The sequence below is a fragment of the Herbaspirillum chlorophenolicum genome, assembly GCF_001189955.1.
Lineage (GTDB): Bacteria > Pseudomonadota > Gammaproteobacteria > Burkholderiales > Burkholderiaceae_D > Herbaspirillum > Herbaspirillum chlorophenolicum.
On the sequence record NZ_LFLT01000014.1, the window covers coordinates 55784 to 111933 of the forward strand.

Sequence of the window (56150 nt, forward strand, 5' to 3'; positions counted from 1 at the left end):
GCGCTCAAGTTCGACCCAATGAAACAACAAGGCTACGTACGGGCTGGCTTCGGCTTCCTTTCCCTTGCGGCTGTCGTAGTTGGTAAACCAGGTAAAGCCATGTTGATCAAATTGTTTGATCAATACGATGCGCGAAGACGGTCTTCCATCGGGCCCGACGGTGGCAACGCTCATTGCGTTGGGTTCGGGGATCTGTGCTTTGGTCGCTTCATCGAACCAGATTGCAAATTGATCAACTGGATCGGCGGCGACTTCGAGTTCGGACAAACTGGCGCGGCTGTAATCTTTACGGAGGTCTGCTATCGACATGCTACTTGATCCTTTTGGAACAGCGCTAGATTAGCGCGTTTTAAAAAGTTCTGCAGAGCTGCAAAACGGCGAATGCGAGTCCATTGTGCGGCATCCTGACCATTGGCTCAATGATCCACTGCAAGAATTCTCGATGTCTATGGGCATAAAAAAAGCCGACGCACAGGGCATCGGCTTTCGTATTGCTGCGAGGCTGATCAGTTGCTCTTGATCGCTTCGACCTGGATGGCCAGCTTGGTTTCCATGGAGAAGCCGTATTTCGCGCCGTAGTCGATGCCAAAGTCGGCACGGTTGAAGCTGGCCGAGGCGTCGCCGCCGCAGACTTCGCGCTTGAGCATCGGGTGCTGGATGCAGTTGAATTTGTTGATGGCCAGAGTCAACGGCTTGGTCACGCCATGCAGCGTCAGCGTTCCCTCGACGGATACCGGCTTGTCGCCGTCGAACTTGATGGCGGTGCCTTTGTAGATGGCAGTCGGGTACTTGGTCACGTCGAACATGTCGGCGCCCTTGGCGTGCTCGTTCAATTTGGCATGGCCGAAGTCGATCGAAGACGTGTCGACGGTGATTTCCATGGTGCCGGTCTTGGCGGCACGGTCAAGATTCACGGTGCCGCTGGTCTTGGTGAATTTGCCGCGAAAGATCGACACGCCCATGTGGTCGGCTTCGAAGCTTGGATAGGTGTGGCTCGGGTCGATGGTATAGGTGTCGGCGGCGAAGGCGGAGCCGACGGTGCCGGCGGCGATCAGGGCGAGGAGGGCGTGATTCAGTTTCATGTATCGGTTCCTTGTAGATAAAGTTGGCGCTTCAAACGCAGTGCTCGGGCTGTTGCGTGGGTGGCGCGGTTTTGCTGATGTGTCCCGTTGGCGGCGTACGGTAGTGTGCCGCCAGCGAGGTGGTTTATGGCGTGGTGACGATATGGAACTTGATGCTCACTTCGTCGGCCACCATGCCGGTGTCTTTCCATTCGCCTTCGCCGATGTTGTAGGTCAGGCGTTTGATCGGCAGCGTGCCGTCGAAGACTTGGGTGTTGCCTTCCTTCTTTACCGCCAGCGGGAAGCTGACATCGGTGCTTTTGCCCTTGATGGTCAGCTTGCCGGCGACATCGAATTTGGTGCCGGCCGGTGCGCCGGCGCTGGGCTTGATCGAGCTTGCGACGAAGGTGGCCTTGGGGAATTGGGCTGCATTGAACCATTCCTTCTTCTGCACTTCCTGGTTGTATTCGGCTTCACCCAGATCGAAGCTGGCGACGTCGATGTCGACGCTGGCTTTGCCATTGGCAGGCTTGGCTGGGTCGAAATCGATGGCGGCGGTGAATTTCTTGAACTTGGCGTCCACCGGCACATTCAGCTGCTTGAAGGTGGCGCCGACCGTGCTTTTGGCGGTATCGATCTTGAGCGGTGCGGCCTGGGCGGAAGTGGCCAGTGCAATCGCTCCGATAGCGATCAGGGTGGTGGGGAGGAAGCTTCGCAGTGTCATATGAGGTTCCGGTAAAAATAAATAATAAGCCGGGGATAAGCCGGCGGATGAACATGTGCCGCGGCGGCTGGCGTGCGGCGGATTCCAATACTTGCGAGTCGCTTACGGCAGCATGCGCCTGAAGAGATTGTCGCGGTCGATGAACTGGTGCTTCAGCGCTGCCAGCACATGCAGGCAGAAGGCAGCCAGCATGGCCATGTTCAGCACATAGTGGACATCCTTGAGCAGCGGCTTGAGTTCCGGGCTGGGCGCCATCAGCACCGGCAACGGCACGATGCCCAGATAGACTACCGGCACGCCGGCCGACAGGCTGTAGAAATAACCGGAGAGCGGGACGGCAAACATGAGTACGTACAGGCTCGCATGCATCCAATGCGCCAAGGTCTGCTGCCATTGCGACATATGTGCAGGGTAAGCAGGCGCCTTATTGGTGAGGCGCCACAGCAACCGCAGGCAGGCCAGGGCCAGCACGGTCACGCCTATCCATTTGTGCCAGGAAAAGTACTTGAGCTTGGTCGGGGTCAGCCCAGGGATATTGACCATGGTCAATCCCAGGCCAAAGGCGGAAACGATCAACAGGGCGATCAGCCAGTGCAGCAGCACGGCGGGTTTGGTGTAGCGGTCCATAGCGTGTGAATTTTGTTGTTGCAGTTGGAACGGTGTGGCCTGAAATGGTTTCGTCACAGCAGGGATCCAGGCTGGGAATTGCGCGATGGAGGCGACGCGGCAAACTCCTGGGTGCATTGCATCATGCCACTCTTTTGCCGATCGTGAGTATAAAGAGGTTCGCGACTTCACATTACTGGCAGAAATGGAATTTCACCCGTCCGATTTTGCGAGTAATTCTTTGGTGAGAGCGCCGGAAAGAAGGTGAGGGAAACAAAAATGGCATGCAGGACGCACGCCATCAGGAGAGGTGGATTGCCTGCCTGGCGGCAGGCAATCCGGGTGAGGCTCAGATCTGCTTGGCCAATGCCACGGCGGTGCCGATGTAGTTGGCCGGGGTCATGGCCAGCAAGTGGTCGCGTGCTTCCTGCGGGATCGCCAGGCCATTGATGAAGTCGCGCAGCGCTTCCTTGGAAATACCCTTGCCGCGGGTCAGCTCCTTGAGCTGTTCGTACGGATTCTCGATGCCGTAGCGGCGCATGACGGTCTGCACCGGCTCGGCCAGCACTTCCCAGGTGGCGTCCAGGTCTTCGGCCAGGCGCGTCGGGTTGATTTCCAGCTTGTTCAGGCCGCGCAGGCAGCTGTCATAGGCCAGGAGTGAGTAACCGAAGCCGACGCCAATATTGCGCAGCACGGTGGAGTCGGTCAGGTCGCGTTGCCAGCGGGAGACCGGCAGTTTTTCGGACAGGTGCTTCAGCACGGCATTGGCCATGCCCAGGTTGCCTTCGGAGTTCTCGAAATCGATCGGGTTGACCTTGTGCGGCATGGTCGAAGAGCCGATTTCGCCGGCCTTGGTGCGCTGCTTGAAGTAGCCCAGGGAGATGTAGCCCCAGATGTCGCGGTTCAGGTCCAGCAGGATGGTGTTAGTGCGCGCAAAGGCATCGAACAGCTCGGCCATATAGTCGTGCGGTTCGATCTGGATGGTGTACGGGTTGAAGGTCAGGCCCAGGCGCTGCTCGATCACGCTCTTCGAGAATGCGGCCCAGTCGGTTTCCGGATAGGCGGACAGGTGGGCGTTGTAGTTGCCCACGGCGCCATTCATCTTGCCCAGGATGTCGACGGCGGCGATGCGCTTGACGGCGCGTTGCAGGCGCGCCACCACGTTGGCGATTTCCTTGCCCAGGGTGGTCGGGCTGGCCGGCTGGCCGTGGGTGCGCGAGAGCATCGGCACGGCGGCATGTTCATGCGCCAGCTCGGTCAGTTTGGCGATCACATTGTGCAGGACCGGCAGCATCACGCCGTCGCGCGCAGCCTTGAGCATCATGCCGTGCGAGGTGTTGTTGATGTCTTCCGAGGTGCAGGCGAAATGGATGAATTCCGACGCCGCAACCAGCTCCGGCACGTCCTTCACTTTTTCCTTGAGCCAGTATTCCACGGCCTTGACGTCGTGGTTGGTGACGGCTTCGATTTCCTTGATGCGGGCCGCATCGGCTTCGGTGAAGTCGGCTGCCAGCTTGTCCAGCAAGCTGCTGGCCGCGGCCGGGAACGGCTTGATTTCGGCAAAGCCGGCTTCCGACAAGGCTTGCAGCCAGGCAATCTCGACCTTCACGCGATGGTGCATGAAGCCAGCCTCGGACAGGATGGGACGCAGTTTGTCGGTTTTGGAAGCATAGCGGCCGTCCAATGGGGACAGGGCCGAGAGAGCGGAGAGAGACATGATGGAAAGCGGGTGAGGTGCGTTGACTGAAGATTGGCGGAGATTTGACGTTAATTGACATCAACCCCGGAATCGCCTGAAGGCGGGATTTTACCATTTGCCGGCTATCCAGCCCCAGTTTTGCCGGTCTGTTGCTTTCCGGCAGGCGGGGCCTGGTCCCTGAATTTGTGCCGAAGGCCGAATGCTATAATCGCTGCGGATAATTACTCTAAAGACTATGCTGAAACTCATTGGCTCTTACGGCAGTCCGTTCGTGCGCAAGGTGCGCGTCGTGATGGCTGAGAAAAAAGTCGACTACGAATTCATTTTGGAAGATGTCTGGAGTGCATCGACCACCATCCAGCAAAGCAACCCGCTGGGCAAGGTGCCTTGCCTGCTGATGGATGACGGCGGCGCCATGTTCGATTCGCGCGTGATCGTCGAATACCTCGATACCCTGACCCCGGTCGGCAAGCTGTTGCCGCCCAACGGCCGCGAGCGCGCCGAGATTAAGTGCTGGGAAGCGCTGGCCGATGGCCTGCTGGATGCCGCAGTGCTGGTGCGCCTGGAAAAGACCCAGCGCCCTACCAAGCAGCAGAGCCCGGAATGGATCAAGCGCCAGTGGAGCAAGGTGGAGGCATCCCTGAAAGCGATGGCCGATGGCCTGGGGGAAAAGCCGTTTTGCGTCGGCAACCACTATAGCCTGGCGGACGTCGCTGTCGGTTGCGCTCTGGGGTGGCTGGCTTTCCGTTTCCCCGATCTGGGATGGCGCGAAGAGTACCCGGAGCTGGTTCGCCTGTTCGACAAGGTGTCGGAACGGCAGTCATTCAGGGATACGGTGCCACAGGCCTGAGTTTGGGTCGGTGCATGGGTGCCGATGGATGTAAAAAACGCGCTTCTCTGAAGCGCGTTTTTTTGCAGCCGGACCATCCGTAAGGCTTACTCGCTGGCCGGGGACATCTGGCTTTGCAGGTAGTTCTGGATGCCGACTTTCTCGATCAGGTCCAGCTGGGTTTCCAGCCAGTCGATGTGCTCTTCGGTATCGTCCAGAATCATCTGGAACAGTTCGCGGGAGACATAGTCGCCGTGCTGTTCACAGGTGGCGATGCCTTCCTTGACGGTCTTGTGCGCAGCCTTTTCCAGCTTCAGGTCGCACTCGATCATTTCCTTGGTGTTTTCACCGATCATCAGCTTGTGCAGCGCCTGCAGGTTGGGCAGGCCGTCCAGCATCAGGATGCGGTCGATCAGCTTGTCCGCATGCTTCATTTCGCCGATCGATTCGGCGTATTCCTTCGCGCCGATCTTATCCAGGCCCCAGTGCTTGTACATGCGGGCATGCAGGAAATATTGGTTGATCGCGGTGAGCTCGTTTGTCAGTTGCGCATTGAGCAACTTGATGACAGCTGGATCGCCTTTCATGGGAACCTCTGAATTCGTTAGTAGATGAAGAAGCCGCGTACAGAATCTGAGCAAATGCACAGCGGATGTGCGGCGGCAAGAACGGACGCATCATAGCGCAGGCCTTTTGTTTCTTCATCATTAATTAGCGCGAATCATTCTTGTCATAATTCTTCGTTGCTTTGCGCCAGGAGGCAGTTGAAGGGACATCCATTGTGAATGCAGATGCCGTTTCCCCGCGAGCCTGCTCGGCCGTTTGGCGCAATTTGCCCGGAGCAGAAAAAGCAAAGCCTCCGTCGCATAGCGAGGGAGGCTTTGTTTGCATCGGGGATGGCCAAGCTGTGGGCCATCCTGAACCGTGCGGCTTACTTCTTTTCCGGCTCTGTCACGAAACCGATCTTGGTCAGGCCGCCGGATTGCGCAGCGGACATGACCTGGGCCACCTTTTCATATTGCGTGGTGCGTTCGGCGCGCAAGTGCAGCTCAGGTTGCGGTTGCTTTTGCGCAGCAGTGGCGATACGCATGCTCAGCTGATTGCTGTCGATCTTTTCTTCGTTCCAGAACACCTCGCCGGTCGCATCGATGGAGAGGTTGATGCTTTCCGGTTTGACTTCATCCGGCTGGCTGCTGGCCTTGGGCAGGTCGATCTTCACCGCATGGTTCATCACCGGGATGGTGATGATGAAGATGATCAGCAGCACCAGCATCACGTCGACCAGCGGCGTGGTGTTGATCTCCGGATTGAAATCGTCGTCCGAATCGGACAGTGAACCCATGGCCATTACGCTCTCCCGACAGCGGACAGTTTGGCCTTAGCGCTGTTTTTTTCCGATTCTTCCGAAGCCGTGCGCGAACCGGTCACGAACAAGGCGTGCAGGTCGAAGCCGAACTTGTTCAGCTTGGCGATGATGGTCTTGTTGCCGCGCACCAGTGCGTTGTAGCCGAAGGTGGCGGGAATCGCCACGGCCAGGCCCAGCGCGGTCATGATCAGCGCTTCGCCGACGGGGCCGGCGACCTTGTCGATGCTGGCCTGGCCGGTGGTACCGATCGACACCAGCGCGTGGTAGATGCCCCAGACGGTGCCGAACAGGCCGACGAACGGCGCAGTCGAACCGACTGACGCCAGCACGGCCATGCCGGCCTGCAGCTTGCCGGAAGCTTCATCGATGGCCTGGCGCAGCGACAGGGTGACCCAGTCGCTGACCGACAATTGGTCGTGCAAGTGGCCCTTGTGGGCAGTGTGGTGGCTCATTGCAGTGACGCCAGCCTTGGCGACATCGGCGAACGGATTGTCGTCGCCCAGCGTGGCCACGCCTTCCGGCAGGCTGGTGGTATCCCAGAACTGATGGCCGGCGGCGTCCGATGCCTTGTTCAGGCGCAGCAGTTGGATCGCCTTGGTAACGATCACATACCAGGATGCAATCGACATGGCCAGCAACAGGACGGCGACGCCCTTGGTAACGAAATCCCCCTGAGCCCAAAGGCTTTCCAATCCGTACGGACTAACTTCCATGATGACTTCCTTTGCTACTGTTTATGAATGTTTATGAATTTAATTTGAAAGCAATGCTGCCTGTGGTGGCAACGACGATGGCTTTGCCATCCTCGATATACGGCTTGTACACAGCGCGCATGACAGCGCGGCGTGCTTCTTCGTCCAGCCGTGGATAGCCGGAAGACTTGATGATTTCAACCTTTTCGGCGCGGCCGCCGGTATTGACGGTCACCTTGAACTGGACTACGCCTTCTTCGCCCATGCGTTTGGAGACGGCGGGGTAGTTCACTCGTGGCGGTTCAATGTATTCGATGCCGGAAGTGATTTGCTTGGGCAAGACCGGGCCAGGCGGCGCAGCCGGCGCCGGGGCGGGCGCGGCTGCTACCGGCGGTGAAGGTTCTGCCGGCTGCGGCGGTTGCGGGGGCGCAGTGATTGCAGTTGGCGCCGGTGCTTGTGTCACCGGGATCGGCGGTGGCGGTGTGATGTTTTTCTTGACGGTCTTGACGAGATCTTGGGAGGCGTCGGTTCAGCCTTGGGCGGTGCCGGCTCCGGCGCTTTTTCCGGAACGATGAAGGTGGCGATCACTTCTTTGGGAATCGAGCTGGCAACTTGATGAACCAGGCCGCTTTGCAGGGCCCAGAAAAAGGCGATGTGCAAAAGGATGATCAGCCCGAGAGGGCCGATTTTTCGTGCCTGGCGCACCAACGCGCTGGGGGAACTGCTACTCATAACAGGAGGCGAAATTGCGTTCATGAATTTGACTTACGCAGCCGCCATCGATGCATGGAACATGATGGGGCGCGCATGTTGATGTGTTTGGGAGGCGTTGTTGAGACATTCGCGCAGGACGTGCTTGGCGCAAGAGTGACATTTGCCGCAGCAAGTGCCAACGCCGAGTTGCGTGCGCAACTCGGCCATGGACGTCAACCCTGCATCGACTGCCTGGTGAATCTTGCCTTCTGAGACATTGTTACAAACACATACGATCATTGTACGCCTTGCCGCCTGCTGTATCAGGCTTTATGCGGATCGCGCTCCTGCGACGATACGCGTGAAGAATTTGAATTTTTCCGGCTGAGGCATCGTACGTTCCACTACATTGCCCCATTGTTCCGAAAGCTGCTGGCAAGTCGCCCGCAGTACCGGCGCCAGGTTGGGCAATTCCGCCAGGGCTTTCAGGTGACGCTCAATGACTGACGCCAGTTTGACGCAGCTTTGGGTTTCCTGATTGTTGTTGGCGGTATAGTGAGACATCAGATGCAAGACGGCTGAAACCAGAAGTTCAGGCTGGGCCGGCGCGCCGTTGGGTTCCACGAAAGCAGAATTCATTTTGTCGGTAACCATCAAACTCTCCTCACTTGGCTAGCTTTGCTGGCTGAACGTCAGAATGGCCTCAACGTTGGCTGGCTTGTTTGTCCACCTTGCGCTTCAATTGCAACGGCATTACGCCGTCAGAATCAGTTTGTTCAATTGCGTCAGGCGCAATTTGTAAATTCGGCCGCCATGGTCGATTTCCAGTTCGCGCATCTGACGGAACAAATCCGTACTCTTGATGCGGGTGATCGGAGTACCGTTGGCAGTCGTGCCGGGCTTGTTGCGACGGTCCATGCTCTGTTCGTGCAGTTGGCTCATAACACCTCCTATTAAATGCGAACAATTCTTATTTAGATTATTTGCCATTTGCAGCCAGAATGCAAGTCCTTTTATCAATGAGATTGATTATTTTTATCGATTAGAGATTTCCTCGCGACAGCATTGACAGATTTTCTTGCCGAAAAGAAAACGCCCCGCAGCGGAAACGCTGGCGGGGCGTGTTTTATTGCTTTTTTGGAAATTTATTTGGCGATGGCGCTGCCGCTCTCGATGATGCCGCCACCCAGGCAGATGTCGCCGTCGTACAGCACCGCGGATTGGCCAGGGGTGACCGCCCATTGCGGCGTATCGAAGCTGAGCGAGAATTGCCCTTCGCCGGCAGCGAAGCCGCAGGGCACGTCAGCCTGGCGGTAGCGCGTCTTGGCCGACAATGCCTCCTTTTCCGGTGCGCCGCCGGCTACCCAACTGATCTGGCCGGCCGACAGCGTAGGCGACAGCAGCCAGGGATGGTTGTGGCCTTGCACGATATACAAGGTGTTGTTTTCCACATCCTTGCGTGCCACGTACCAGGCGTCGCCGTGGCCGTCGGCATTTTGGTGCGCCTTCAGGCCGCCGATGCCGATGCCCTTGCGCTGGCCCAGCGTGTAGAAGGAGAGGCCGACGTGCTCGCCCACGGTATCGCCGTCGGCGGTCTTGATCGGGCCGGGCTTGTACGACAGGTAGCGGTTCAGGAACTCGCGGAAAGGGCGCTCGCCGATGAAGCAGATGCCGGTCGAGTCCTTCTTCTTGGCGTTGGGCAGTTGCAATTGCTCGGCGATCTTGCGCACCTCGGTCTTGTGGATTTCGCCCAATGGAAACACGGTGCGCGAGAGCTGCTCCTGGTTCAGGCGATGCAGGAAGTAGCTCTGGTCCTTGCTGGCGTCGATGGCCTTGAGCAGTTCGAAGCTGCCGGCGTCATTCTGGCGCACGCGCGCGTAGTGGCCGGTGGCGATCAGGTCGGCGCCCAGCTTCATGGCGTGGTCCAGAAAGGCCTTGAACTTGATTTCCGCATTGCACAGTACGTCCGGGTTGGGCGTGCGGCCGGCCTGATATTCGCGCAGGAATTCGGCGAATACGCGATCCTTGTATTCGGAGGCGAAGTTGACCGCTTCGATGTCCACGCCGACCACGTCGGCTACGCTGACGGCATCGATCCAGTCTTCGCGCGTCGAGCAGTATTCCGAATCGTCGTCATCTTCCCAGTTCTTCATGAACAGGCCGATGACTTCATAACCTTGCTGCTTCAGCAGCCATGCCGAAACCGACGAATCCACGCCGCCCGACATGCCGATGACTACTTTTTTCTTACTCATGATGATGTTGCTCGCAAATGGCGGGAATCAATGTCAATGGTCTGCCAGGCTGCCGATCGCGCTCGGATCGGCGTGCACCAGTTCCAGCGGCGCCCGCTGGCCGCGCAGATAGTCGTCCACGCAGCGCAGCACCAGTGGGCTGCGATGGCGTTCGGTGCAGGTTGCCAGTTCGTCGCGCGTCATCCAGACGGTGCGCAGGATGCCTTCATCGAGCACGCGATCCAGTGGCTCGCCCACGCTGCCGGCGAAGGCGAAGCGCAGGTAGGTCACGCTCATGCCGCCGCGCGACGACACTACATTGCGCGACAGATAGGTGCCTACCAGCGCCGTCGGCGCAAACACCCGCGCAGACTCTTCCAGCGCCTCGCGCACGACCGCGTCCAGCAACGATTCTCCCGGCTCCAGGTGCCCGGCCGGCTGGTTGATGCGAATGGCGCCGCCGCTTTGCTCCTCGACCATCAGGAAGCGGCCCTGTTGCTCGATGATGGCGGCGACGGTGACCGAAGGTTTCCAGACTTCAGACATTGATTACCTCGTGAATTCGCCATTTTACCGCGTCGCGCCAGACTCTTCAGCGCAAAGCCCCGCCACAGGCGGATTCCCTGCTTACCGTAATGCCCTAGTAAAGTTATTGGGTTTCAAATTTTGTCGTGTAAGATTCGGGTAAGAATCAACAAAACAGGAGCTTTGAATGAGGATAGGTATTCCCGCCGAAAGTCGGGATGGAGAAACGCGTGTCGCGGCGACCCCCGAAACCGTCAAGAAACTGGTGGCCGCCAAACACGAAGTCATGGTCGAGTCGGGCGCGGGCGTCAAGTCCAGCATTCCCGATGATGCCTACGTCGCTGTCGGCGCCAGTATCGGTAGTGCCGACGCCGTCTATACCGCAGAAGTCATTCTCAAAGTGCGCGCCCCGAGTCAACAGGAGCGTGCGCAGATCAAAGCTGGAACTGTTGTCGTCGGCATGTTGAATCCCTTCGATGCCGATAACATCGCGGCCATGGCCGGCGCTGGGCTGACCGCCTTCGCTCTGGAAGCCGCACCGCGCACCACCCGTGCGCAATCGATGGACGTTCTGTCCTCGCAAGCCAATATCGCCGGTTACAAAGCGGTGATCATGGCAGCCAACACGTACCAGCGTTTCATGCCCATGCTGATGACGGCCGCAGGCACCGTCAAGGCAGCGCGCATGCTGATCATGGGAGCCGGTGTGGCCGGCCTGCAGGCGATCGCTACTGCCAAGCGGCTGGGTGCGGTGATCGAGGCATCCGACGTGCGTCCGGCGGTCAAGGAGCAGATCGAGTCGCTGGGCGCCAAGTTCCTCGACGTGCCGTTCCTGACCGACGAGGAAAAGGAAATCGCCAAGGGCGTGGGTGGCTATGCGCGCCCGATGCCGCCCGACTGGATGAAGCGCCAGGCCGAACTGGTCCACGAGCGCGCCAAGCAGGCCGACATCATCATCACCACCGCACTGATCCCGGGCCGCAAGGCGCCGGTGCTGATCAGCGAGGAAACGGTGAAGGCGATGAAGCCGGGCTCGGTGATCCTGGACATGGCGGTCGACCAGGGCGGCAACTGCCCGCTGTCGGAACCGGGCAAGACGGTCATCAAGCATGGCGTGCACATCATCGGCGAAGGCAACCTGGCGGCCCTGGTGGCAGCCGATGCTTCGGCCTTGTATGCGCGCAACGTGCTGGATTTCCTGAAGCTGATCATCGACGGCGAAGGCAAGCTGGTGATCAACCGCGAAGACGACATCGTCGCCGCCACGCTGCTGTGCAGCGGCGGCGAAGTCCTGCGCAAATAAGACAGCCTGCGTGCGCGTTGCGGCAACCATGGCCGCAACGCGTATGGCGGTTTCCATTCCGATTACGCGCCGGCACGGCCGGCGCACGCATTACAAGGGAAGAAGTACATGCAACGCATCATGCTGCGCGCCAAGATCCATCGCGCAACAGTCACCCAATGTGACCTCAACTATGAAGGCTCCTGCGGCATCGACGAGGACCTGCTGGAGGCCGCCGATATCCGCGAGTTCGAAAAAATCGAGCTGTACAACGTCAACAACGGCGAACGCTTCTCCACCTACGCTATCCGCGGCAAGCGTGGCAGCGGCGAGATCTCCCTGAACGGCGCGGCAGCCCGCCTCGCCCACCTGGGCGATCTGCTGATCATCTGCACTTATGCACCCATGACCGATGATCAGGTCGCGCAGTACAAGCCCAAGGTCGTCTTCGTCGACGACAAGAACCGCATCACCAGCCTGAAGGCGATCTGACCCCAGCGATCTGACCCGCGATGCCAACATCGCGCAATAACGAGAGGAACAAGAAATGGAAGTCAGCCATACCATCATCAACCTGATCATCTTCGTGCTGGCGATCTACGTCGGCTACCACGTGGTCTGGACCGTCACCCCGGCGCTGCACACGCCGCTGATGGCGGTCACCAACGCCATCTCGGCGATCATCATCATCGGCGCCATGCTGGCTGCCGGCCTGACCGAAGGCCCGGTGGGCCGCATCGCCGGCACGCTGGCCGTGGCCCTGGCTGCGGTCAACGTCTTCGGCGGTTTCATGGTGACCCAGCGCATGCTGGAAATGTTCAAGAAGAAAGAGCCCAAGGCCAAGGCCGCGGCAGACAAGGCGGGAGCATAAGCATGAGCATGAACCTCGTTACCCTGCTGTACCTGATCGCCTCGATCTGCTTTATCCAGGCCCTGAAAGGCTTGTCGCACCCGGCCACCGCGCGCCGCGGCAACACCTTCGGCATGGCCGGCATGACCATCGCCGTGCTGACCACGCTGGCCCTGATCGTCAAGCTCAAGGGCGAAGGTATCAACTCCTCGGGCGACATCGGCTATGTGCTGGTGGCGGCCGGCGTGATCGTCGGTGGCGGTATCGGCGCCTACCTGGCGCGCAGCGTCGAAATGACCAAGATGCCTGAACTGGTCGCGGCGATGCACTCGCTGATCGGCCTGGCTGCGGTATGTATTGCGGTCGCTGCCGTGGCCGAACCGTGGGCGCTGGGCATCTCGGCGCATGGCGCACTGATCCCGGTGGGCAACCGCGTCGAACTGTTCATCGGCACGTTCGTGGGCGCCATCACCTTCTCCGGTTCGGTGATCGCTTTCGGCAAGCTCTCGGGCAAGTACAAGTTCCGCCTGTTCCAGGGCGCGCCGGTGAACTTCTCCGGCCAGCATTTCCTGAACCTGCTGCTGGCGCTGGCCATGATCGGCTTCGGCGTGATCTTCGTGCTCACGCAAGACTGGCTGCCCTTCATCATCATGGCCGTCATCGCTTTCGTGCTGGGCGTCCTGATCATCATCCCCATCGGCGGCGCCGATATGCCGGTGGTGGTGTCGATGCTGAACAGCTACTCGGGCTGGGCGGCGGCAGGTATCGGCTTCTCGCTGAACAACCCGATGCTGATCATCTCCGGTTCGCTGGTGGGTTCCTCTGGTGCGATCCTGTCTTACATCATGTGCAAGGCAATGAACCGTTCGTTCTTCAACGTGATCCTGGGCGGCTTCGGCGGCGAGGCTGCTGCGGCAGGTGGCGGCGAGCAGCAGCAGCGTCCGGTGAAGTCCGGTTCGGCTGACGACGCAGCCTTCCTGATGGGCAATGCAGAGACCGTGATCATCGTCCCCGGCTACGGCCTGGCGGTGGCGCGCGCGCAGCATGCGCTGAAGGAGCTGACCGAGAAGCTGACCCACAAGGGCGTGATCGTGAAGTATGCGATCCACCCGGTCGCGGGCCGCATGCCGGGCCACATGAACGTGCTGCTGGCCGAGGCCGAAGTGCCATACGACCAGGTGTTCGAGATGGAAGACATCAACAGCGAGTTCGCACAGGCCGACGTGGTGCTGGTGCTGGGCGCCAACGACGTGGTGAACCCTGCAGCCAAGGACCCGAAGTCGTCGATCGCCGGCATGCCGATCCTGGAGGCCTACAAGGCCAAGACGGTGATCGTGAACAAGCGTTCGATGGCGGCCGGTTACGCAGGCCTGGACAACGAACTGTTCTACATGGACAAGACCATGATGGTCTTCGGTGATGCCAAGAAGGTCATCGAGGATATGGTCAAGGCAGTGGACTGAGTTTTTGTTCCGCCATGAAAAACGCCGCCGCGAAGCAATTCGCGGCGGCGTTTTTTTGTGTCCTGGCTATCTGTCGCCTCTGCTTGCGCAGGAGGTGACTGCGCGTTTATTTGGTGCCGAAAATGCGATCGCCTGCATCGCCCAAGCCGGGGACGATGTAGGCATGGCTGTCCAGGTGCGAGTCCAGCGAAGCCACATACAGTTTCACGTCCGGATGCGCATCGGTGAACACCTTGACGCCTTCGGGCGCGGCCACCAGCGCCACGAACATGATGTGCGCGGCCGGTACGCCGCGCTTCTTGAGCGCATCTACGGCGTAGACGGCAGAGTTGCCGGTGGCGACCATCGGGTCGCACAGGATCATGGTGCGGTCCTGCAGGTCCGGCAGGCGGACCAGGTATTCGACCGGCTGGTGGTTCTCGTCGCGGTAGACACCGATGTGGCCTACGCGTGCCGACGGGATCAGCTCCAGCAAGCCGTCGCTCATGCCGACGCCGGCGCGCAGCACCGGCACGATGGCCAGCTTGCGGCCGGCGATCACGGGGGCTTCGTAGGTTACCAGCGGAGTCTCGATGGTTTCGGTGGTCAGCGGCAGGTCGCGCGTGATTTCATAGCCCATCAGCAACGTGATTTCGCGCAGCAGGTCGCGGAAGGTGCGGGTGGACGTGCGCTTGTCGCGCATGTGCGTGAGCTTGTGCTGGATCAGCGGGTGGTCGAGGATGAACAGGTTCTTGAAGCGCGGATCTTGTTTCATGGCAGAAAGCAGTTGGGCTGTGTTGATGCGGCTCCGGGCCGCGATGGCGGCATTGTCTCATGCCGCGGCCCGGGGCGGAATCGCACCGTCTTGACGGAAGGCGCCTAGCGTCGGCCGAACATCATCTGCCCGGCCAGCAGGTCGCGTGCCGCGGGCAGCAGGTCGATCGCACCCAGCGACAGGCCGAGCAGCGCTTGTGCCGGCGTGCCTTGCGGCGCGCTGGCGAAGATGCGGGCCATGAGGTCGGTCAGGCGGATGGTCAGGTCGCGGTCCAGGCCGCGGCTGCGCTCGAATTGCTGGAATGCCTCGGGCGTCAGCCCGCGCGCCAGGATGTCGGCCAGTACCTTGGCGTCGCGCAAGCCAAGGTTGAGGCCTTGGCCGGCAACTGGGTGCAGCGTTTGGGCGGCATTGCCGATGGCCGCGACGCGGCGCATCTGGCCGGGTTTGGCGTTCAGGCCCAAAGGATAGGAGTGGCGCGGCCCGGTGCGGGTGAAACGGCCGACGCGGCCGCCGAAAGCCTGGTGCAGGGCGGCCAGGAAGGCGCCGTCGTCCAGCGCCAGCAGGCGTTCGCCAGTGGTGGGCCGTACGCACCAGACCAGCGCGTAGCCATCGTCTTGCGGCAGCAGTGCCAGCGGGCCTTCATCGGTAAAGCGTTCGAAGGCGCGATGTGCGATGGCCTGGTCGGCATGCACATGGGCGATCAGCGCCAATTGCTGATAATCGCGCTGCACGCTTTTCTGCGTTTGTTCACCGAACACGCCACCTTCAGCCTGGATCGCCAGCGTCGCGCGCAACACCCGGCCATCTTGCAGCGAGACGGCGACGTGGTCGTCTTCCTCCGCCAGCGCGACGACTTCGGCCGGGCGGAACAGGTTCAGGCCCAAGCCACCGGTAGCCGCCGCCAGCGCCTGGTTGACGCTGCCGTAGCGGGCGACATAGCCCAGCGCGGGCAAACCGTAATCCTTGCAGTCGAGCAGGGTGCGTCCGAAATGGCCGCGGCGCGAGACGTGGATCTGCTCGATGGCGGTCGCTGTTTTTTCCACGCCATTCCACCCGCCCAGTTCTTCCATGATCTGGCGGCTGCCGTAGGAGAGGGCAATGGTGCGCGGGTCGGCAGCGGCCTGCTCCGGTGTTTTCAGGTCGACCAGCGCGATGCGCGCGGCATCCAGCCCGCGGCGTGCCAGCAGGCCGGCGGCGCAAAGGCCTACCGGGCCGCCGCCGCAGATGATCAGGTCGAAGTCGACGGTGTGCATGGTGTGGGAAGGGATGTCGAGTGGTGCGATGGGATATCGGTTCACCATTGTAACGAACCGCCATGCACCGGGATTGATCCGGCGCATGGCTTGCCGTGACGCAGGATCAGCCCTGGCGCATCAGCGCTTCGATGTCGTCGACCTTGCTCGGCACGCCGGTGGTCAGCAGTTCGCAGCCGGTGGGCGTGACGTGGGCATCGTCCTCGATGCGGATGCCGATGTTCCAGTACTGCTCCGGCACGCCTTCGCCGGGGCGCACGTAGATGCCTGGCTCGACGGTCAGCACCATGCCCGGCTGCAGCGTGCGCCAGGGCTTGCTGCCGTCGGCGGCCGGCGGGTCGCGGTAATCGCCGACATCGTGCACATCCATGCCCAGCCAGTGGCCGGTGCGGTGCATGTAGAACTGGCGGTAGTCGCCTTTCTCGATCACGTCTTCCAGCGAGCCGAGCTTGTTCTTGTCCAGCAGGCCGGTGTCGAGCATGCCTTGCGCCAGCACGCGCACGGCGGCGTCGTGGCCATCCATGAAGCGCTTGCCCGGCGCGGTTTCGGCGACGGCGGCGTTTTGCGCGGCCAGCACGATTTCGTACAGTTCCTTTTGCGGGCCGGAGAATTTGCCGTTGGCCGGGAAGGTACGGGTGATGTCGGAGGCGTAGCTGTCCAGTTCGCAGCCGGCGTCGATCAGCACCAGGTCGCCGTCCTTCAGTTCGGCATCGCCGGCGCGATAGTGCAGCACGCAGGAATTGGCGCCGGTGGCGACGATGGAGCCGTAGGCCGGGTATTGGGAGCCGTTGCGGCGGAATTCGTGCAGCAGTTCTGCTTCCAGGTGGTATTCGCGCAGGCCGGGGCGGGAGAGGCGCATGGCGCGGCAATGGGCTTCGGCCGAGATCACGCCGGCGCGCTTCATCAGGTCGATTTCGAAGGCGTCCTTAAACAGGCGCATGTCGTCCAGCAGGACGCTGACGTCGACTACCGAACCGGGTGCCGCCACGCCGCTGCGCGAGAGGGCGCGCACGCCTTGCAGCCAGCGCTGCAACTGGGCATCGCGGCGGTCGTCATGGCCCAGCGCGTAATAGACGGCGGGAGCGTCGGCCAGCAGCGCCGGCATGCTCTTGTCGAGTTCGTCGATGGGATGGGCGGCGTCGAAGGCGAATTCCTGCTGCGCCGCCTGCGGACCGAAGCGGTAGCCGTCCCAGATTTCGCGTTCGAGGTTCTTGTCGCGGCAGAACAGGATGCTGCGGTTCTCCTTGCCTGCCACCAGCACCACCACCGCCTCGGGTTCGGTGAAACCGGTCAGGTAGTAGAAATAGCTGTCGTGGCGGTAGGGATAGTCGGCATCGCGGTTGCGCATGACTTCCGGCGCGGTCGGGATGATGGCGACTCCGCCGCCGGCCTTCTGCATGCTGGCGATCAGGCGGGCGCGGCGTTCGGCGAAGGGCGTGGCGTTGAAGCTCATGGACGTATGCCTCCTGGCGGCTGATTGAGTGCTTCCAGTTGATCGATGGTGCCGACGTTGTGCCAGTCGCCGCGGTAGACGTCGCCGCCGACCTGGCCGCGCGCGGCATATTCGCGCAGCAGCGGGCCGAGCTTGGCGCGTTCGCCGGGTGCAATCGCATCGAACATCTGCGGACGATAGACGCCGATGTTGGCGAAGGTCAGTTTATTCTCGCCTTCATTGGCGATGGAAAAGTTGCTGAGTGCGAAGTCGCCATCCGGATGAAACGGCGGATTCTTGACCAGCCAGATCCAGGCCACGTCGCGTTTATCCAGCGGCAACGGGTTGCCCCATGGGTCTTCATCTTCCAGTACTGTCTTGACCTGCTCGTAGTCGAAATGCGGACACCAGATGTCGCCCGAGACGGCCACGAAGGGCGCTTCGCCCAGCAGATGGCGCGCCTTGGCAATGCCGCCGGCGGTTTCCAGTGCAGTGTCTTCGGGCGAGTAATGCAATTGTGCGCCGAATTTGCTGCCGTCGCCCAGCGCCTCTTCGATCTGCTGGCCCAGATGGGCGTGGTTGATGACGATCTCGGTGATGCCGGCGCGCACCAGAGACAGGATCTGCCATACGATCAGCGGGCGGCCGCGTACTTTCAGCAGCGGCTTGGGGCAGGTGTCGGTCAGCGGGCGCATGCGTTCGCCGCGGCCGGCTGCGAAGATCATGGCTTTCATGTGCGTCGCGCCTTCAGAATGTATAGCCGAACTTCGGCGCGTGATCCTGCTCCAGTTTTTCGATCAGGCGCACCAGCGGCGTGAAGGCCACGTAGCGGCGCGCGGTCTTGAGCGTGTAGTCCATCACCAGCGGCATGTCCTTGAGGTAAGCGTCCTTGCCGTCGCGGTGGTACAGGCGGGCGAAGATGCCCAGCACCTTGAGGTGGCGCTGCAGGCCCATCCACTCGAAGTCGCGGTAGAAGCTGTCGATGTCCGGCGCCACCGGCAGGCCGGCGCGGCGCGCTTTTTCCCAGTAACGGATGGCCCAGTCCAGCACCAGCTCCTCGTCCCACTGGATGTAGGCGTCGCGCAGCAGCGAGACCAGGTCGTAGGTAATGGGGCCGTAGACCGCATCCTGGAAATCCAGGATGCCGGGATTGCCCGTGGGGAGCACCATCAGGTTGCGCGAATGGTAGTCGCGGTGCACGTAGACCTGCGGCTGCGCCAGGTTGTTGGCCAGGATGGCGTCGAAGGTCTTGGTCAGCACCGCGTTCTGTTCATCGGTCAGCGTCACGCCCAGGTGCTTGCCGATATACCACTCGCGGAACAGTTCCAGTTCACGCAGTAGCAGCGCCCGGTCATACTCGGGCAGGGTGTCGGGCCGGCTTTGCGCTTGTAAAAGTACCAAGGCATCGATCGCATCCATGTATAGTTTGGGCGCGCTGCCTGCGGTGAGCTGGTGCAGATAGGTAGTCGAGCCCAGGTCGGTGAGCAGCAGGAAGCCGCGCTCAATGTCCTGCGCCAGGATCTTCGGCACCGTGACACCGGTGGCGCCGAACAGACCGGCGACATGGATGAAGGGGCGTACGTCTTCCTGCGGCGGCGGTGCATCCATCACGATGGCCGTACCGCCGTCCGGTGTATCCACCCGGAAATAGCTGCGGAAGCTGGCATCGGCCGATGCCGGGCGCAAGGTGGAAGACACCACCGGAGTTGCGGCAAGGGTATCGAGCCAGGTTTGTAAATCGGATAAACGGCGATCGGGGGAAGAGCTTGGGGAAGACATGAACTATCTGAGGAATTCGTTTGATGTGGGTGAGTTCCCATATAATAAGGGATTAACTTCAAAAAATCCGCCTGCACGGTGTCTTGCCACTCTTTTCATGATCCGGTTTTCCAAGTCTCTCTCTGAACGCACTGTCAATTGGCGGTTGGCGCGCCTGCTTTCGTCGGCGGTGATGGCATCTGCCTCTGGCTTGCTGCCACTCGCGGTGCATGCGCAGATGACGGCTCCCAAGCCGGCTGCGGCACCGGTCGATGACAAGGACGCTCCCGTCAATGTGAGCGCCGAGCAGATGACCGGCCGCCCCGACCGCCAGGTGAACCTGGACCGGGACGTCGAAGTGGTCAAGGGCAGTACCACCATCAAGGCCGACAAGGCGGAATACCGCATCATCCAGGATGAGGTCGAGGCGACCGGCCACGTGTGGATGCAGCGGCTGCAAGACCAATACACTGGCGACCATGCGCAGATGAATATGGAATCCGGCGCCGGTTTCGTGACCAACCCGACTTACCTGTTCGGCAAGAATGGCGGGCGCGGCAAGGCTGAGCGCATCGATTTTCTGTCCAGCGACCAGGCGCAGGTGACGCAGGGTACCTACAGCACCTGCGAGGCGACCGATCCCGACTGGTACCTGCGCGTAAATACCATGGACCTAGACAGCGGGCGCGATATTGGCACCGCGCATGGTGGCTTGCTGTACTTCAAGGACGTGCCCATCCTTGGTTCGCCTTGGATGTCTTTCCCATTATCAGACGAACGCAAATCCGGCGTGCTGCCGCCGACCATCGGCATGACCAGTACCGGCGGTGCGGAAATCGCGGTACCTTATTATTTCAATCTGGCACCCAACTATGACCTGACCCTGGTCCCGAAATACATCGTCCGCCGAGGTCTGCAACTAGGGGCGGAAACGCGTTATCTGGGCGATACCTATTCCGGTACCACCTATGTGGAAGGCATCCAAGACCGTGTGACTGGCACTGGCCGCTATTCCCTGTCTTCGGTTCACAGCCAGACGTTGGCGCCGGGCCTGAGGCTCGCCTGGAACGTGAACAAGGCGTCCGACAACGACTATCCATCGGACTTTGCCCATACAATTACGGCCAGTACCCAACGTCTGCTGACGCGCGATGTGAGCCTGACCTACAGCAGCACTTACTGGAGTCTGTATGGTCATGTCTCCAAGTACCAGTTGTTGCAGGATGTTAATAACCCCATCACTAAGCCTTACGACCGTGTGCCGCAGATCGTTTTCGACGGCAACCGTTATGACGTCGGTGGCTTTGATTTTGCGACGACGGCAGATTTCACCCGCTTTTCCAGCGGCGACTTGGTCGGTGGCGACCGTGCCTTCATTACCCAGACTGTTTCGTATCCGTTCGTGCGCCCGGGCTACTTCATCACGCCCAAGGTCATTCTGGATGCCACCAGTTATCGCCTGAACAATGTCTCGCCGGGGCAGCCTGCCGATTTCAGTCGCACGGTGCCAACGGTGTCGCTGGATTCCGGCATGATTTTCGAGCGCGAATCCACGCTGCTAGGCCGCTCCATGACCCAGACTCTGGAACCGCGTTTGTTCTATGTGCGTACTCCGTATCGCGACCAGTCACAATTTCCCAATTTTGACTCTGGGCTGGCCGACTTCAATTTTGCGCAAATCTTCAGCGAAAACCGCTTCGTCGGGCATGACCTCATTAGCGATGCCAACCAACTGACCGCAGCCGTGACTTCGCGCCTGATCGAGGAAAATGGTCTGGAGCGCCTCCGCATGGCGGTGGGGCAGCGTTATTATTTCTCTGATCCCAAGGTTAGTATCAGCGGTACCGGAGCTACTACGCCGGGCAGCAAATCCGACTTGCTGCTGGCGCTGGGCGGTCAACTTTCCCAGCACTTCTCGACCGATAATGCGGTGCAGTACAGCGAGACTTTGCGGCAGATGGTGCGTTCCACCTTTGGCGTGCGTTGGCAGCCGGCTCCCAAGCGCGTGCTGAACCTGCAATATCGGTTGGATCGTACATATGTGAATTCTTATGCAGGCTTGCAGGATTCGCTCAAGCAGATCGACGTTTCCGGTCAATGGCCAGTGTCGCAACGCTGGTATGCTGTGGGGCGCGTCAACTACTCGATCCCAGATAAGACTGTAGCCGAAGGCCTGCTGGGGATGGAGTACAAGGCGGATTGCTGGGTGTTCCGTGTGGTAGCGCAGCGTATCCCCACTTCGTCCACCAAAGCATCGACCGGTTTCTTTTTCCAGTTGGAACTCAACGGCTTCTCCAAGATTGGCTCCAATCCGTTGGATGCGATCAAGAGCAGCGTTCCCGGCTATCAGAATGTGAATTTGCCGGATAAAACGTCGAACGACAACTTTTAACCCTTTCCTGACCCAAGTTCTTATCCATGCGTAATATGCGTACTCCACTCCTCGCAAAAACCAAAACAGTGACCGCGCTGCTGTGCATGCTTGGCGTGATCAGCAATGCGCATGCACAGTTTGCAACGACCATCGTCCCGGTCGCACCATCGGAAATGGCGCCGCAGACGCCGGCCAAGCCGGCCGCGAAGCCTGCTGCAGCACCTGCACCGGTGGCGACACCGCCGGCCGTGGCGCCGCTGCAGGCCCCAGCGGCCCGCGCATCCCAGGAGCCCAAGCCGGTCGACTCCATCATGGTGGTGGTCAACAACGAGGTCATCACGCGCCAGGAGGTGGCTGAGCGCCTGGCCAGCGTCGAACAGCGTATGGCTGCGCAGAACGCGCAAGTGCCTCCGCGCAATCAATTGGTGCGCCAGTTGGTCGAGCGCATGATTATCGAGCGCGCCCAGGCGCAAATGGCCAAGGAAAACGGCATCGTGGTCGATGACACCATGCTGGACCGCGCCATGCAGCGCATCGCCGAGCAGAACAAGATGTCGATGCCTGAGTTCCGCGCCCGTCTGGAAAAGGAAGGCCTCGTCTATGCGTCCTTCCGCGAAGAGATCCGGCGTGAAATCCTGGGCCAGCGCCTGCGCGAGCGTGAAGTCGACAATAAGGTCATCGTGACCGAATCCGAAATCGACAATTACATGGCCGCCGAAGCCAATGCCGCTGGTGGCGGGCACCAAGAACTGGACATTGCCCAGATCCTGGTCCGCGTACCCGAGAATGCCACACCGGAACAACTGGCTTCGCGCCGCGAGCGGGCTGAAGACGTACTGCGCCAGTTGAAGACCGGCGCCGACTTCGCCAAGACGGCCGCGACTTATTCCGACGCAGCGGATGCCTTGACCGGCGGCGATCTCGGCTGGCGTCCGGCCGAGCGGTTGCCGCAGCTGTTCCTGGATGGCGTGTCCAAGCTGCAAGACGGGCAGGTCAGCGCGATCCTCAAGAGCGGCAATGGCTTCCATATCCTGAAGCTGGTTGGCCGCCGTACCGCCGACAACCAGCAAGCAGCAGTGCCGGCAGTCCAGCAGACCCATGTGCGCCACATCCTGATCAAGGTCAACCAAGTGGTCACCGCTGCCGACGCCAAGCGCAAGCTGACCGAACTGAAGGAACGCCTGGATCACGGTTCGGCCACCTTCGAAGAACTGGCCAAGCTGTATTCGAACGACTTGTCGGCGGCCAAGGGTGGCGACCTGGGATGGGTCTATCCGGGCGACACCGTACCTGAGTTCGAGCGTGCGATGGACCAGTTGAAACCGGGCGAGGTCAGCCAGCCGATCGAATCGCCGTTCGGCTTCCACCTGATCCAGGTGGTTGAGCGCAAGACCGACGACGCCTCCAAGGAACGTGCCCGCCAGGCGGCCCGCCAGGCCATCCGTGAGCGCAAGATCGAAGAGGCTACCGAAGACTGGATGCGCCAGATCCGTGACCGCGCCTATGTCGAGTACCGTAACGACGACTGATGCCACCGGCACGCGGCGCCCGTTGCAGACGGCGCCGTCTGGCGCCACCAGTATGCGACACTAGCAAGAAGCCGGCCCTGGCGCCGGCTCTTGCTTTTTTGACGAGAGATTTCCAACGCCATGAATCGACCCATCATCGCGCTCACCTGCGGCGAACCGGCAGGCATCGGCCCCGAAATTTCGCTGCGCGCGGCCTGGGAGCTGCGCGCCGAAGCGCGTTGCGTGCTGTTGGGCGATGCCGCTTTGCTGGCGCAAACCGCGCAGGACATCGGCCCGCAGATGCGGGTCGCCGCATTGTCGATACAGGCCTGGCGTAACGGCGGTTTGCCGAACTTCCCGGCCGATTGTCTGACCGTCATCGACTGCCCGGCGGCAGAGCCGGTGCGTCCCGGCCAGCTTGATGCGCGCAATGGCCGCGCCGTACTGCAGGCGCTGGATTTGGCGGTCGAAGGGGCAATGAACGGCAGCTTTGCCGCGATCGTCACCGCACCGCTGCAAAAGAGCACCATCAACGACGCCGGCGTGGCGTTTACCGGCCATACCGAATACCTGGCGGAAGCCACGCACACGCCGCAAGTGGTGATGATGCTGGCCGGCGGTGATGCGCCGCATCTGCGCGTCGCGCTGGCGACCACCCACCTGGCCTTGAAGGATGTGCCGGCGGCCATCACCGGCGACAGCCTGGCGCGCACGCTGGACATCATCCAGGCCGATCTGCGCGCTAAATTCGGCATCGCGGCGCCGCGCATCCTGGTGACCGGCCTGAACCCGCATGCTGGCGAGAACGGCTATCTCGGCCGCGAAGAAATCGACGTCATCGCACCGGCGCTGCAGGCGGCGCAGCAGCGCGGCATCGATGCGCGCGGGCCGTATCCGGCCGATACGCTGTTCCAGCCCAAGTACCTGGAAGACGCCGACTGCGTGCTGGCGATGTACCACGACCAGGGCCTGCCGGTGCTCAAGTTCGCCAGCTTCGGCCACGGCATCAATATCACGCTGGGCCTGCCGCTGATCCGCACTTCGGTCGACCACGGCACCGCACTGGACCTGGCCGCGCGCGGGCTGGGCCATGCCGACCACGGCAGCATGGTGGTGGCGATCCGCGCCGCCGCCGAGATGGCGCGCAACCAAGGCAAGAGATGAAACATATTCCCCGCAAACGTTTCGGCCAGAACTTCCTGACCGACGACACCGTCCTGTACGACATCATTCGTTCCATCGATCCCCAGCCGGACGACGCCATGGTCGAGATCGGCCCCGGCCTGGCGGCGATGACTTCCCTGCTGCTGGATTCCCTCAAGCATCTGCACGTGGTCGAGCTAGACCGCGACCTGGTTGAACGCCTGCAGAAACGCTTCGACCCGGCGCGCCTGACGGTGCATTCGGCCGACGCATTGAAGTTCGATTTCGGCAGTATCTCGGTGCCTGACGGACAGAAGCTGCGGGTGGTCGGCAACCTGCCGTATAACATTTCCAGCCCCTTGCTGTTTCATCTGGCGACCATCGCGCCGCAGGTGCGCGACCAGCATTTCATGCTGCAAAAGGAAGTGGTGGAGCGCATGGTGGCCGAGCCGGGCGGCAAGGCTTACGGACGCCTCTCGGTAATGCTGCAATGGCGCTACCACATGGAATTGCTGTTCGTGGTGCCGCCCACCGCGTTCGATCCGCCGCCGAAGGTGGATTCAGCCATTGTCCGCATGATCCCGCTGGCGCAGCCCATGCCCTGCGATGAGAATTTGCTGGCGCAAGTGGTTACCAAGGCCTTTTCCCAGCGCCGTAAAGTGATCCGGAACTGCGTGGCGGGTTTGTTCACCGAAGACGAATTGCGCCAGGCCGACGTCGATCCGCAGGCCCGCCCGGAAGCGGTGCCGGTGGAGCAGTTCGTGGCGCTGGCCAACCTGCTGGGCGGCCGTACAGCCTGACAATGCCTGCCTTGGTGCGTATCCGGTTGCAGAAAGTCACATTTGGGACGTGACTCGTAAGAACTGTAACCAAGTTTCAGAATCGATGGATTTCGAGATTTGCTGACATATAGTTGAATCGTGCCGCGACAACTTAGCGGACTTATTAGACAGGAGCCAATCATGGCCAGCAAAAAAATCGCAACGGTTCTGATCGCAACCACTCTTCTCGCATCGGCAGCTGTCGTCAGCGCGCCTGCCATGGCGCACGATCGCGGCGGCAATAACGGCGTCGCCATCGCTGCCGGCATCATCGGCGCGGTCGCCATCGGTTCGCTGATCGCCAATGCCGTTCCTTCACAGCCGGTTTACCAAGCACCTCCGCAGCAGGTGTACTACCAAGCCCCGCCGCAACCGGTTTATTACCAGGCGCCGCAGCGTGTGTACTACGAGCAGCCGAGCTATTACGCACCGCGTCCGGTGCGTTACGTAGAACGTACCGAAGTGCGCTCCTATCGCTATGACGACCGTCCGTACTACTACGGCCGTTAAGCGATGCGGTAAATCGCAGTCTTGAGGGAAAAACGGGCAAGCCTAGCGGCTTGCCCGTTTTTCATTGGGCTACAGATTCAGGTTCAAGCGCTTCGTGCCAACTTGATGAAAGCGTGCAGATAATCGATGCCCGCCGGCGAGAAGAATTGATTGTAAATATCCAGCGGTCAGCGAACCTTGCCGTTCGACTTCCTGGACGATGGATAAATGAATGCGTTCCAATATGATGCATGAGTATTTTTCATAATATTGTGAGTTAATAACATTTTACTTCATTGATTGCCAAGTCTACGATCACTCCATTCTTGTTTCTGGAGCGATCATGACCACCATCCACAATCTGGGCTTTCCCCGTATCGGCGCCAAGCGCGAACTGAAGTTCGCCCTGGAATCCTATTGGAAAGGCGAATCCTCGCGCGACGCGCTCAAGGAACTGGGCGCGCAACTGCGCAAGCGCCATTGGGACAACCAAGGCGGCCTCGACTTCGTGCCGGTGGGCGACTTCGCGTTCTACGACCAGGTGCTGGACATGAGCTTCACTCTGGGTAACTTGCCGCAGCGCGTGCGGGGCTTCCATGGCGATGCGCTGGACAACTACTTCCGCGTGGCACGCGGCCGTTCGGCGCAGGGTGCCGAAGATCATGGCGCATGCTGCGGCGGTGTGGCCGCCGGCGAGATGACCAAATGGTTCGACACCAATTACCACTACATCGTCCCCGAGTTCACCGCCGAGACCCAGTTCCAGCTGGATGCCTCACGCCTGCTGGTGCAACTGGCCGAAGCCCGTGCGCAAGGCGTCAAGGCCAAGCCGATCATCGTCGGCCCGGTGACTTACCTGGCGCTGGGCAAGGCCAAGGACGATTCCGACAAGCTGGCATTGCTGCCGCGCCTGCTGCCGGCCTATACGCAACTGCTGGATACCCTGGCGGCGCAAGGCGTGGAATGGGTGCAGATTGATGAGCCCATTCTTGTCACCGAACTGGACGCCGAATGGCAACACGCCTTCAATACGGCCTACCACCAGTTCAAGGTGTGCAAGGTCAAGCTGCTGCTGGCGACCTATTTCGGCCAGTTGCAGGAAAACGCCTATCTCGCCGCCAACCTGCCGGTCGCCGGTTTGCATGTCGATGCGATCAACGGCCGTGACGACGTCCAGCCGCTGATCAACCTGCTGCCGCCGCACAAGGTGCTGTCGCTGGGCGTGATCAACGGCCGCAATATCTGGAAGACCGACCTCACCGCAGTGCTGGACTGGATCGAGCCGCTGGTCGCGCAACTGGGCGAGCGCCTGTGGGTGGCGCCATCGTGCTCGCTGCTGCACGTCCCGGTCGATCTGGACAGCGAGCAAAAGCTGGATGCCGAGATCAAGTCGTGGCTGGCATTTGCACTGCAGAAGCTGGAAGAGCTGCGCATCCTGGGCCGCGCCCTGCGCGAAGGCCGCGATGCGGTCAAGACAGAGTTGGCGCAAAACCTGGCCACGCTGACCGCACGCCGCACTTCGCCGCGCGTGAACAATCCTGCGGTGCAGGCCGCAGTCGCGAAGATCGATACCAAATTCGGCCAGCGCCAGAACGCCTACACCCAGCGTGCGCAAAAGCAGGCCGCATTGCTGAAGCTGCCAGCCTATCCGACCACCACCATTGGTTCGTTCCCGCAAACCGCCGAAATCCGCCAGGCGCGCAGCCAATACAAGGCCGGCCAACTGGACGATGCAGGGTACAAGGCAGCCATGCAGGCCGAGATTGCGCGCAGCGTGCGCGAGCAGGAAACCCTGGGCCTGGACGTGCTGGTGCACGGCGAAGCCGAGCGCAACGACATGGTCGAATACTTCGGGGAGCAGTTGCAAGGCTATGCCTTCAGCCAGTTCGGCTGGGTGCAATCCTACGGTTCGCGCTGCGTGAAGCCGCCTATCCTGTTCGGCGACATCAGCCGCCCCAAGGCGATGACGGTGGAATGGATCACCTACGCGCAATCGCTGACGCAAAAGCCGATGAAGGGCATGCTGACCGGCCCGGTGACGATCCTGAACTGGTCCTTCGTACGCGACGACCAGCCGCGTTCGGTCTCCTGCAAGCAACTGGCGCTGGCCATCCGTGAAGAAGTGCAGGACCTGGAAAAGGCCGGTGTGCGCGTGATCCAGATCGACGAGGCGGCGCTGCGCGAAGGCCTTCCGCTGCGCAAGTCGCAATGGAAGCACTACCTGGACTGGGCCGTCAAATCGTTCCGCATCACCGCCAACGGTGTGGAAGACGAAACGCAGATCCACACCCACATGTGCTATTCGGAGTTCAATGACATCATCGCCTCGATCGCCGACATGGACGCAGACGTGATCACGATCGAAACCTCACGTTCCGACATGGAGCTGCTCGACGCGTTCGACCACTTCAACTATCCCAACGAGATCGGCCCCGGCGTGTACGACATTCACTCGCCCAATATCCCGGCCCAGGAGCACATCGTGCAATTGATGAAGAAGGCGGCCGAGCGCATTCCGGCCGAGCGCCTGTGGGTCAACCCCGACTGCGGACTGAAGACTCGCCAGTGGTCGGAAGTGATACCGGCCCTGAGCAACATGGTCGCGGCGGCCAAGGCCTTGCGCGCAGGGGGCTGAGCGCAAGGCAGTGGATGTCTGTCTGGGTATTCCCGCACGAAATCCGGCTGCCATGGCGTAGCCGGATTTTCTTTTTCCTTCGCAGTATTGTCACGTAAGCAAAGTCTGTGTCGCAATGATTGTGGAGAGGAACTATTAGTCCAGTTTTTCATGGAAATCGGAGGCGCCGCGTTTCCAATAGGCTGAGATACGCATGGCATCCTTGGGATGCTGTTTTTCGTTCAACAGCCAGGTGCGCAGTTGCGCCATCGTCGCCGCTTCACCCGCACCCCAGACATAACCTTCGCCAGCCGGCAATTGCAATGCACGGATGTCGGCCAGCGCTTCGGCGCCGCTTGTCACCCATTTCACATCGGCTTGCGTCTGGCTGTCGAACTGGCGGATATCGCCCATGTGGGCAATCTCAATGACTGCCCGTACACGTATGCCTGCCGGCAGTTCCTTGAGGCGGCGGTTGATCGCCGGCAAGGAAGACAGGTCGCCGACCAGCAGGTGCCAGTCGTAATTGGCAGGAATGATCATGGAGCCGCGCGGCCCTGCGATCACTGCGGCCATACCAACCTTGGCCCGGCGCGCCCAGTCGGTAGCGGCGCCTTCGGCATGCAATGCAAATTCCAGCGTGACTTCGTTGCGTTGTTTGTCATAATCGGTTGGCGTATAGTCGCGCCGGACCGGAACGCCGTCCGCATCCGGGAAAACGAATTTGACATGGTCGTCAAACGACAGTGAAACGAAATCCGACAGGGCCTCGCCCTTGAAGGTGATGCTGAGCATGTTGGTGCCGGTCTGGCGGATGCCTGATACGGTGACGTCACGGAATTTGACGTCATGGCGGACACGTTGCACCGCGCGCGATGTTGTATTGATGATATCCATAGGGAGCCTATTTAGTTGATAATGTCTACTATTATGAAAAATCAAGTTGATAAAGTCAACCAATCACCTGATGCCGATAAGGTCTTTGAGGCCATCCATACGGTCATGCACCTGTACCGTGCCGGCAGGTCCCAGGTTTTCCGCGAGGATGAACGCGGCATCACGCATATGGAAAGCCGCGTGCTGGATTACTTTGCGCAGCATCCCGACGCCACGCTGAGCGACTTGGTGGCGCATTCCGGGCGTGACAAGGCCCAACTGACGCGGCTGATCCGTGGCTTGCGGGACAAGGCCTTTCTGGAGGCAAGGGAAGATGCGCAAGACCGCCGCGCGGTGCGCTTGCAGCTCAGCAAGGAAGGCCGGGCGTTGCAGCGCCAATTGAAAAAGACCGGATCCCGGATACTGGAGCAGGCAGTCGAAGGATTGTCGGAAAAGCAATGCGGTGAACTGGTCGCGCTGCTCAAGATCTTGCAGGGAAACCTGGAGCGGGAAGACTGAATTTTGCCAGTCTGAACAGACTTGCCTTGAAAGCGTGGCGGGGCACGAAAAATTCAGTGCGTCTACAATACGGGTCTTACCCAGCAACATTTTGAGGCACACATGCGAATTCTCCACACCATGCTGCGAGTCGGCGACCTGCAACGTTCCATCGATTTTTACACACGAGTACTTGGAATGAAGCTTCTGCGTACGTCCGAAAACACGGAGTACAAATACACGCTGGCGTTCCTGGGCTATGGTTCCAATCCCGACCATGCGGAGCTGGAGCTGACCTATAACCACGGCGTCGACAAGTACGAGATGGGTACCGCCTACGGCCACATCGCCATTTCAGTGGAAGACGCGTATAAGGCCTGCGAGGCCGTCAAGGCAGCCGGCGGTAACGTCACGCGTGAAGCCGGTCCTGTGAAGGGGGGCGCGACAGTGATTGCCTTTGTCACCGACCCGGATGGCTACAAGGTCGAGTTCATCGAACACAAGAAGTGATCACTGGTGCAAGGGGTTGAGAGAGGCGAAAGCGATATCCGATCCCGAAGCGCAGATGCCGTAATTCTGGAGTCCGCTTTGCGGGCTCTTTTTTTCGCGGTTCTCTTGCCGATCAGAAGATCGGCAAGGTTTCCGGCGCGCTGTCGCGCAGCGCTTTCTTGGCTATTTCGAATTCGGGGAAGATCGATTGCACAGTGGCCCAGAATTGGGGGCCGTGGTTCATTTCGCGCAGGTGCGCCAGTTCATGCGCGATCACATAATCGATCAGAGGCAAGGCGAAGTGCATCAGGCGCCAATTCAGGCGGATACGGCCGTCGGCGGTGCAGGAGCCCCATTGCGTGGTGGCCGAGGACAACGCGTAGGAACGGTAGGTGACGCCAAGCTTTTCGGCGTAGACGATCAGGCGCTTTCCAAACAGCTCCTCGGCGCGTGCCTGCAGCCAGCCTTGCACGCGGTCCTTCAATTGCTGTTCGCCGGCATCAGCGGGGAGGCTGACGTTCAGTTCCCGCGCGTCTTCGTCGAGATAGACTGCAGCCCGTTGTCCGGCGCGAATGCGCAGCGTGATGTCCGCGCCCAGGTACGGCAGCGTGGCGCCGTCGCACCATTGCATTTGCGGCTGCAGGCGGCGTGCCGAGCGCTCGCGGCGTTCGTTGAGCTTGGACAGGATCCAGCGCTGTTTTTCGCGGATGGCGTTTTCGATCTCGGCCAGCGTCACCCATTTGGGCGAGGTCACGCGCAGCCCTTCGTCGCTCACCAGGAAACCGATGGTGCTGCGCTTGGAGCGCAGCAGGGCGTAATCCAAAGTATGTTCGCCCAGCTGGATGCGGCGTTTGCCGTCGGCCGGCCGGCTGGTCGGCGGCGGCACTAGCGTGGTGGGCGGTGCGACGACAGGGGAGGGCAGCGGTGCTGCATGCACTACCGGCGTGGGCGTGACGATCAGCGGCGGCTGCAGCGTCGGTGACGGCAAGGCCGGGCCGGGATCTTGAATAGGGGAAATCTGTTGCGCGGGCGACTGTCCCTGCTCCGGTTCCGGAGCGAACAAATCCAGTTGCAGCGAAAGCTGGTTGGGATTGGGCTTGGGTTTGCGAAGCAGTTTCAAGGGAGTCGCGGCGTCCTGATATTTCGGTTGGCTAGCTGCTAAGATTCGGCCGGGTCGGCCGGAGCCTGCTGGGGCGCGCTGTTCTTGTAGACACCCGGCGAAATCACGCGCATCTCGGATTCTATCCAATTTTCAACGCGCGCGTTGAGCTCGTTCGGCGACAGCCCTTCAGGCGAGATCGGCTTGCCGATCGATACCGTGATGGTGCCCGGCTTCTTGATGAAGGAGCCCTTGGGCCAGCGTTCCCCCGAGTTGACGGCGACCGGCACGACCAGCGTATTGGTTTCCACTGCCAGGCGCGAGCCGCCGGCCTTGTATTTGCCTTGCGAGCCGACCTTGGTGCGCGTGCCTTCCGGAAACATCATGATCCATTGGCCGTCCGCCAGCCTGCGGCGGCCGTGTTCCAGCACCTGCGAGAAGGCGTCGCGCCCCTTGCTGCGGTCGATCGGGATCATGCGCAAGAGGCCGATGCCCCAGCCGAAGAAGGGGATGTAGGTCAGTTCCTTCTTGAACACGAACACCAGCGGGCGCGGCATGTTGATGACGTAGAAGATGGTCTCCCAGGCCGACTGATGCTTGGACAGCAGGACCACTGGCGCGTCGGGCAGGTTTTCCTTGCCGCGGATTTCATAGCGGATGCCGCAGATGGTTTTGGCGCTCCAGATGACGAATACGTTCCAGCGCGAGGTCCACCAGTAGCGCTGCGCATAAGGGAAGGGCGCAGACAGCAGGCAGGCGAAGGACCAGATGATGGTGGCGACCGCCATCAGGATCAGGAACACTGCCGAACGCAGAATCAAGGTAAGGCGCAAAATACACTCTCCCATGCCGCAGCATGCTTTTGTTATGAAACGGGTGGTTATACCGACACGTCGACCGGCGACTTGAGGATGAAATCGACCACCGCCGACAGGTTGGGGTAGACCAGCGTACCCGGCGGCAGGCCGCCCTTGGCGTTGGTCTTTTCTCCCTTGCCGGTCAGTACCAGATAGGGCGCGCAGCCGGCCACGAAACCGGCCTGCAGGTCGCGCAGCGAATCGCCCACGGTGACCACGCCGCCGCGCAGGCTGATGCCGAAACGCTTGGCGATCTCAAGGAACATGCCAGGCTTGGGTTTGCGGCAGTCGCAGTTGTCGTCGGCCGAGTGCGGGCAGAAGAACACGGCATCGATGTCGGCGCCGACTTGCTGGGCCGCGCTGTGCATCTTCTGGTGGATGGCGTTCAGGGTCTTGATGTCGAACAGCCCGCGCGCCACGCCGGACTGGTTGGTGGCGACCACCACCCGGTAGCCTGCCTGGTTCAGGCGCGCGATGGCTTCCAGCGATCCCTTGATCGGGATCCACTCGTCAGGCGATTTGATGAACGCGTCGGAGTCGTGGTTGATGACGCCGTCGCGATCGAGAATGATCAGTTTCATGCGGTAGGCTTCCCTTTATGCAATCCGCCGCGCTGGCACGAGGCCATGCGCGGCGGATCTTCCCGGTATCGGTCTTGCTACGTATTACGCGGCCAGCTTCGAAATGTCGGCCACCTGGTTCAGCATGCCATGCAGCTCCGCCAGCAACGCTTGCCGGTTCTTGCGCAGCTGTTCGTCTTCTGAGTTGACCATCACGTCATTGAAGAAGGCGTCGACATTCTGCCGCAATTGGGCCAATGCCTTCAATGCGCCGGCGAAATCGCCCTTGGCATAAGCGGCTTCGACCTGCGGGCGCGACAGTTGCATGGCTGAATGCAGGCCTTGTTCCGCGACTTCGCGCAGCAAGCCGTTTTGCACCTTGCCGTGGCCGTCGATGGCAATGCCCTCGACCTTCTTCAGGATGTTGGTGATGCGCTTGTTGGCCGCAGCCAGCGCCTCGGCTTCGGGCAAGGCGGCGAAGGCCTTCACCGCATCCAGGCGCTCGACCACGTTATCCAGTACGGCCGGCTGTTGCGCCACCACCGCTTCGACTTCATTCTGTGCGAAGCCGCGCTCGCGCAGCAGGCCGCGCAGGCGGTCGTACAGGAAAGCCAGCACGTCGGCGCTCGGGTCCTTGAAATTGGCGTTGCCGGCGAACAGCGCGGCGGCGGCATCCACCAGCACCGGCAGCGACAGCGGCAGGCGCTTCTCGACCAGCATGCGCAACACGCCCAGGGCATGGCGGCGCAGTGCGAACGGGTCCTTGTCGCCGGTCGGCTGCAGGCCGATGCCCCAGATGCCGACCAGGGTTTCCAGCTTGTCGGCCAGCGCCACGGCAGTGCCGGTCGCGGTGGCCGGCAGTGCGTCGCCGGCAAAGCGCGGCTGGTAGTGTTCGGAGGCGGCTTGCGCGACTTCTTCGGCTTCGCCGTCATGGCGCGCGTAGTAGGTGCCCATGATGCCTTGCAGCTCGGGGAATTCACCCACCATGTCGGTCAGCAGGTCGGCCTTGGCCAGTAGCGCGCCGCGCTCGGCCAGCGCCACGTCGCCACCTAGGAGGCCTGCGATCTTGCCTGCCAGCGCCTTGACGCGTTCGGTGCGTTGCAACTGGTTGCCCAGCTTGTTGTGGTAGACCACATTGGCCAACAGCGGCACGCGGTCGGCCAGCTTTTTCTTCTTGTCCTGCTCGAAGAAGAACTTGGCATCCGACAGGCGCGGGCGCACCACGCGCTCGTTGCCGCCGATGATGTGTTCGGGATGCGCGGTCTCCAGGTTGGAGACGATCAGGAAGCGCGAGCGCAGTTTGCCATTGGCATCGGTCAGCGCGAAATACTTCTGGTTGGTCTGCATGGTCAGGATCAGGCATTCCTGCGGCACGGCCAGGAACTCGTCCTCGAACTTGCATTCGTAGACCACCGGCCATTCGACCAGTGCGGTCACTTCGTCGAGCAGGCTGTCAGGCATCAGCACCTGGTCGGTGCCGGCCTTGTCCAGCAGCGCGGCGCGGATCTTGTCGCGGCGTTCGGCGAAGCTGGCAATGACACGGCCTTGCGACGCCAGCGTCTCGACGTAGGCGGCGGGCGCGGCGATCTGCAGCGCGCCCTGCGACAGGAAGCGGTGGCCCAGCGTGGTGCGGCCGGCGTCCAGGCCGAGGATGGTCAGCGGCAGCACTTCTTCACCGAAGAGGGCGACCAGGTAGTGCGCCGGGCGCACGAAATGCACGGTCTCGCCGGCGGCGCGGCCGAACTGGCGCTGGTAGCTCATGACCTTGGGGATGGGCAGCTTGGCGACGGTCTCTTCCAATGCCGACTGCAAGCCCTGCGCCAGGGCCGAGCCCTTGGCGGTGTAGGTGTAGAAGAAGCTTTCGGCCTTGCCATCCTGTGCGCGTTCCAACTGGTCCGGCGTGATCACGGTGGCGCCGGTGGCGGCGGCCAGGGAAGCCAGCTTCTTGACCAGCGGCGCGGCGGGGCGGCCTTCCGCATCCAGGGCGACCGAGACCGGCAGCACCTTTTCGCGGATCGCCTTGTCGGGCGAAGCGGGGCGTACATTGGTGATGGACACGGCCAGGCGGCGCGGCGTGGCGTAGGCGGTGGCGATGGAATCGGATTCCAGGTAGCCGCGGCTTTGCAGGCCATTGAAGATACCGGCGGCAAAAGCGTCGCCCAGTTTGGCCAGCACCTTGGGCGGCAGTTCTTCGGTGACGAGTTCTACGAGAAGTGTTTGGTTCATGTTATGTGTCTTGCTGTCTTGCTCGGTGCGCCTGCCATGGTGTCAGGCGCCGGTTCTGTCGTATGACGCCGCGTTCAGGCGGCGGCCTTGGCGCCACCGTCGCTCAGCATGGGGAAGCCCAGGCGTTCGCGCGACTCGAAATAGGCTTGCGCCACGGCGCGCGAAAGGTTACGGATGCGGCCGATGTAGGCAGCGCGCTCGGTAACCGAGATGGCGCCACGCGCATCCAGCATGTTGAAGGTATGCGCGGCCTTGAGCACCTGCTCGTAGGCCGGCAGCGCCAGCGGCACTTCCATCAGGCGCTTGGCTTCGGCTTCGTAGTTCGAGAACAGCGAGAACAGGAACTCGGTGTTGGAGTACTCGAAGTTGAAGGTCGATTGCTCGACTTCGTTCTGGTGGAACACGTCGCCGTAGGTCAGGTGTTTCTTGACGCTGTTCTCGGTCCATTCGGTCCACACCAGGTCGTAGACGTTTTCGACACCCTGCAGGTACATCGCCAGGCGTTCGATGCCGTAGGTGATCTCACCCAGCACCGGCTTGCAGTCCAGTCCGCCGACTTGCTGGAAATAGGTGAACTGGGTCACTTCCATGCCGTTCAACCACACTTCCCAGCCCAAGCCCCAGGCGCCAAGGGTGGGGTTTTCCCAGTCGTCCTCGACGAAGCGCACGTCGTTCTGCTGCAGATTCAGGCCCAGTGCTTCCAGCGAACCCAGGTACAGGTCGAGGATGTTTTCCGGGGCCGGCTTCAACACCACCTGATACTGGTAGTAGTGCTGCATGCGGTTGGGGTTTTCGCCGTAGCGGCCGTCCTTGGGGCGGCGCGACGGTTGCACGTAGGCGGCGCGCCAAGGCTCGGGTCCGATTGCGCGCAGGAAGGTCGCGGTGTGCGAAGTGCCCGCGCCGACTTCCATGTCGTAGGGCTGCAGCAGCGCGCAGCCTTGGGCGTCCCAATATTCTTGCAGCTTGAGGATGATTTGTTGAAATGTCAGCATCTTGTGTTGTTGCCTGAAGAATTGCCGGATGAAGCGGCAAGGAATTGCTAAAACCTTGAATTTTAGCGTCTTTTGGGCCGCTTGACCCGGTTTCGGAATGGCCGATTGCGGGTGGGTTTGAACTGTTTCAAGCCTTGAAACGGTTCGGCGTGCCGGCGGGCTACTGGTCAGTGACGAATACGCGCAGCCTTGTTGCGGCCCCAGGCCAGCAGCAGCATCAGCAGGACCAGCCCGATCACCAGCTTGTTGCCCAGCAGAATGTAAGGCGTCTGGCCGGCATAGCCTTGCACTTTCGCGGCGAGCGTGCCGCGCGTATAGGGCGCGAGTTCGTCCAGCCCGCCGCCGGGCATGATGACGGCAGTGGCGCCGGTGTTGGTGGCGCGCAGCATCGGGCGACCGGTTTCCAGCGTGCGCATCTGCGAAATCTGCAAGTGCTGCGGCAGGGCGATGGAATTGCCGAACCAGGCGATATTGGACAGGTTCAGCAGCACGCTGGCCTGCGGCTGGCCGGCGCGATAGGCGTCGCGCAACTGGCCGGAGATTTCTTCGCCGAACAGATCTTCGTAGCAGATATTGGGCAGCACCCACTGGTCTTTCACGGCAAACGGTGACTGCACGGCGTCGCCGCGCGTCATGTCGCCCAGCGGGATATGCATCATGTCGACGAACCAGCGGAACCCCAGCGGGATGAATTCGCCGAAAGGCACCAGGTGATGCTTGTCATAACGATAAGGCGAAGCGGCCGAGCCGGCTTCGGGGCCGAAACCCAGCACCGAATTGGCGTATTGCATGGGCGCGTCCGACAAGGGGATGCCGAGCGCCAGATGGCTGCCGCTGGTTTGCGCGAAGCGCACTAGGCGCGCCAGGTAAGCCGGCGGCAGTTGCTGGGGCAGCAACGGGATGGCGGTTTCGGGCGTGGCGATCAGGTCGGCCGGTTCGGCGGTGATCATCTGCTCGTACATGGTGAGCGTGGACACCAGCGCATCGTTGGAGAATTTCATTTCCTGCGGGATATTGCCTTGCAGGAGCCGCACCGAAATCGGTTGGCCTTGCGGCGTGGTCCAGGCTATCTGGCGCAGTGCCAGTCCGCCGGCACACAACACCAGCACCGCACCCAGCGGCATGCCGACGCGGATGGCGACGCCGGCAGCGCCCTTGCGGCGCAACCCTTGCCACAGCAGCGCCAGCGCGCCTGCCACCAATGCGGCGATCCAGCCCACGCCATAGACCCCGCCTACGGCTGCGAAACCGGCCAGCGGCCCGGTGGTGTGCGCATAGCCGGATACCAGCCAGGGAAAGCCGGTGAAGATCCAGCCGCGCGCCCATTCGGACAAGGCCCACAGCGCCGGCAGCATCAGCAGGCCCATCGTCAGCGGCGACGACGACCAGTGCTTGCGCAGCCATCCGGCCAGCGCCATGGCGCCGCCGGCATACAGGCCGAGGTACAGCGCCAGTAAGGCCACGGCCAGGGCCGCCATCCAGGCGGGCATGCCGCCATAGTCGTGCATGCTGATGTACAGCCAGTGCACGCCGGCCGCGGCCCAGCCGAAACCGTACAGCCAACCCTGCAGGAAGTGCCGGCGCGCGCCGGCCTGTGGGGCAGCGATGGTCTGGTGGAACAGCCAGGCCAGCGCCACGATCTGCAGCGGCCACAGCTTGAACGGCGCGAACGCGAAGACGTTGGCCGCGCCAGCCAGGACCGGCAGCAGCAGTGAGGCCAGGCCGATGATGCGGTTGTGCACGGCGGCTTCCCCGCGCTGCTCAGGAGTGTTGTTTGGGACGGGGGAGTTCACGCTGGAAAGTGCCGGGAGAGCGGGATTATTCGTCTTCCGCTGCCGCAGATGGCAGCTTGGAGACCAACAGGACATGCACCTGGCGGGCATCGGCGCGCAGCACTTCGAAATGCAGGCCGTCGATGTCGAACTCGTCGCCCTTGCGCGGCACGCGGCCGACATGGTTGGCGACCAGGCCGCCGATGGTGTCGGCATCCTCGTCTTCGAGGCGGCAGCCGACTTCATCGTTGAACTGTTTGATTTCGGTGAGCGCCTTGATGCGCCAGCGCGCGCCGTTGGGGCCGTCCTTCAGGGCCAGCACGTTGTCTTCGGCCTCGTCGAAATCGTATTCGTCCTCGATGTCGCCGACGATCTGTTCCAGCACGTCTTCAATCGTGATCAGGCCGGCCACGCCGCCGTATTCGTCGACCACGATGGCCATGTGGTTACGGTTGGCGCGGAAGTCGCGCAGCAGCACATTGAGGCGCTTGGATTCGGGGATGAAGATGGCCGGGCGCAGCATGTCGCGCACGTCGAACGATTCTTCGGCGTAGTAGCGCAGCAGGTCCTTGGCCAGCAGGATGCCGACCACCTTGTCGCGCTCGCCGTCCACGGCGGGGAAGCGCGAGTGCGAGGTCGACAGCACGTCGGGCATCCAGGTATCGATGGGCTTGCTGATGTCGATGGTGTCCATCTGCGAGCGGGGCACCATGATGTCGCGCGCGGCCAGGTCGGAAACCTGGAACACGCCTTCGATCATCGACAGGGCGTCGGCGTCGATCAGGTTGCGTTCGTGTGCGTCATGCAACACTTCGAGCAACTCTGCGCGGTTTTCTGGTTCAGGGGAAATCAGAGCGGTGAGGCGTTCAAACAATGAACGGTGGGGTTTAGCGTCAGACTTGACGCTACTAGGGTGTTCTTGCATGGCGTTAGGCGCGAGCCCGACGTAGTTTTGGAGAGGCATAGGATACAACAATTATGTGACAAGTCTACTAAACCGCCGCAAGTCCAGTCTCCGTGCGGCTTGCGCGCAGATGCCGTCAGTTGCGTGCTGGAAACTGGAAAATCCTGCCTGTTGTTGCCAACTGGGCGAAAAAAAGCCGGCTACGCTCGCGCGTGCCGGCCATTTCCCCGGATCGGGGTTCAGCGCCCGGCGTAAGGATCGGCAAAGCCCAGCCCGGCCAGCAATTCGGTCTCCAGCGTTTCCATTTCGACGGCTTCTTCCTCGTCTTCATGGTCGTAGCCCTGCGCATGCAGCACGCCATGCACCACCAGGTGGGCGGTGTGCTCGATGACGGTCTTTTTCTGCTCGGCGGCTTCCTTCTCCAGCACGTCGGTGCAGAAGATGATGTCGGCCTGGGTCACCTCGCTGTCTTCATCCTCGGTATAGGCGAAGGTCAGCACATTGGTCGCATAGTCCTTGCCGCGGTAGTCGCGGTTCAGTGCGCGGCCTTCGGCGGCATCGACGAAGCGCAGGGTCAGTTCGGCCGGGGCGAACAGCGCTGCCTGCACCCAGCGGCGCAGCATGGGACGGGTGACGGTGTCTTTCAGGCTGGCGTCGGCGTATTGCACCGACAGGGCGAGCTTAGGTTTTGCGGACATTGCGAGGCTTGGCTGCTTTGGTCAGGAGGTTGGTGGCCGCGCGCGCAGTGCTGCGGGCGGTGTCGGGTTTCGGATTGTTGTGCCCATCGTAGGCATCGACGATGCGCGCCACCAGCGGATGGCGCACCACGTCGGCGCTGGTGAAGCGCGAGAAGGCGATGCCGCGCACATTGTGCAGTACCGTCAGCGCATCGACCAGGCCGCTCTTCTGGCCGTGGTGCAGGTCGACCTGGGTGACGTCGCCGGTCACCACCGCCTTGCTGCCGAAGCCGATGCGGGTGAGGAACATTTTCATCTGTTCCGGCGTGGTGTTTTGCGCCTCGTCCAGGATGATGAAGGCGTGGTTCAGCGTGCGGCCGCGCATGTAGGCCAGCGGCGCGATTTCGATGGCCTGCTTCTCGAACAGCTTTTGCGTGCGGTCGAAACCCAGCAGGTCGTACAGCGCGTCATACAGCGGGCGTAGGTAAGGATCGACCTTCTGCGCCAGGTCGCCGGGCAGGAAGCCCAGGCGCTCGCCGGCTTCCACCGCCGGACGCGTGAGCACGATGCGCTGCACGGCGTCGCGCTCCAGCGCATCCACCGCGCAGGCGACGGCCAGGTAGGTCTTGCCGGTGCCTGCCGGACCGACGCCGAAGGTGATGTCGTGCTCCAGGATGGCGTTCAGGTACTGGCTCTGGTGCGGCGTGCGGCCGCGCAAGTCGTGCTTGCGGGTTTTCAGGATCGGGCTGTCGGGAATGGCATGCTCATCGTCGATGACTACGTCTTCCTTGATCGGCGCTTCTGCCTTGCGCGCGCGTCGGACGCTTGCGCTCAGCGGCGGCAGTCCGGCCTCTTCATCGGCGGCCGCATTGGCGCGCTGTTCGACCAGGGTGAGCTGGATATCGTCCAGCGACACCGCACGGTCGGCGCGTTCGTAGAAGCGCTCCAGTACGTCCACAGCACGCTGGGCATTGGTGCCGGTGACGATGAAACGGTCGCCGCGGCGGAAAATGGTCACATCCAGTGCGTTTGAAATCTGCCGCAAGTTTTCATCCAGCGCGCCGCACAGGTTGGCCAGGCGCCGATTGTCCAGCGGTTGCGGGATGAAATGGTGCGGCTGGTTGGGGATCTTTTTCAATGAGGAGTCCGGTTTTTGTTTGACTATTGTTTGAGGACGATCTCGCCGCGCAGCGAGAACGGAAATGCCTGCAGGATGGTGACGTCGATGATCTGGCCAACCAGGCGCGCGCCGTTGGGGCCGCCGTCGAAGTTGACCACGCGGTTGTTTTCAGTGCGGCCTTGCAGTTCGTTGGGGTCGCGTTTGGAGGGGCCTTCGACCAGGATGCGCTGCACGCTGCCGAGCATGGATGCGCTGATCTTGGCGACGTTGTCGTTGATGACCGCTTGCAGGCGCTGCAGGCGTTTCAACTTGACCTCCTGCGGCGTGTCGTCGGCCAGGTTGGCGGCCGGGGTGCCGGGGCGCGCGCTGAAGACGAAGGAGAAGCTGTTGTCGAAGCCGATATCGTCGATGAGCTTCATCAGCGCCTCGAAGTCTTCTTCGGTTTCGCCGGGGAAGCCGACGATGAAGTCGGACGACACCGTGATATTGGGGCGCACCTTGCGCAGGCGGCGGATCACCGACTTGTATTCGATGGCGGTATAGCCGCGCTTCATCGCCGCCAGCGTACGGTCCGAGCCATGCTGCGCCGGCAGGTAGAGGTGATCCACCAGCTTGGGTACCTTGGCATAGGCGTCGATCAGGCGCTGCGAGAATTCCTTGGGATGGCTGGTGACGAAACGGATGCGCTCGATGCCAGGCATCTCGGCGATGTATTCGATCAGCAGCGCGAAGTCGGCGATCTCGCCGTCTTCCATGGCGCCGCGGTAGGCGTTCACGTTCTGGCCCAGCAGCGTGATTTCCTTCACGCCCTGGTCGGCCAGGCCGGCCACTTCGGTCAACACATCCTCGAAACGGCGCGAGACTTCCTCGCCGCGGGTGTAAGGCACCACGCAATAGCTGCAGTACTTGCTGCAGCCTTCCATGATGGAGACGTAGGCGGTGGCGCCTTCCACGCGCGCCGGCGGCAGGTGGTCGAACTTCTCGATCTCGGGGAAGCTGATGTCGACCTGCGCGCGGCCGGTGTAGCGGCGCTCGGTGATCATCTGCGGCAGGCGGTGCAGGGTCTGCGGGCCGAACACCATGTCGACATACGGCGCGCGCTTGACGATCGCTTCGCCTTCCTGCGAGGCCACGCAGCCGCCCACGCCGATCAGCAGGTCGGGATTCTTCTTCTTCAGCTCGCGCAGGCGGCCCAGGTCGGAAAACACCTTTTCCTGTGCCTTTTCGCGCACCGAACAGGTGTTGAGCAGGATCACGTCGGCGTCTTCAGGGCGGTCGGTCTTGACCAGTCCTTCAGCGATATTGAGCACATCGGCCATCTTGTCCGAGTCGTACTCGTTCATCTGGCAGCCGAAGGTTTTGATGAATACTTTCTTTTGCATAAATCTCAATCAAGCGTAGGGCGCGAGGGAAGATGCATGTGGGATGCGGGCGCCGGCAAAGGGAGGCGGGCGGGCCGGTTGGTAGTGCGGCAGGCGGGTGCGGCGCATGGCATCCGATGCGATGCCTGCGGAGCCTGCCGGCACGGTGGGCGAGCCATTCCTCAAAGGCTGGCGATTATAGCACCTGATCCCTCGGGGAGCCCGCCCGAGGCGGCTTTGGCGGGATGGCCGGAGCAGATGCGCAACAGCCTGAGGGAATGACCTCCAGAGGCATGTGGATATGGCAACTTTTTGGCCTAAAGATCCCTGCAGCATTGCTCCAGCCAATCCAGCACCGCGCGCAGCCTGGGGACGGCTTTCAGGTCGCGGTGGAATACCGCCCATAGTTCGCGCTCCAGCTGCGCTTGCGGTTCGGCCGGCGTCAGTTCCGGCGCCAGCAGGTAGCGCGGCAGCAACGCCATGCCCACGCCGGCGCGTGCGGCCATGCACTGCGCCGCCAGGCTGGCGCTGCGCAGGCGGACCGGATTGCCGGCCGCGTGGATGCCGTGCCATAGGGTTTCGGGGATATCGGGCACGCCATCGTCATAACCCACGAAGGGCGCCGATTTGCGATCCTCGCGCCAGGCCGCCACCACATCGGCGGTGCCGCACAGGTAATACGCCAGCTTGCCCAGCGGACGCGCAATCAGGTCGCCATCCTGCGGCCGCGCGAAGCGTATCGCCAGATCGGCATCGCGCCGCGCCAGGCTGACGGTCTGGTGGCTCATCGTGAACTCCACGTCGAGGCTGGGCCAGCGCTGCAGCAGCAAAGGCAGGCGCGGCGCCAGGAACAGGGAGCCGAAGGCATCGGTCGTGGCGATGCGTAGCTTGCCTTCCAGCCGCAAGTCTTCGCCGGCCAGGGTACGCGCCAGTTGCGCGGTCTGCTCCTGCATCGCCCGCGCCGCCGCCAGTACGGTTTCACCCAGCCGGGTCAGCTCGGTATCGTCACCGCGCCGGGTGAACAACGGCGCTTGCATGGCTTGCTCCAGCATCTGCAGGCGGCGGCTGACGGTGGCGTGCGTTACCTCCAGCGTTCGCGCCGCGCCAGAAAAACTGCCGGACTCGATGAAGGCGGCGAAGGTGCGCAGCCCTTCCCAATCTGCTTGTGCGACAGGATTGGATATGGCCGTGGAGATGGCGGCCGAAGATGAGGCTGATGATTTTTTCACAGGTGGCTGGCAATTTTTGGGAATTGGTGTGCGTATTTTACTGGCCTAAGATGGTTTCACCATCCATTCGCGCAGAGGAACCATCATGGCAGCACCCCAGACCCTGATCCAGATCGCCGGCGGCGCACCGCGTATTGCCTCGTGGCCGGAGGCCGCCCTGGTCGTCATCGACCATCAGGCCGAATACACCACCGGCAAGGTGCCGCTGGCCGGCATCGGCGCGGCGCTCGCCCAGGTCGCCGAGTTGCTGCGCCAGGCGCGCGCCGCCGGCGCGCCGGTGATCCACGTGGTTCATCATGGCAAGCCGGGCGGGGCGGTGTTCGATCCGCAAGGACCATCCGCCGCCATCATCGATGGCGTGCAGCCGCAGGATGGCGAGACTATCGTCGTCAAGAGCTTGCCCAACTCCTTCGCCGGCACCACGCTGGACGAGGAACTGAAAAAGACCGGGCGCAAGTCGCTGGTCATTGCCGGTTTCGCCACCCACATGTGCGTCAGCGCCACCACGCGTTCAGCGCTGGACCACGGTTACGCATCGACCGTGGTGGCTGCGGCTTGCGCCACTCGCGATTTGCCGGATCCGCTGGGCGGTGCGGTGATTGAGGCGGCAGTGCTGCATCGTGTCGCGCTGGCTGAGCTGGCCGACCGTTATGCCACTGTGGTGCCTGATGCGACAGCGCTGGCTCAAGGAGGGGGATCGGCCATACCTGAGTGACGCATGCCGCGTTCAGTGATCCTGTTCGAACAATCGCGTCGCAATATGGTCGACCAAGACCCGCACCTTTGGCGACAGCTGCCGGTTTGCCGCCCACACGGCCCAGAATTGGCCGCGTTCGGTCGTCTGCGCTTCCAGCACACATTTCAGGCGCCCGGCAGCCAGCGCGTCGCGCACCAGGAAATCCGGCATGAAGCCGATGCCATGGCCCGCCTCCAGCGCATGCAGCACCGCTTCCATGTTGTTGAGCGTCATCGTGCGCGCGAAGCGCAGTTTCATCCAGCGCGGATCGGCTGTGATGGTCCAATCCATCAGCTTGCCGGTCGTGTGCAGGCGATACAGCACGGCATCATGCTCCTGCAGCGCGGCGATCGAACGCGGCGCGCCGCGCGCCTTCAGGTAGGCCGGCGATGCGCACAAAAAGAAACGGAAGCCGCCCAGGCGGCGCGCCATCAGGCGGGAATCGGGTAGTTCGCCGCTGCGGATGGCGACGTCGATGCCTTCGTCGATGACGTCGACGATGCGGTCGCTGAAATCGATTTCCAGTTCGATCTCCGGATAGCGTGCGCGGAATTCTCCCAGATGCGGCACCAGGAAGCGGTAGCCGATGGTCGGCGTGCTGATGCGCAAGCGGCCACGCGGCGCATCCTGGGCGCGGGCCAATGAGGCCTGTGCTTCCTGCAGGTCATCGAGTACGCGGCGGCAGCGCTGGAAGAACATCTCGCCTTCGGCAGTCAACTGCATGCGGCGCGTGCTGCGCTGGAACAGGCGCACACCGGCATTGTGCTCAAGGCGCGCGATACTCTTGCCTACCGCCGAGGGGGAGATGCCGAGCGAACGCGCGGCGGCGACGAAGCTCAGGTGCTCTGCCGCGCGCACGAAGGCGATGATTCCGTTCAGGCTGTCCATGGAAGCTCCGGCAATGAATGTCTGTCAGATTGAGGAATTAATTTCCATTATATTGGGATTGATAGCATCTTTATCGCGCTATTGATCCTGAATAGAATTCTCTCCAAGGACAGGCCTCTCCCATTCCCGGCGCCGTAAGGCGACCGGCCCGCAATACATGTGCACTTCGCGTGCATTCCGCTTTTTCGGAACCTCCATGACCGATAACCATCACGTCATCCCCGCCAGGGATGCGCGGCTGATCCTGGCCGCCGTTTGCCTGGCTTCCATTACCCTGCCGCTGGGTTTTTCCGGCGGCGCCATCGCCACGCCGGCCATCGGCCGCGCCTTCGCCGTACAGGGCGCCGATCCGGCTGCGCTGTCGTGGATCACCAATGCCTTCATGCTCAGTTTCGGCAGCCTGCTGATGGCGGCTGGCGCGTTGGCCGACGTGCTTGGACGCCGGCGCGTGTTCAGCGCTGGCCTGATGCTCTATGTACTGGCCTCGCTGGCGCTGTGCATTGCCCCTTCATTGTTGGTGGTCAATCTGCTGCGCGGAGTGCAGGGCGTTGCTGCTGCCGCCACGCTGGCCGCCGGCAGCGCCGCGCTGGCGCAAGTGTTCGACGGCGCCGCGCGCGTCCGGGCATTCAGCCTGCTGGGCACCAGCTTCGGACTCGGCTTGTCGCTGGGTCCGGTGTTATCCGGCCTGCTGGTGCAGCGCTTCGGTTGGCAGGCGGTGTTTTTGTGCCTGGCCGCTTTCGGATTGCTGGCGCTGCTGTTCGGGCCGCCACGCATGCGCGAGTCGCGCGATCCAGATGCCGTCGGTGTCGACTGGCCCGGCACGCTGAGTTTCTCCGGCGCCCTCGGCGCGTTGACCTTCGGGCTGATTGGCGCACCGGACCGCGGCTGGTCGCATCCGTTGACTTTGTCTTTGCTGATCGCCAGTGTGCTGCTGCTGGCAATCTTCATCATCGTCGAACTGCGCACACGCCGGCCGATGCTGGATCTCACGCTGTTCGCCAATACGCGTTTCGTCGGCGTTCAGCTGCTTCCGGTCGGCACCTGCTATTGCTTCGTGGTGTTGCTGATTGTGTTGCCGCTGCGTTTCATCGGCATCGATGGCATGGACGAATGGCATGCCGGGCTGCTGATGCTGGCGCTGTCCACGCCGATGCTATTGGTACCTTCGCTCGCCGCGCGTCTCTCGCGGCGTGTCTCGCCGGGCCGGCTGTCTGCCGCCGGTTTGCTGGTCGCCGCCGCAGGCCTGTGCTGGCTGGCGCAATGCGGGCCGGGCGTTTCACGCTGGGAATTGCTGGCGGCGTTGCTGGTGATCGGCGCCGGTACCGGATTGCCCTGGGGATTGATGGACGGCCTGTCGGTGAGTGTAGTGCCGAAGGAGCGCGCCGGCATGGCGTCCGGCATCTTCAGTACCTCGCGCGTGGCGGGCGAAGGCGTGGCGCTGGCAGTGGTCTCCGCCATGCTGGTGGCGCTGGTGCAGTGGGCGCTGCCGACCGGAACCGGCACGCTGGCGGCGCAGTACCTGGGGCATGGTGATCTGGCGCAGGCATTGTCGGCGGCGCCGCAGTTGCCGGCTGAAAGCTTGCGGGATGCCTATGCGCATGCCTTTGCCTTGTTGTCCTATTGCCTGGCCGGCATCACTGTGGTTTGCGCGATTCTGACGGTGATGCTCTTGCGCGAAGAGCAGCCGCATGGCCACCCGGTCATTGCCGGAAAAGCCGTGGAGTAGGGCACGCAACCGCGCGTCAGCCCGCTTTTTTTCTTTTTGCCGCCGGTTTGCGCGCCGGCGCTTTCTTTTGCGGTGGCTGTGCAGCTGGGGCGGGAGCGGCAATCGACGCTTTCAGGAACCACGACAGGACCGATTCGGCCGTCTTGCCGTCCACCATGTCCGGTGCGCAGCGATGCGAAAAGCTTACGCCTTCGCACAAGGCCATCAGGCCGATGGCAATCTCGCGCGGCGGGGCGGCCGGCTTGGTGCCGGTCAGCCTGGCAAACATTTCGACAAATTCGGCGATCTGGCGATAGCGCTCTTCCAGGAATCCGTTGAGTTCGACGCGGAATTTTTCGTCGCGCAAGGCGACGATGCGTGCTTCCATCCATAATAAGCTGCACTTGTCTCCCTGGTAGAGCTGGGAGTAATGCGTTGCAACCTCTTCCTGCAAGGCAACCAGATCGTCGACCGGGCCGCCCAGCATGCGGTGGAACTCCTGGTCGATGCTTTCGCCTTCGCGGCGCAGCAGTTCGAAGAACAGTTGAGTCTTGTCGTCGAAGTTGGAATAGAAGGCGCCGCGCGAATAACCGGCTGCGGCACTGATGTCTTCCACGCTGGTCAGCGGGAATCCCTTTTGCATGAAAACGGCGTGCGCAGCGTCCAGCAGCCTTTCCTTGGTCTGCTCCCGGCTTTGCTCGCGGCTGAGTCGTTGGCGTGTCATGGGGGAAATTTTAACATCGATGAATCCAAATACAAGATTGCATTTGAATTCGTATGTGAATTAGAATGCCAGAAATCCGAAGCAGTGCCTTCGGGGATTCGGGGCGCGCGGCGGTCCGGACATCCACCTTCCATGAAAGGAACGTCGTGAAACTTGCCCTCCATTCCCGCCATTTCCCTCTGCGCAGATTGCCTGCGCGCGTTGCCGGCGTGCGGCGCCTGGCGCCTTCCGTGCTGGTGCTGTCGCTTTCATTGACCCTTGGGGCTTGCAGCAAGCCGGCGCCGGTGGCCGAAGCGCCGCGCGAAGTCGTGGTCTTGCAGGCCCAGCAGCGCAATAGTGCGCAAGTGCTGCATTTGCCGGCCGAAGTGCAGGCGCGCTTCGTCACGGCGATGTCCTTCCGGGTGGCCGGCCAGCTGGTGGAGCGCCGTGTGCATCTGGGTGACACGGTGCGCAAGGGGCAGGTAGTCGCGCGTCTGGATCCGGCCGATGCCGAGCACAACGCCGCCAGCGCGCGGGCCGAACTGGCCTCGGCGCGGCAGCATCTGGATGCGGCGGAAAAGCAGCTCAAGCGCGATACCGAACAGGCGCGCGAGAACCTGATCAGCCCGCAACAGCTGGAGCAAAGCCAGGATGCCCATGCGGCAGCGTTGTCCCAATTCAAGGCGGCCCAGGCGCGGGCGGCGGTTGCCGGCAACCAGCGCGACTACACTGCCCTGGTGGCGGAGCACGATGGCGTGATCAGTGCCGAGCAGGCCAATACCGGCGACGTGCTGTCGGCCGGCCAGCCGGTGTTTTCGCTGGCCTGGTCCGGTGCGGTGGACGTGACCACGGATGTGGCGGATAACCAGGTCACGCGTATCCATCCGGGCGCATCGGCTACCGTCACGTTGCCTGCCTTGCCGGGCCGCAGCTTCAGCGGCCGCGTGCGCGAGGTGAGCCCGGCGGCAGATCCGCAAAGCCGTACCTACCGTGTCAAGGTCACGCTGGAACAGCCTGATGCGGCCCTGCGCCTGGGCATGATCGGTGAAGTCGCCATCGCACCGGGCGGAAGCGAGCAGCCGGCGGCGCCGGTCATGGTGCTGCCCGCCACAGCCCTGTTCCACCAGGGCGACAAGCCCGCGGTATGGGTCGTCAGTGGCGACGGCAAGCTGGAATTGCGTCCGGTGACGGTAGCGGCCTACGGCGAGCGCAGCATCTCGCTGACGCAGGGCGTCGGCGCCGATGACAAGGTCGTGGTGCAAGGCGTGCATACGCTGACCTCCGGTGAAAAGGTCAAGCCAATCGCCCCGCTGCATGCCGAGGACTTCGCACTATGAGCGCGCCCGGCCGTTTCAACCTCTCTTCCTGGACCCTGCAGCATCAGGCGCTGGTGACGTTCATCCTGGCGCTGGTGACGCTGCTGGGCATCGGCTCCTACACCAGGCTGTCGCAGTCGGAAGATCCGCCATTCACCTTCAAGGTGATGGTGATCCAGACCGACTGGCCGGGCGCTACCGCGCGCCAGGTGCAGGAGCAGATCACCGACCGCATCGCACGCAAGCTGCAGGAAACGCCGGACGTGGACTTCCTGCGCAGCTACTCGCGCCCGGGACAGTCGCAGCTGTTTTTTACCATCAAGGACACGGCGCCTGCGGCGCAGGTCCCCAAGACCTGGTACCAGGTGCGCAAGAAGGTCGGCGACATCGCCGCTACCTTGCCGCAGGGCGTGCACGGGCCTTACTTCAACGATGAGTTCGGCGACGTCTATACCAACATCTACGCGCTAGAAGGCGACGGCTTCACGCCGGCGCAACTGCGCGACTATGCCGACCAGTTGCGCGGCGAGCTGCTGCGCGTGCCCGGCGTGGGCAAGATCGATTATTTCGGCGACCGCAACCAGCATATCTACATCGACATCGGCAACGCGCAGATGACGCGCCTGGGCATCAGCCCGCAGCAGCTGGCCGACGCCATCGGCGGCCAGAACGCGGTGGTGCCGGGCGGCCTGGTCACCACCAGCGATGACCGCGTGTATGTGCGGCCCACCGGCCAGTTCGAGGATGTGCGCTCGATCGAGAACAAGATCATCAACATCAACAACCGCAGTTTCCGCCTGGGCGACATCGCCACCATCCGGCGCGGCTACGACGAGCCGCAGGAGCAGGAAATGCGCTCCAACGGCAAGCCGGTGCTTGGCATCGGCGTGACCATGCAGCCGGGAGGCGACGTCATCCATCTTGGCAAGGCGCTCGACGCGCGTACCGAGGAACTGCGCAAGCGGCTGCCCGCCGGACTGGCGCTGACGGCGGTTTCCAGCATGCCGCACGCCGTGGAAAAATCGGTGGACGACTTCCTGGAAGCAGTGGCCGAGGCGGTCGCCATTGTGCTGGTGGTCAGCCTGGTATCGCTGGGCATCCGTACCGGCATGGTGGTGGTGATCTCGATTCCCGTCGTGCTGGCGGTGACGGCGCTGTTCATGGACATGTTCGACATCGGCCTGCACAAGGTTTCGCTGGGTACGCTGGTGCTGGCATTGGGTCTGCTGGTGGACGATGCCATCATCGCCGTGGAGATGATGGCGGTGAAGCTGGAACAAGGATGGAACCGCCGCCGCGCGGCTGCCTTCGCCTATACCAGCACTGCCTTTCCGATGCTGACCGGTACGCTGGTGACGGTATCGGGCTTCCTGCCGATCGCGCTGGCCAAGTCGGGGACGGGCGAGTACACCCGTTCGATCTTCGAAGTTTCGGCCATCGCGCTGTTGTTGTCCTGGCTGGCGGCGGTGGTGCTGATCCCATTGCTGGGTTACCACATGCTCAAGGAGAAGCCCGGCGCGCTGACCGACGAGCAAATCGCCGCCAATCCGCATGCCGGCCATGACGAGGAAGACCACGACCATCCGATCTACCAGACCAGGATCTACACCCGCCTGCGCAAGATGGTGGCCTGGTGTGTGGCCTACCGCGGCCGCGTGGTGCTGGCTACAGCGCTATTGTTCTTCGGTTCGCTGGCGGCTTTCGGCCTGGTGCCGCAGCAGTTCTTCCCCAGTTCGGATCGCCCGGAACTGCTGATTGACCTGCACTTGCCGGAGCGGGCTTCTTTCGAGGCGACCAGGCGTGAGGCGGATCGTATGGAGGCCGTGCTCAAGGGCCGCCCGCAGATTGACCATGTGATCAGTTTTGTCGGCACCGGCGCGCCGCGCTTCTACTTGCCGCTGGACCAGCAGCTGTCCAGTGCCAATTACGCGCAATTCGTGGTCACGGCCAAATCGGTAGAGGATCGCGAAGCCCTGGCCAAGGCGCTGGAAGAGCCGCTGCGCACCCAGTTCAGCGGCCTGCGTACGCGCTTGACGCGGCTGGAGAACGGCCCGCCGGTCGGCTTCCCGGTGCAGTTCCGCGTCAGCGGCGAGCAGATCCCCAAGGTGCGCGCCATCGCCGAGCAGGTAGCGGCGGAAATCCGCAAGGAGAGCCGCGCCACCAACGTGCAGTTCGACTGGGATGAGCCGGCCCAGCGCTCGGTGTCGTTCGAAGTGGACCAGAAGCGCGCCGGCGAACTGGGGCTGACATCGCAGCAGATTTCCAACTTCCTGGCCATGCAGCTGTCGGGTTATACCGTGACCCAGTACCGTGAGCGTGACAAGCTGATCAGTGTCGACCTGCGCGCGCCGCGCAGCGAACGCGTCGATCCCTCGCGCCTGGCCACGTTGTCCATGCCGACTGCCAACGGCCCGGTGCCGCTGGCCACGCTGGGCCACTTCCGCAATACGCTGGAATACGGCGTGATCTGGGAGCGCGACCGTCAACCCACGATCACCGTGCTGGCCGACGTGCGCGCCGGCGTGCAGGGTATCGACGTCACCAACGCGGTCAACGAGAAGCTCAATGCGCTGCGCGCCGGACTGCCGGTGGGTTACCGCATCGACGTCGGCGGCCCGGTCGAGGAAAATGCCAAGGCGCAGTCCTCTATTTCAGCGCAGATGCCGTTGATGGTGATCGCCGTGCTGCTGTTGCTGATGGTGCAGCTGCAAAGCTTCGGCCGCACCATGATGGTGGTGATGACAGCACCGCTGGGCCTGATCGGTGTGGTGGGTGCGCTGCTGCTGTTCCACCAGCCGTTCGGTTTCGTCGCCATGCTGGGTACCATCGCCATGCTGGGCATCATCATGCGCAATTCGGTGATCCTGGTGGACCAGATCGAGCAGGATATCGCCGCCGGACGCGGACGTTTCGACGCCATCGTCGGCGCCACCGTGCGCCGCTTCCGCCCCATCACGCTGACCGCGGCGGCAGCGGTGCTGGCGCTGATCCCGCTGTTGCGCAGCAACTTCTTCGGCCCGATGGCCACGGCCCTGATGGGCGGCATCACCATCGCAACCGTCCTGACCCTGTTCTACCTGCCAGCCCTGTATGCGCTGTGCTACCGGGTCAAGACCAATGAAACCCACCACGGCGACGCGGCAACGCAAGGGAGCCACTGATGCGCACTCATGAATCGTTCAAGCTACAGCGACTGGCAATGCTGGTGATGCTGGCCCTGTCGGGGTGTGCCCTGGGGCCGACCGGCGATGCGCCCGCCGTGCCGCAGCCCAGCCACTATGCGGTGGAACCGACGCCGGACACCATCGGCCCCGACGGCGCCCGCCAGCAATTCGTGCTGGGCCAGCGTGCCGTGCCGCAGTGGTGGCAAGCCTATGCGTCGCCCGAATTGTCGGCCTGGGTGGATGAGGCCTTGAAGCACAACCATTCGCTGGCGCAGGCCGAGCGCAGCCTGGCAGGCGCCAAGGAACAACTGCGCGGGCAGATCAACGAATCGCTGTGGCCCACCATCGATGCGGTCGGGCAAACCTCGCGCCAGCGCGCATTGGGCCTGCCGACCATGGGGCCGCCGACCAACCTGTACAACGTCTTTTCGGGCGAGATCAGCGCCAGCTACACCTTCGATCTGTTTGGCGTAGAGCGTTACGCCAACTCGGCGCTGGCGGCCCAGGTCGATGCCCAGTCCTATCAGTTCGACGCGGCGCGTCGCACGCTGGCCGCCAACGTGGTGATCACCGCCGTCAACGCGGCCTCGCTGCGGGCGCAGGTCATGCATACCGAACGCCTGGTGGCGCTGGCAGACACGGATGCGGAAGAGTTGCAGCGGCGCGCTGCGATCGGCGCGGTGCCGGCCGATGATGTGTTGGCGGCCCAAGCCAACGCGCAGTCGCTGCGCGCCAGCCTGCCGGGATTGAAGTCGCAATGGCAGGCCATGCGGCATGCGCTGGCCGTGTTGATGGGGCGTACGCCGGACGCCGCGCCAGATGATCTCGACATCGCCGCTTTGCGCCTGCCCGAGCATGTGCCGCTGTCGGTGCCGTCGGACCTGCTGCGCCAGCGTCCCGACATCCTGGCCGCCGATGCCGCATTGAAAGTCGCCGCAGCGCAGGAAGCGCTGGCCACGGCCGAGATGTTCCCCAGCCTGTCGATCAATGCATCGTTCGGGCAATCCGGCTTCAGTTGGCCCAAGGCGACCGGCGCTGCAGGTGCGGTGTGGGGCATCGGGGCATCCATCACGCAACCGATCTTCCACGGCGGTGCCCTGCGCGCACGCCGGCGCGCAGCACAGGAAGCGTACCTGGCATCGGAAGACAATTACCAGCAGACGGTGTTGAACGCTTTCCAGAACGTGGCCGACAGCCTGGTGGCGTTGACCCATGACGCCGACGCGCTGCAGGCGGCATCCGCCGCGCGCGGCCACAGCGAGCAGACCTGGCGCAATGCGCAAAGGAGAACGGCGCTGGGAGCAGTCCCGCCAAGTGCGGCACGTGCTGGCGAGCGCCAATACCTCAACGCGCGCCTTGGCGAGATCCGCGCCACGGCGACGCGGCTGGCCGATACGGCGACCTTGTTTCAGGCAATGGGCGTCAGTATTGATGCACCGGAGGGAGCCGTTCAGGAAAAGCGCTAGCCAGTCAATACGATGGCAGTCTTGAGCGAACGTGGGGGAAGGGACTCGCTGGAAAGGGGAACGCGGGAAAATCGAAAAACATGGCAATGCCGCCCTGATATCTATTGGGCGGCATCGTCCTTGATTTTTATTTTCTGAGCATTTTGTTCGCGTTCCAATTGCAAAATAAATTTTTGAATGGAAGCTAGAACAGCGCGCGGGGTCTCGACGAATTCACAGCCAAAATGGTGCGCATAACTTTCGTTAGGCTGTTCTTCTTTTTTGAACGAGCGAATCTTCAGCCTGACAGGGACAGTAGTGGCCACGCCCAATTCCAGGTGGCAATCGTCATAAACGGTATTCACCTGCAATGGAACCGATGCGCTTTTGTCGGTAATGCCAATGCCCCCCGCGCTGATATTGCTGATCGCAACCCAGACCAGATTGAATTGTCCGTCGGGCGAGGTGAAGCGGATTTTGCAGCGCAGGGATGAGGTTGATGGAACGGCAATGCGGAAAAATTCGCGCCGCTGTATGCGTACCAATTGATCCGGTATAGCCACCTTCAATGCCAAAAACTGCTCATGGGCTTCAGTGTGACGAACCTGCTTGGCGGAAAATTTGATCAAGGCGTTACGCGGGTTGGCGGCAAAAACCACATCGCTGCTTTCCACGATCGCTTTATTCAGGCTGGGAGTCGGAGCCGCCTTGACGAACATGACGTCCTCTTCCATGCGCAAGATGGAAGTCGCAATCGCCTCTTCCATATCCTTGAGACGGATGGAGAGTTCGAGATTCTCTTTCATCATCGTGCTCAATAGCGCAATGATTTCCCTCTTGGACGACACTTGGTATCCTGCGTCTTCTGATTCGAGCGCATTATTATTCATTTGCAAGACCCCTCATGTCTCTATTCAGGAAAGAATCAAGTGATGCCGTTGCCATGCGCCACGGCAAAGAGGCGCATAAAACGAGGCCATAGAATATCACTTGGATTTCCATGCGGCAATCGCAAATCTGGCCTGCAGGCCAGTTGGGATGGGGATTCTTGCCATTTCGGCAGCGTATCCGAAGGCACTGTTTGGGGGGCAGGAAGGAACGAACCGTCAAGAAGCAAACCAGTTTATTCGATCAAAGTCTGCTTCTGGCCGATTGAGGACCTGTAATGGTTACGCCTTCAAGTACTTTTGCGGTGTTGTCCCCATTACCTTGCGAAACATGGTGATGAAAGCAGCGGCGGATGAGTAACCTAGCGTCGCGGCGACTTGTTTCACAGGTTCCTGCTGCGCCAGCCGGTAGATCGCTTCCGCGATCCGCATGTGTTGGCGCCATTGGCCAAATGTCATCCCGGTTTCATCGCGGAACAGCCGCGCCAGGGTGCGTGCGCTGACACCGATGCGGTCGCTCCAGCCATCCAGCGAACTGTCATCGTGCGGAGCACCCATCAACTGCTCGCACAATTGACGCAGGCGCCGATCCTGCGGTAGCGGCAAGACGCTTTTCCTGACCTGGGTGGCTTGCTCCAGGCAACGCAGCAGCAACGGAACGATCAGCGCGGAGCGGCCATCGGGCGCGTATTCCAGCGGCTCGTCAAGCATGCCCAGCAGCAGTTCGTGCAGTAGACCGTTGACCTCAATCAGGCTGCACTGGCTGTGCACCCATGGCACCACTTCGGGTTCGAAATAGCCACTACGCAAGGCCACCTTACCCACTGCATGAAGTTCGTGGTCGACGCCCGGCGCCACCCACATCGCATGGGTCGGGGGCAGCAGCCAGCTACCTTCCGTCGTCAGTACCCGTAATACGCCGTTGGTCGCATACAGCAATTGCGCTTGTTCATGCGCGTGCCATATTTCACGGTAGCCGTCGCCGTAGTCGTAGGCGCGAACCACCACCGGTCTCGGCAGGCGGCGGTAGCCTGCGCCGTACTTGTTGCGCCAGATATGGTCCATATTGTCTGTCTGGTAAAGAAATTGGAAAAATAGCTAATAAACTGCCAGATTATGTCTGTTTTGCGATATTTTTTGGCAATACAAAATAAAACCTGACGTTCTACAATGGCCTGCGTCGAGCACGGGCTTATCTAGCCATCTGCCAACATCCCTCTCTGACAAAGCGCCGCTTACTCCTCGTTCCGCGGCCGACAATAAAAATTCTTTGGGATCCATCATCCATGTACGTCATTTCCTCGTGCGAGGCCTTGCCGGCTATTCGCCTGAAGTTTCCCTCCGTCCGCACGGCTGTCGCTTTGCTTTGCCTGGGATTACCGCCGTTGGCTGGCGCCCAGACGGCCGTCGGCGACACACTGCCGCAGATCACCGTGTCGGATACCCAAGCCCAGGAGACGCCCAATGGGCCGGCGAACGGCTATGTGGCACGTCGCAGTCTGAGTGCGAGCAAGACGGACACGTCCTTGTTGGAAACACCGCAGTCGGTTTCAGTAGTGACGCGCCAGCAAATGGATGATCAGGCTGCGCAAACGCTGGATGCGGCCCTGCGCTATACGCCGGCGGTCTATTCGCAAGACAACGACATTCGTTTCGACCAATTGTCGGTGCGGGGATTTTCTGCGGACTCCTATCTGGATGGGCTCAAGCTGGTGGTCACCAACTGGTTCGTGACACCGCGCATCGATCCGTATTTCCTGGAGCGTGCCGAAGTGCTGCGCGGTCCGACGTCGGTACTGTACGGCCAGGGTTCGCCCGGCGGCATCGTCAACATGGTCAGCAGGATGCCGACGGAAGAGACCTTCCATCGTATCGATATGCAAGCAGGCAACCATGACCGCTATCAACTGGGGTTCGACGTCGGCGGTCCGCTCAACGGCGACGGTACGGTGCTCTACCGGGTAACCGGACTGGGGCGGGCCGCCGGTTCGCAGACCGACTATGTCAAGGAACAGCGCATGGCCATCGCCCCGTCCCTGACCATCAAGGCCAGTGGCGATACCAAGATCACTTTCCTCTCGAGCCTGCAATACGACCCCAAGGGTGGGCTGTTCAATCCGGTACCGCCTTCGGGGAGCGTTCTGGCCAATGGCAACGGCCGCATCCCGCCCTCGCGCTACCTGGGCGACCAGACGCGCGACGGCATGACGCGCACTCAGGCTTCGCTGGGCTACATCCTGGACCATCGCTTGAACGACACCTGGTCATTCCGCCAGAACGCGCGCTACCTGCACGACGACATCGATTACTACCAAAGTTCGGTGAGCTCGCCGTTGGGCGCCGACGGCCGTACCGCGGGCATCTGGGCCAATATCAACAATGAACACCTGACCAACTTTGCGATCGACAACCAGTTGACAGGAAAATTCAAGACCGGTGGCCTACAGCAGACTTTGCTGGCGGGTGTCGATTACCA

The 56150-nt window shown here is 61.8% G+C and carries 53 protein-coding genes and 1 pseudogene (2 of these 54 running past the window's edge); 19 read left to right on the top strand and 35 right to left on the bottom strand.

All coding sequences use genetic code 11. The features are described 5' to 3' along the window. From pdxH to purB, 5 genes are all read right to left on the bottom strand, one after another. Nucleotides 1–309: the beginning of a pyridoxamine 5'-phosphate oxidase gene (pdxH, locus tag AKL28_RS11005; protein WP_050468185.1), read on the bottom strand. Its footprint begins 327 nt before the window's first position; only the first 309 of its 636 coding nucleotides appear in the window; it begins with the start codon at nt 307–309; the stop codon falls past the left edge of the window. A 197-nt stretch (nt 310–506) separates the two neighbouring features. Continuing rightward, nucleotides 507–1082 (bottom strand): YceI family protein, encoded by a 576-nt coding sequence (locus AKL28_RS11010; RefSeq protein ID WP_050468186.1) that lies wholly within the window; start codon nt 1080–1082, stop codon nt 507–509. A gap of 124 nt (nt 1083–1206) precedes the next feature. Continuing rightward, on the bottom strand, nt 1207–1785 hold the full coding sequence (locus AKL28_RS11015; RefSeq protein WP_050468187.1) for a YceI family protein: 579 nt from the start codon (nt 1783–1785) through the stop codon (nt 1207–1209). Between the two features lie 102 nt (nt 1786–1887). Beyond that, entirely contained in the window at nt 1888–2412 is a 525-nt protein-coding gene (locus tag AKL28_RS11020; RefSeq protein WP_050468188.1) for a cytochrome b, read from the bottom strand. A gap of 328 nt (nt 2413–2740) precedes the next feature. Next, a complete protein-coding gene (purB, locus tag AKL28_RS11025; RefSeq protein ID WP_050468189.1) occupies nt 2741–4108 on the bottom strand; it encodes an adenylosuccinate lyase in 1368 nt (455 codons plus the stop codon). A gap of 217 nt (nt 4109–4325) precedes the next feature. Here purB and AKL28_RS11030 point away from each other — a divergent pair, with 217 nt between their 5' ends. Next, a complete protein-coding gene (locus tag AKL28_RS11030; RefSeq protein WP_050468190.1) occupies nt 4326–4940 on the top strand; it encodes a glutathione S-transferase family protein in 615 nt (204 codons plus the stop codon). 86 nt (nt 4941–5026) lie between these two features. Here AKL28_RS11030 and bfr read toward each other — a convergent pair whose 3' ends face one another. The 9 genes and pseudogenes from bfr to AKL28_RS11070 all read right to left on the bottom strand — a co-directional run bounded on the left by bfr (nt 5027) and on the right by AKL28_RS11070 (nt 10450). Further along, complete coding sequence (bfr, locus tag AKL28_RS11035) at nt 5027–5506, bottom strand: bacterioferritin (protein WP_050468191.1); 480 nt, start codon at nt 5504–5506, stop codon at nt 5027–5029. A 344-nt stretch (nt 5507–5850) separates the two neighbouring features. After that, nucleotides 5851–6267 (bottom strand): ExbD/TolR family protein, encoded by a 417-nt coding sequence (locus AKL28_RS11040; RefSeq protein ID WP_050468192.1) that lies wholly within the window; start codon nt 6265–6267, stop codon nt 5851–5853. Next, a complete protein-coding gene (locus AKL28_RS11045) occupies nt 6267–6998 on the bottom strand; it encodes a MotA/TolQ/ExbB proton channel family protein (RefSeq protein ID WP_050468193.1) in 732 nt (243 codons plus the stop codon). The genes AKL28_RS11040 and AKL28_RS11045 overlap by 1 nt, the downstream gene beginning before the upstream one ends. Before the next feature lie 31 nt (nt 6999–7029). Continuing rightward, nucleotides 7030–7733, bottom strand: a pseudogene (locus AKL28_RS11050) (energy transducer TonB). Nucleotides 7734–7742: 9 nt separating this feature from the next. Further along, nucleotides 7743–7970 carry a (2Fe-2S)-binding protein gene (locus AKL28_RS23885; RefSeq protein ID WP_082221446.1) on the bottom strand — a complete coding sequence of 76 codons (228 nt, stop codon included), beginning with the start codon at nt 7968–7970 and terminating at the stop codon, nt 7743–7745. A gap of 30 nt (nt 7971–8000) precedes the next feature. Next, complete coding sequence (locus AKL28_RS11055; RefSeq protein ID WP_050468194.1) at nt 8001–8324, bottom strand: hypothetical protein; 324 nt, start codon at nt 8322–8324, stop codon at nt 8001–8003. A 99-nt stretch (nt 8325–8423) separates the two neighbouring features. Next, complete coding sequence (gene hemP, locus AKL28_RS11060; RefSeq protein WP_050468195.1) at nt 8424–8612, bottom strand: hemin uptake protein HemP; 189 nt, start codon at nt 8610–8612, stop codon at nt 8424–8426. Between the two features lie 203 nt (nt 8613–8815). Then, nucleotides 8816–9925, bottom strand: coding sequence for a tRNA 2-thiouridine(34) synthase MnmA (gene mnmA / locus AKL28_RS11065; protein WP_050468196.1), 1110 nt, complete (start codon nt 9923–9925; stop codon nt 8816–8818). Nucleotides 9926–9958: 33 nt separating this feature from the next. Continuing rightward, entirely contained in the window at nt 9959–10450 is a 492-nt protein-coding gene (locus AKL28_RS11070) for an NUDIX hydrolase (RefSeq protein ID WP_050468197.1), read from the bottom strand. Between the two features lie 166 nt (nt 10451–10616). Here AKL28_RS11070 and AKL28_RS11075 point away from each other — a divergent pair, with 166 nt between their 5' ends. The 4 genes from AKL28_RS11075 to AKL28_RS11090 all read left to right on the top strand — a co-directional run bounded on the left by AKL28_RS11075 (nt 10617) and on the right by AKL28_RS11090 (nt 14024). After that, nucleotides 10617–11732 carry a Re/Si-specific NAD(P)(+) transhydrogenase subunit alpha gene (locus tag AKL28_RS11075; RefSeq protein WP_050468198.1) on the top strand — a complete coding sequence of 372 codons (1116 nt, stop codon included), beginning with the start codon at nt 10617–10619 and terminating at the stop codon, nt 11730–11732. Between the two features lie 108 nt (nt 11733–11840). Then, a complete protein-coding gene (gene panD / locus AKL28_RS11080; RefSeq protein ID WP_050468199.1) occupies nt 11841–12203 on the top strand; it encodes an aspartate 1-decarboxylase in 363 nt (120 codons plus the stop codon). A 55-nt stretch (nt 12204–12258) separates the two neighbouring features. Next, the gene (locus tag AKL28_RS11085; RefSeq protein WP_050468200.1) at nt 12259–12582 is read left to right on the top strand and encodes an NAD(P) transhydrogenase subunit alpha part 2; all 324 of its coding nucleotides are present in this window, start codon (nt 12259–12261) and stop codon (nt 12580–12582) included. A gap of 2 nt (nt 12583–12584) precedes the next feature. Continuing rightward, complete coding sequence (locus AKL28_RS11090) at nt 12585–14024, top strand: NAD(P)(+) transhydrogenase (Re/Si-specific) subunit beta (protein WP_050468201.1); 1440 nt, start codon at nt 12585–12587, stop codon at nt 14022–14024. 106 nt (nt 14025–14130) lie between these two features. Here AKL28_RS11090 and upp read toward each other — a convergent pair whose 3' ends face one another. From upp to AKL28_RS11115, 5 genes are all read right to left on the bottom strand, one after another. Further along, nucleotides 14131–14778: a uracil phosphoribosyltransferase gene (gene upp / locus AKL28_RS11095; protein WP_050468202.1), complete on the bottom strand. Its 648-nt coding sequence runs from the start codon at nt 14776–14778 to the stop codon at nt 14131–14133. 104 nt (nt 14779–14882) lie between these two features. Continuing rightward, nucleotides 14883–16031, bottom strand: a complete 1149-nt coding sequence (locus tag AKL28_RS11100) for an FAD-dependent monooxygenase (RefSeq protein WP_050468236.1) — start codon at nt 16029–16031, stop codon at nt 14883–14885. Between the two features lie 106 nt (nt 16032–16137). Then, nucleotides 16138–17484, bottom strand: a complete 1347-nt coding sequence (gene pepP, locus AKL28_RS11105) for a Xaa-Pro aminopeptidase (protein ID WP_050468203.1) — start codon at nt 17482–17484, stop codon at nt 16138–16140. Continuing rightward, nucleotides 17481–18197 carry an N-acetylmuramate alpha-1-phosphate uridylyltransferase MurU gene (gene murU, locus AKL28_RS11110; RefSeq protein ID WP_050468204.1) on the bottom strand — a complete coding sequence of 239 codons (717 nt, stop codon included), beginning with the start codon at nt 18195–18197 and terminating at the stop codon, nt 17481–17483. Before murU ends, pepP begins: the two co-directional genes overlap by 4 nt. Nucleotides 18198–18210: 13 nt before the next feature. Further along, the gene (locus AKL28_RS11115) at nt 18211–19242 is read right to left on the bottom strand and encodes an aminoglycoside phosphotransferase family protein (RefSeq protein WP_050468205.1); all 1032 of its coding nucleotides are present in this window, start codon (nt 19240–19242) and stop codon (nt 18211–18213) included. 97 nt (nt 19243–19339) lie between these two features. Between AKL28_RS11115 and AKL28_RS11120 the strand changes: the two genes are divergently transcribed. From AKL28_RS11120 to metE, 6 genes are all read left to right on the top strand, one after another. Then, entirely contained in the window at nt 19340–21613 is a 2274-nt protein-coding gene (locus AKL28_RS11120; protein WP_050468206.1) for an LPS-assembly protein LptD, read from the top strand. Nucleotides 21614–21639: 26 nt separating this feature from the next. Then, nucleotides 21640–23124: a peptidylprolyl isomerase gene (locus AKL28_RS11125; RefSeq protein WP_050468207.1), complete on the top strand. Its 1485-nt coding sequence runs from the start codon at nt 21640–21642 to the stop codon at nt 23122–23124. A 120-nt stretch (nt 23125–23244) separates the two neighbouring features. Continuing rightward, on the top strand, nt 23245–24267 hold the full coding sequence (pdxA, locus tag AKL28_RS11130) for a 4-hydroxythreonine-4-phosphate dehydrogenase PdxA (RefSeq protein WP_050468208.1): 1023 nt from the start codon (nt 23245–23247) through the stop codon (nt 24265–24267). Next, nucleotides 24264–25046 (top strand): 16S rRNA (adenine(1518)-N(6)/adenine(1519)-N(6))-dimethyltransferase RsmA, encoded by a 783-nt coding sequence (gene rsmA / locus AKL28_RS11135; protein ID WP_050468209.1) that lies wholly within the window; start codon nt 24264–24266, stop codon nt 25044–25046. The genes pdxA and rsmA overlap by 4 nt, the downstream gene beginning before the upstream one ends. Nucleotides 25047–25208: 162 nt before the next feature. Then, complete coding sequence (locus AKL28_RS11140) at nt 25209–25577, top strand: hypothetical protein (protein ID WP_050468210.1); 369 nt, start codon at nt 25209–25211, stop codon at nt 25575–25577. A 322-nt stretch (nt 25578–25899) separates the two neighbouring features. After that, the gene (gene metE, locus AKL28_RS11145; RefSeq protein ID WP_050468211.1) at nt 25900–28191 is read left to right on the top strand and encodes a 5-methyltetrahydropteroyltriglutamate--homocysteine S-methyltransferase; all 2292 of its coding nucleotides are present in this window, start codon (nt 25900–25902) and stop codon (nt 28189–28191) included. A 135-nt stretch (nt 28192–28326) separates the two neighbouring features. Here metE and AKL28_RS11150 read toward each other — a convergent pair whose 3' ends face one another. Then, nucleotides 28327–29067, bottom strand: coding sequence for a siderophore-interacting protein (locus AKL28_RS11150; protein WP_050468212.1), 741 nt, complete (start codon nt 29065–29067; stop codon nt 28327–28329). Between the two features lie 33 nt (nt 29068–29100). On the opposite strand from AKL28_RS11150, the gene AKL28_RS11155 reads away from it, so the two are divergent. Then, a complete protein-coding gene (locus AKL28_RS11155; protein WP_050468213.1) occupies nt 29101–29565 on the top strand; it encodes a MarR family winged helix-turn-helix transcriptional regulator in 465 nt (154 codons plus the stop codon). A 102-nt stretch (nt 29566–29667) separates the two neighbouring features. Further along, nucleotides 29668–30054: a lactoylglutathione lyase gene (gloA, locus tag AKL28_RS11160; RefSeq protein WP_050468214.1), complete on the top strand. Its 387-nt coding sequence runs from the start codon at nt 29668–29670 to the stop codon at nt 30052–30054. Nucleotides 30055–30166: 112 nt separating this feature from the next. Here the strand turns inward: gloA and AKL28_RS11165 are convergent, their stop codons facing one another. The 11 genes from AKL28_RS11165 to AKL28_RS11215 form a co-directional block, all read right to left on the bottom strand. Further along, nucleotides 30167–31153 (bottom strand): YgjP family zinc-dependent metalloprotease, encoded by a 987-nt coding sequence (locus AKL28_RS11165; protein ID WP_050468215.1) that lies wholly within the window; start codon nt 31151–31153, stop codon nt 30167–30169. A 38-nt stretch (nt 31154–31191) separates the two neighbouring features. Further along, the gene (locus AKL28_RS11170) at nt 31192–31980 is read right to left on the bottom strand and encodes a lysophospholipid acyltransferase family protein (RefSeq protein WP_050468216.1); all 789 of its coding nucleotides are present in this window, start codon (nt 31978–31980) and stop codon (nt 31192–31194) included. Between the two features lie 32 nt (nt 31981–32012). Beyond that, nucleotides 32013–32570 (bottom strand): D-glycero-beta-D-manno-heptose 1,7-bisphosphate 7-phosphatase, encoded by a 558-nt coding sequence (gmhB, locus tag AKL28_RS11175; protein ID WP_050468217.1) that lies wholly within the window; start codon nt 32568–32570, stop codon nt 32013–32015. Between the two features lie 84 nt (nt 32571–32654). Then, nucleotides 32655–34775, bottom strand: coding sequence for a glycine--tRNA ligase subunit beta (gene glyS / locus AKL28_RS11180; protein WP_050468218.1), 2121 nt, complete (start codon nt 34773–34775; stop codon nt 32655–32657). Nucleotides 34776–34849: 74 nt separating this feature from the next. Then, a complete protein-coding gene (gene glyQ, locus AKL28_RS11185; RefSeq protein ID WP_050468219.1) occupies nt 34850–35767 on the bottom strand; it encodes a glycine--tRNA ligase subunit alpha in 918 nt (305 codons plus the stop codon). Between the two features lie 167 nt (nt 35768–35934). Beyond that, nucleotides 35935–37635: an apolipoprotein N-acyltransferase gene (gene lnt / locus AKL28_RS11190; RefSeq protein ID WP_156226297.1), complete on the bottom strand. Its 1701-nt coding sequence runs from the start codon at nt 37633–37635 to the stop codon at nt 35935–35937. Then, nucleotides 37586–38464 (bottom strand): HlyC/CorC family transporter, encoded by an 879-nt coding sequence (locus AKL28_RS11195; protein WP_050468221.1) that lies wholly within the window; start codon nt 38462–38464, stop codon nt 37586–37588. Before AKL28_RS11195 ends, lnt begins: the two co-directional genes overlap by 50 nt. Before the next feature lie 218 nt (nt 38465–38682). After that, the gene (gene ybeY, locus AKL28_RS11200; protein WP_050468222.1) at nt 38683–39141 is read right to left on the bottom strand and encodes an rRNA maturation RNase YbeY; all 459 of its coding nucleotides are present in this window, start codon (nt 39139–39141) and stop codon (nt 38683–38685) included. Then, complete coding sequence (locus AKL28_RS11205) at nt 39125–40258, bottom strand: PhoH family protein (RefSeq protein WP_050468223.1); 1134 nt, start codon at nt 40256–40258, stop codon at nt 39125–39127. Before AKL28_RS11205 ends, ybeY begins: the two co-directional genes overlap by 17 nt. A gap of 23 nt (nt 40259–40281) precedes the next feature. After that, nucleotides 40282–41622, bottom strand: coding sequence for a tRNA (N6-isopentenyl adenosine(37)-C2)-methylthiotransferase MiaB (miaB, locus tag AKL28_RS11210; RefSeq protein WP_050468224.1), 1341 nt, complete (start codon nt 41620–41622; stop codon nt 40282–40284). Nucleotides 41623–41918: 296 nt separating this feature from the next. Then, nucleotides 41919–42830 (bottom strand): LysR family transcriptional regulator, encoded by a 912-nt coding sequence (locus tag AKL28_RS11215; protein ID WP_231602394.1) that lies wholly within the window; start codon nt 42828–42830, stop codon nt 41919–41921. An 85-nt stretch (nt 42831–42915) separates the two neighbouring features. Here AKL28_RS11215 and AKL28_RS11220 point away from each other — a divergent pair, with 85 nt between their 5' ends. Beyond that, nucleotides 42916–43545 carry a cysteine hydrolase family protein gene (locus AKL28_RS11220; RefSeq protein ID WP_050468225.1) on the top strand — a complete coding sequence of 210 codons (630 nt, stop codon included), beginning with the start codon at nt 42916–42918 and terminating at the stop codon, nt 43543–43545. 12 nt (nt 43546–43557) lie between these two features. Here AKL28_RS11220 and AKL28_RS11225 read toward each other — a convergent pair whose 3' ends face one another. After that, complete coding sequence (locus AKL28_RS11225) at nt 43558–44454, bottom strand: LysR family transcriptional regulator (RefSeq protein WP_050468226.1); 897 nt, start codon at nt 44452–44454, stop codon at nt 43558–43560. Nucleotides 44455–44650: 196 nt separating this feature from the next. Here AKL28_RS11225 and AKL28_RS11230 point away from each other — a divergent pair, with 196 nt between their 5' ends. Then, nucleotides 44651–46180: an MFS transporter gene (locus tag AKL28_RS11230; protein ID WP_050468238.1), complete on the top strand. Its 1530-nt coding sequence runs from the start codon at nt 44651–44653 to the stop codon at nt 46178–46180. Between the two features lie 16 nt (nt 46181–46196). Here the strand turns inward: AKL28_RS11230 and AKL28_RS11235 are convergent, their stop codons facing one another. Continuing rightward, on the bottom strand, nt 46197–46883 hold the full coding sequence (locus AKL28_RS11235; RefSeq protein WP_050468227.1) for a TetR/AcrR family transcriptional regulator: 687 nt from the start codon (nt 46881–46883) through the stop codon (nt 46197–46199). A gap of 230 nt (nt 46884–47113) precedes the next feature. Here AKL28_RS11235 and AKL28_RS11240 point away from each other — a divergent pair, with 230 nt between their 5' ends. The 3 genes from AKL28_RS11240 to AKL28_RS11250 are packed head-to-tail and all read left to right on the top strand — an operon-like array spanning nt 47114 to nt 52808. After that, the gene (locus AKL28_RS11240) at nt 47114–48199 is read left to right on the top strand and encodes an efflux RND transporter periplasmic adaptor subunit (protein ID WP_050468239.1); all 1086 of its coding nucleotides are present in this window, start codon (nt 47114–47116) and stop codon (nt 48197–48199) included. Continuing rightward, entirely contained in the window at nt 48196–51339 is a 3144-nt protein-coding gene (locus AKL28_RS11245; RefSeq protein WP_050468228.1) for an efflux RND transporter permease subunit, read from the top strand. Before AKL28_RS11240 ends, AKL28_RS11245 begins: the two co-directional genes overlap by 4 nt. Further along, nucleotides 51339–52808, top strand: a complete 1470-nt coding sequence (locus AKL28_RS11250; RefSeq protein WP_050468229.1) for an efflux transporter outer membrane subunit — start codon at nt 51339–51341, stop codon at nt 52806–52808. Before AKL28_RS11245 ends, AKL28_RS11250 begins: the two co-directional genes overlap by 1 nt. Before the next feature lie 101 nt (nt 52809–52909). On the opposite strand, the gene AKL28_RS11255 is transcribed toward AKL28_RS11250, so the two are convergent. Both AKL28_RS11255 and AKL28_RS11260 read right to left on the bottom strand, forming a co-directional pair. Next, nucleotides 52910–53677, bottom strand: a complete 768-nt coding sequence (locus AKL28_RS11255) for a flagellar brake protein (RefSeq protein ID WP_050468230.1) — start codon at nt 53675–53677, stop codon at nt 52910–52912. A gap of 279 nt (nt 53678–53956) precedes the next feature. Continuing rightward, complete coding sequence (locus AKL28_RS11260; RefSeq protein WP_050468231.1) at nt 53957–54739, bottom strand: AraC family transcriptional regulator; 783 nt, start codon at nt 54737–54739, stop codon at nt 53957–53959. Nucleotides 54740–54960: 221 nt separating this feature from the next. On the opposite strand from AKL28_RS11260, the gene AKL28_RS11265 reads away from it, so the two are divergent. After that, nucleotides 54961–56150: the 5' portion of a TonB-dependent siderophore receptor gene (locus tag AKL28_RS11265; RefSeq protein ID WP_082221447.1), read on the top strand. Its footprint extends 967 nt past the window's final position; the window shows 1190 of its 2157 coding nt (coding positions 1–1190); the start codon lies at nt 54961–54963; its stop codon lies beyond the right edge, outside the window.

Coding starts and splice junctions, on each gene's coding strand:
- AKL28_RS11010 (WP_050468186.1), bottom strand. CDS start 1,082: ATGAAACTGAATCACGCCCTCCTCGCCCTGATCGCCGCCGGCACCGTC.
- AKL28_RS11015 (WP_050468187.1), bottom strand. CDS start 1,785: ATGACACTGCGAAGCTTCCTCCCCACCACCCTGATCGCTATCGGAGCG.
- AKL28_RS11020 (WP_050468188.1), bottom strand. CDS start 2,412: ATGGACCGCTACACCAAACCCGCCGTGCTGCTGCACTGGCTGATCGCC.
- purB (WP_050468189.1), bottom strand. CDS start 4,108: ATGTCTCTCTCCGCTCTCTCGGCCCTGTCCCCATTGGACGGCCGCTAT.
- AKL28_RS11030 (WP_050468190.1), top strand. CDS start 4,326: ATGCTGAAACTCATTGGCTCTTACGGCAGTCCGTTCGTGCGCAAGGTG.
- bfr (WP_050468191.1), bottom strand. CDS start 5,506: ATGAAAGGCGATCCAGCTGTCATCAAGTTGCTCAATGCGCAACTGACA.
- AKL28_RS11040 (WP_050468192.1), bottom strand. CDS start 6,267: ATGGCCATGGGTTCACTGTCCGATTCGGACGACGATTTCAATCCGGAG.
- AKL28_RS11045 (WP_050468193.1), bottom strand. CDS start 6,998: ATGGAAGTTAGTCCGTACGGATTGGAAAGCCTTTGGGCTCAGGGGGAT.
- AKL28_RS23885 (WP_082221446.1), bottom strand. CDS start 7,970: ATGATCGTATGTGTTTGTAACAATGTCTCAGAAGGCAAGATTCACCAG.
- AKL28_RS11055 (WP_050468194.1), bottom strand. CDS start 8,324: ATGGTTACCGACAAAATGAATTCTGCTTTCGTGGAACCCAACGGCGCG.
- hemP (WP_050468195.1), bottom strand. CDS start 8,612: ATGAGCCAACTGCACGAACAGAGCATGGACCGTCGCAACAAGCCCGGC.
- mnmA (WP_050468196.1), bottom strand. CDS start 9,925: ATGAGTAAGAAAAAAGTAGTCATCGGCATGTCGGGCGGCGTGGATTCG.
- AKL28_RS11070 (WP_050468197.1), bottom strand. CDS start 10,450: ATGTCTGAAGTCTGGAAACCTTCGGTCACCGTCGCCGCCATCATCGAG.
- AKL28_RS11075 (WP_050468198.1), top strand. CDS start 10,617: ATGAGGATAGGTATTCCCGCCGAAAGTCGGGATGGAGAAACGCGTGTC.
- panD (WP_050468199.1), top strand. CDS start 11,841: ATGCAACGCATCATGCTGCGCGCCAAGATCCATCGCGCAACAGTCACC.
- AKL28_RS11085 (WP_050468200.1), top strand. CDS start 12,259: ATGGAAGTCAGCCATACCATCATCAACCTGATCATCTTCGTGCTGGCG.
- AKL28_RS11090 (WP_050468201.1), top strand. CDS start 12,585: ATGAGCATGAACCTCGTTACCCTGCTGTACCTGATCGCCTCGATCTGC.
- upp (WP_050468202.1), bottom strand. CDS start 14,778: ATGAAACAAGATCCGCGCTTCAAGAACCTGTTCATCCTCGACCACCCG.
- AKL28_RS11100 (WP_050468236.1), bottom strand. CDS start 16,031: ATGCACACCGTCGACTTCGACCTGATCATCTGCGGCGGCGGCCCGGTA.
- pepP (WP_050468203.1), bottom strand. CDS start 17,484: ATGAGCTTCAACGCCACGCCCTTCGCCGAACGCCGCGCCCGCCTGATC.
- murU (WP_050468204.1), bottom strand. CDS start 18,197: ATGAAAGCCATGATCTTCGCAGCCGGCCGCGGCGAACGCATGCGCCCG.
- AKL28_RS11115 (WP_050468205.1), bottom strand. CDS start 19,242: ATGTCTTCCCCAAGCTCTTCCCCCGATCGCCGTTTATCCGATTTACAA.
- AKL28_RS11120 (WP_050468206.1), top strand. CDS start 19,340: ATGATCCGGTTTTCCAAGTCTCTCTCTGAACGCACTGTCAATTGGCGG.
- AKL28_RS11125 (WP_050468207.1), top strand. CDS start 21,640: ATGCGTAATATGCGTACTCCACTCCTCGCAAAAACCAAAACAGTGACC.
- pdxA (WP_050468208.1), top strand. CDS start 23,245: ATGAATCGACCCATCATCGCGCTCACCTGCGGCGAACCGGCAGGCATC.
- rsmA (WP_050468209.1), top strand. CDS start 24,264: ATGAAACATATTCCCCGCAAACGTTTCGGCCAGAACTTCCTGACCGAC.
- AKL28_RS11140 (WP_050468210.1), top strand. CDS start 25,209: ATGGCCAGCAAAAAAATCGCAACGGTTCTGATCGCAACCACTCTTCTC.
- metE (WP_050468211.1), top strand. CDS start 25,900: ATGACCACCATCCACAATCTGGGCTTTCCCCGTATCGGCGCCAAGCGC.
- AKL28_RS11150 (WP_050468212.1), bottom strand. CDS start 29,067: ATGGATATCATCAATACAACATCGCGCGCGGTGCAACGTGTCCGCCAT.
- AKL28_RS11155 (WP_050468213.1), top strand. CDS start 29,101: ATGAAAAATCAAGTTGATAAAGTCAACCAATCACCTGATGCCGATAAG.
- gloA (WP_050468214.1), top strand. CDS start 29,668: ATGCGAATTCTCCACACCATGCTGCGAGTCGGCGACCTGCAACGTTCC.
- AKL28_RS11170 (WP_050468216.1), bottom strand. CDS start 31,980: ATGGGAGAGTGTATTTTGCGCCTTACCTTGATTCTGCGTTCGGCAGTG.
- gmhB (WP_050468217.1), bottom strand. CDS start 32,570: ATGAAACTGATCATTCTCGATCGCGACGGCGTCATCAACCACGACTCC.
- glyS (WP_050468218.1), bottom strand. CDS start 34,775: ATGAACCAAACACTTCTCGTAGAACTCGTCACCGAAGAACTGCCGCCC.
- glyQ (WP_050468219.1), bottom strand. CDS start 35,767: ATGCTGACATTTCAACAAATCATCCTCAAGCTGCAAGAATATTGGGAC.
- lnt (WP_156226297.1), bottom strand. CDS start 37,635: ATGTCCTGTTGGTCTCCAAGCTGCCATCTGCGGCAGCGGAAGACGAAT.
- AKL28_RS11195 (WP_050468221.1), bottom strand. CDS start 38,464: ATGCAAGAACACCCTAGTAGCGTCAAGTCTGACGCTAAACCCCACCGT.
- ybeY (WP_050468222.1), bottom strand. CDS start 39,141: ATGTCCGCAAAACCTAAGCTCGCCCTGTCGGTGCAATACGCCGACGCC.
- miaB (WP_050468224.1), bottom strand. CDS start 41,622: ATGCAAAAGAAAGTATTCATCAAAACCTTCGGCTGCCAGATGAACGAG.
- AKL28_RS11220 (WP_050468225.1), top strand. CDS start 42,916: ATGGCAGCACCCCAGACCCTGATCCAGATCGCCGGCGGCGCACCGCGT.
- AKL28_RS11225 (WP_050468226.1), bottom strand. CDS start 44,454: ATGGACAGCCTGAACGGAATCATCGCCTTCGTGCGCGCGGCAGAGCAC.
- AKL28_RS11230 (WP_050468238.1), top strand. CDS start 44,651: ATGACCGATAACCATCACGTCATCCCCGCCAGGGATGCGCGGCTGATC.
- AKL28_RS11235 (WP_050468227.1), bottom strand. CDS start 46,883: ATGACACGCCAACGACTCAGCCGCGAGCAAAGCCGGGAGCAGACCAAG.
- AKL28_RS11245 (WP_050468228.1), top strand. CDS start 48,196: ATGAGCGCGCCCGGCCGTTTCAACCTCTCTTCCTGGACCCTGCAGCAT.
- AKL28_RS11250 (WP_050468229.1), top strand. CDS start 51,339: ATGCGCACTCATGAATCGTTCAAGCTACAGCGACTGGCAATGCTGGTG.
- AKL28_RS11255 (WP_050468230.1), bottom strand. CDS start 53,677: ATGAATAATAATGCGCTCGAATCAGAAGACGCAGGATACCAAGTGTCG.
- AKL28_RS11260 (WP_050468231.1), bottom strand. CDS start 54,739: ATGGACCATATCTGGCGCAACAAGTACGGCGCAGGCTACCGCCGCCTG.